Consider the following 54,791-nt stretch of genomic DNA (forward strand, 5'->3'; position numbering starts at 1 on the left):
CGATGCACCTGAACTTCGGTATCGACGTGATCAACCAGATCAAAATCGAAAACCCGCACTTGTGGGATGCCGAGATGAAAGAAGAAGCGACCCAGATGATCCTGCAAGGTACGCAGCTGGAGATCGAATATGCGCGGGATACCATGCCTCGTGGGGTGTTGGGCATGAATGCGGCGATGATGGAAGACTATCTGAAGTTCATCGCTAACCGTCGCCTGTCGCAGATCGGCTTGAAGGAAGAGTACCCAGGCACGACTAACCCGTTCCCGTGGATGAGCGAGATCATGGACTTGAAGAAAGAGAAGAACTTCTTCGAGACCCGTGTGATCGAGTATCAGACCGGCGGCGCGCTGAGCTGGGATTGATCCGGACTAAGCACTAAAGGAAGCCCTGGCATGTTCAGGGCTTTTTTTTCGTCGGTAAAAAAGGAATTTGCTATTTCTTGAAGTACATCACCTCAAACACCTGGCCCGGAAGGGTTCGGATCGCCCCCTCAATGCTGTAGCCTTGTGCCCCAATTGCCATCAGCGTTGTCACCGGTTTTACCGAAGAGATTTACGCCAAGATCGGAAGATTGGCACGGGAGTAGACTCCTGCTGTCACAGCTGATGCATGCTTAAAAACTATTAGATAGGACCGAGGCCAACCCGTGAACCCAGACATGCTCGAAGCCGGCCCCGCAGACGCCAAAGTACTTTCCGTCTTTGACTTCGACGGCACCCTCACCCACCACGACAGTTTCGTGCCCTTCCTCAAGTTTGCCTTTGGCCCCGGTGAGTTTTATGGCCGGATGGTCAAGCTGGCGGTGCCGGGGTTGCGGTTTTTGGTGCGGCAGATCAGCCGGGATGAGTTGAAGGCGCAGTTGATTCGCACCTTTATGACCGGGGTGGAGAAGGCTTGGGTTGAGCAGCAAGCGCAGGAATATTGCCAGGCGCGCTGGAGCAAGCTGATGCGCCCGAGCGGGTTGCAGTCAGTGGCGGATGAGGTGAAGTCCGGGGCGGTGGTGACGCTGTGTTCGGCGTCGCCGGCGTTGGTGTTGCAGCCGTTTGCCGACCGGCTTGGCATTCGTTTGATCGGCACTGAACTTGAGGTGGTGGATGGGGTGCTGACCGGCAAACTCACCGGGAATAATTGCCGTTGTGAGAACAAGGTGCTGCGCCTTGAAGCGGTTTATGGCGACCTGGGGGAGTATCGGCTCAGGGCCTGGGGTGATACGCGCGGGGATCGAGAGTTGCTGGCGGCGGCGCAGGATGCGCATTTTCGGCATTTTCATGCGAAGAAGAAAAAGCGAGCTCGGTTGCAGCGGTGATGCGGGGGGATGAGGTTGGCGGGGAGACCGAGGCGATCCCATCGCAGCCTCGCTGGGGCTCGACAGCTCCCACATTTGAGCTTTGTTGAGGCTTAGGCCGACGTCTTCAGGTCTACACCCAGCGCTGTGGCAAAGGCTTTTACCATCGGGCTTCTCGGCGCGTTGTGGCGCAGGATCAGGTTGAACGCGGTGCTTAAATGAACCTGCTGTGGGCACAGTGCGCGCAGGCGCCCTTCCCTCACCAGTGGCGTGGCGTAGTGTTCTGGCAGAAAGCCCAGGAAGCGGCCGGTGAGGATCAGGATGGCGACGGCTTCCACTTGTGAAGCCGAGGCGGACTGGCTGTCGTGGCCGACGAAGTTGGCCTTGTCGCGATGGATCGCATACCGATGGTTCACCACTTCGTATTGGCGAAGCGCATCGGGGGTGATGTCGCTCGCAGTGAACAAGGGATGCCCTACGGCGCAGTAGCCGTGGGCCTTTTCTTCGTAGAGCGGGAAGTAGTCGAATTCTTCACGGCGTTGGTACACCGGGACGATGCCGGCGACCAGGCGCCCTTCCACTACTCCGCGTTCAACTTCGTCCAATTGAGAGGCGTGTAGGCGCAATCTTATTTTTGGCGATTGGCGATGTAAGTTGCCCAGAGCGGTAATCAGCGGGGAATTGACATCAGAGACGGTGTTATCAATAACGCCCACACTCAGGTCGCCGATCAGTTCGTTTTGCGCCGAACTAAGCTTGTCGCGAAAACTGTCCACTGAGGTAAATAACTCGATGGATGCTTGATACACCAACTTGCCTTCTTCGGTCAGCCCGAACCCTTCGCGGCCCCGTGTGCACAGGCGCATGCCGATGCGAATCTCCAGGTCGGAGATCTGTTTGCTGATGGCCGCCAGGCCCACGTTCAGCTCGTTTTGCGCAGCACTGAAGCCGCCGGCTTCGACCACGGCCATAAATACCCGCAGCAATTTGAAGTCCAGCCCACTCAGTTGCAGCGGTGCTCGTGTGCCGGGTTTTGGCGGCAGGTTTCCAGAAGTGGAAAGTGGGGTTTCCATAATGCGCGTTGACCTCGAGTGCCATATTCAACAGGCTTGAACCCAATCCTTGAACATAGCCAGGCGGCGATAATGAACATAAACATCCGCCCTTGGCAACCTTGAATACGGCGCGTCAGATGCCGGTTCTACACCGATAAACGTCTGTTGAAACTGCCTCCGACTCTTCTAAAAACAAGCGTGAGGAATACCCATGTCCCAGCCCACCGACCGCCTTTGGGGCGCTCGTTTCAAGACCGGTCCGTCTGCGGCGTTGGCCGCGTTGTCGCGTTGCCCTGAGCGCTATTTTCGCCTGACGCCCTACGACCTGGCCGGCTCCTGCGCCCATGCCCGTGAGTTGCAGCGCGCTGGGTTGCTGGATGAGTCGGAGACTTTGCGTACCCTCGAGGCCCTGGACCGCATCGGTGAGGATTTTGCCGCCGGGCGCCTGCATCCCACCCTGGATGACGAGGACGTACACACCTTTATCGAACGCGTATTGACCGAGCGCCTGGGCGCCCTGGGCGGCAAGTTGCGTGCCGGACGCTCGCGCAATGACCAGACGGCCAATGATCTGCGCCTGTTCCTGCGCGACCATGCGCGCACCATCGCCAACGAGGTGCTGGGTTTGCAGCAGGCGCTGGTTGAGCAGGCCGAGCAACATGTGCAGAGCATCTGCCCGGGCTTCACCCATTTGCAGCAGGCGCAACCCATTGTGTTTGCCCATCACTTGCTGGCCCACGCGCAGTCGATGCTGCGCGATGTGCAGCGCCTGGTGGATTGGGATGCGCGTACGGCCCTGTCGCCGTTGGGCGCGGCCGCTATGGCAGGTTCGGCGATAGCGCGTCAGCCAGAGCACTCGGCCAGGGAAATGGGTTACACCGGGCCATGCGAAAACTCCATAGACGCCGTCGCCAGCCGTGACCATGTGGCGGAGTTCCTGTTTGTGGCCGGCATGCTCGGGGTGAATATTTCGCGGCTGTCGGAGGAGTTTTGCCTGTGGTCGTCGCGCCAGTTTCGCTGGGTAGTGCTGGACGATGCCTACGCCACCGGCAGTTCGATCATGCCGCAGAAAAAGAACCCGGACATTGCCGAATTGGCGCGGGGCAAGGCCGGGCGTTTGATCGGCAACCTGACCGGGCTGATGTCGACGCTCAAGTCGTTGCCGCTGTCGTACAACCGCGATTTGAGTGAAGACAAGCACTGCGTGTTGGATAGCGTGGACACCTTGCTGCTGGTATTGCCGGCGATGACCGGCATGGTGGCGACCATGAAGGTGCAGGTAGAGGAGTTGCGGCGCCAGGCGCCAATGGGCTTTACCTTGGCGACTGAGGTGGCGGACTGGCTGGCCACCCGTGGTGTGCCGTTCAAGGAGGCCCACGAGATTACCGGCGCGCTGGTGCAGGCCTGTGAGCAGCATGAGATTGAGTTGTGGCAAGCCTCACCGGCGATGTTGGCCGAGGTGGATGGGCGACTCACCCCGGACGTGCGCGACTGCCTGACCCTGGAGGCGGCGATTGCGGCGCGTAGTGGGTGGGGTGGGACGGCGCCGGAGCGGGTGAAGGAGCAGATTGGACGGTTGAAGATGGCGTTGGCGGCTCAGCAAAAGTGGACTGAAAGTTATCAAGGATTTCGGATTTAAGCCGGTGACGATCGTTCCCACGCACTGCGTGGGAATGCATCCCGTGACGCTCCGCGTCGTCACGTTACGCGCCAACGGCGGGACGCGGAGCGTCCGAGGCGGCGTTCCCACGCGGAGCGTGGGAACGATCACGCATCAAGAATAAATTTTGGAGTAGCAGCATGAACCAAACCCCGGCCGAGCGCTTGGAAGCCGAGCGCAAGTTGTCCGAAAACCAGTTCGATATCACCCAGTACGAGCACGTGCCGCGGCGCTATTACGGGCGGATGTTTTTTGCCACCCTGATCGTGATTGTGTTGGCGGCGCTGTTGCGCGCGTTTGCCAATGGCCAGATCGAATGGTCCTACATTGGCCAGTTCCTTACGTCGCAAGCCATCCTCTGGGGCCTGGTGAACACCATCGTCATGTCGATCCTGGCGATGGCATTGGGCGTAGTGATCGGAGTGATCACGGCGATCATGCGCATGTCGGCCAACCCGATCCTGCGTTACGTGGCCATCACCTACACCTGGTTGTTTCGCGGTACACCGCTGATTTTGCAGCTGCTGTTATGGTTCAACCTGGCGTTGATCTTCCCGGTGATCGCGATTCCGGGCCTGTTCAGCATCGACACCGTCGACCTGATGACGCCCTTCGTGGCCGCCCTGCTCGGCTTGAGCATCAACCAGGGCGCCTATACCGCTGAAGTGGTGCGTGCCGGCTTGCTGTCGGTGGACACCGGCCAATACGAGGCGGCCAAGTCCATCGGCATGCCGAGCCTGCAGGCGCTGCGCAGGATCATTCTGCCGCAGGCGATGCGCGTGATCATCCCGCCCGTAGGCAACGAGTTCATCAGCATGGTGAAAATGACCAGCCTGGCCAGTGTCATCCAGTACTCGGAGCTGTTGCACAACGCGCAAAACATCTACTACGCCAACGCCCGGGTGATGGAGCTGCTGATTGTGGCGGGCATCTGGTACCTAGCGGTGGTGACTGTTCTTTCATTCGGTCAAAGCCGCCTCGAGCGTCGTTTTGCCCGCGGCGCCGGCAAGCGTTCGTAAGCCTGGGTTGAGGAGATTTGCCCCATGAGAAGCATCGTCAAGGCTGTCAACCTGAACAAGTATTACGACCAGTATCACGCCCTGCGTGACATCAATATAGAGGTCGAGCAAGGCGAGGTGATGTGCATCATCGGCCCGTCCGGCTCGGGCAAAAGTACCCTGCTGCGTTGCGTCAATCAGCTGGAAAAGATCGACAAGGGCGGCCTGTGGGTCGATGGCGAATTGGTTGGTTATCGAGTGGTCGGCAACAAGCTGCACGAGATGAACGAAGCGCAGATCGCCCGCCAGCGCCTGGCCACCGGCATGGTGTTCCAGCGGTTCAATTTGTTCCCGCACATGACTGTGTTGCAAAACATCATCGAAGGCCCGTGCCAGGTGCTCAAGCGCTCGCCCAAGGAAGCCATCGAAGATGCGCTGGAACTGCTGGCCCGCGTTGGCCTGGCGGACAAGCGCAATGCCTACCCGGTGGAGTTGTCCGGCGGCCAGCAACAGCGTGTGGCAATTGCCCGGGCCTTGGCGATGCGCCCCAAGTTGATGCTGTTTGACGAACCCACCTCAGCCCTCGACCCGGAGCTGGTAGGCGAAGTGCTGTCGGTGATGCGCGATTTGGCCACCACCGGCATGACCATGATCGTGGTCACCCATGAATTGGGCTTCGCTCGCGAAGTGTCCAACCGCATGGTGTTTATGGACGCCGGCCAGATTGTGGAAGCCGGCAGCCCGGAAGACATTCTAATAAGCCCACAAAACCCGCGTACCCAAAGCTTTATTTCTGCCGTTCGCACTTAACTAAAAAACTAACGAGAACGCCCCTATGAAGAAGATATTTATCCCTACCTTGCTTGCAGGCCTGATGGCCTCCTCGTGTGTATTCGCGGCCTTGCCGCAAGCCATCAAGGACAAGGGTGAGATCAGCGCGGCCATCGTGCCGAACTACCCGCCGATGGACTTCAAGGACCCGGCCACCAACAAACTCACCGGTTTCGATTTCGACCTGGGCAACGCCCTGGCCGAGCGACTGGGCGTGAAGATCAAATGGCAGGAAACCGGCTTCGAACAGATGCTCAGCGGCCTGACCACCAAGCGCGTGGACATCGTGCTGTCGGGCATGACCGATACCGCCGAGCGCCAGAAAGCCGTGACCTTCATCGACTACTTCACCAGCGGCCCGCAGCTCTACACTTTGGCCAAGCGCAAAGAGATCAAGGAATTGACCGACCTGTGCGGTAAAAAAGTCGGCACCAGCCGCCGCACCACCTGGCCGTCTGAAATTACCGCCTGGAGCAAGGCAAACTGCGAAGCGGCGGGTAAGCCGGCAATCGTGGTGATCGGCACCGAAGGCTCGGCAGATGCCCGGGCGCAGTTGCAGCAGAACCGCCTGGATGCGGCGATGCAGGGCAGCGAGACCATTCCTTATTTGATGTCGCTGGACAAAGGCAAGTACAAGCCGGTGGGCCTGGCGATTTCCAAGCAATTCACCGGGCTTGGGATTGAGAAGAGCAATACCGAGTTGGTCACGGCGATCAGTGAGGCATTGCAGGGCATGATTGATGACGGGACTTACGGCAAGATCTTGAAAAAGTGGGATCTGGAACAAGGTGCGGTAGAAAAAATCACCATCAACTCTGGCCAATAACGCCATCGAATGTGGGAGCTGGCTTGCCTGCGATAAACGGTGGGTCAGCTAAAACAATGTTGGCTGTTACTCCGCTATCGCAGGCAAGCCAGCTCCCACACTCAATCTGCGTTCGCTGGTGATCTGAGTCGTGTAGGTAAGAATCACAAGGAGCCCACCCCACCGTGGCCACCTACTCCCTGGTAATCCGTCGCCTGATGATCTGCTCGGTGACCATCGTGGTCAGCCGTGCCATGACCAGCCCGTTGCTGGCCCTCTGGCTGAGCACGCGCCTGGGCCTCAACCAGCAGGACATCGGCCTGCTGATGGGGGTCGCCGTGTTCATCGCCACGCTCCTGGGTTTGTACGGCGGCTACATCATCGACCGCCTGGAAAAGCGCAAGCTGTTGATCCTGGCCATGCTCTCCAGCTCCATCGGTTTTTTGTTGCTGACCTTTGCCAGCAACCTCTACCTCACCACGCTGACCCTTGTTGTGACTGAAGCCGCGTCGGCGCTGTTCCTGATCGGATCCAAGGCGATCATCAGCGAAAACCTGCCGGTGGGTGAGCGCGCCAAGGTGTTTTCCCTGCGCTACACCCTGACCAATGTCGGCTATGCCACGGGCCCGATGTTGGGCGTAGTGATTGCCGGCCAATTGCCGTGGGCACCGTTTTTGATCGCCAGCGCCATTGCCTTTGGCAGCCTGTTCCTGATGATCGGCATTGCGCCGACCCAGCGCGACGACAGTCATAAGCCTCAGAGTTTCCTCAGCACCCTGCGCATCTTGCGCAGCGACCGCACGCTGATCCTCTTCACCAGCGGCAGCCTGTTGAGCACCATCGTCCATGGGCGCTACACCCTTTATCTGTCGCAGTTTTTGCTGGTGGCCTACACACCCGACCAGGCACTGAAAATTCTGTCTGCGGTGCTCGCCTGCAACGCCATCACCGTGATTTTGATGCAGTACCAAATCGGCCGATTTCTCAAGCGCGAGCAACTGCGCCATTGGATCGTGCTGGGCACCCTGCTGTTTATTGCCGGGTTGGTCGGCTTCAGCCAGGCGCACAGTCTGCTGACCTGGTGCCTGGCAATGTTCGTGTTCACCCTGGGCGAGATGATCATCTACCCCTCGGAGTTTCTGTTTATCGACACCATCGCGCCGGATGCACTACGCGGCAGTTATTACGGCGCACAGAACCTGGCCGCGTTTGGCGGGGCCATGAGCCCGGTGATTTGTGGCTATCTGCTGATCAATGCGGCGCCCACCAGCATGTTCTTTGCCCTGGCCGCACTCACGGCCATGGGTGGCACCCTGTGTTTCTTGAGCGGGCGACGCGTGGCAGGTTCTTGCTGATATTTACGCAAGATCCGGCTATTAATAGCCAAACCTCTGACGGACCCGAGCCCCATGAAATTCGACACGGCCTACAGCCTGAGTCTCGACGACAAGCTGTCAATCTACGACGTGCGAGATCTGAATTTCGATGAAACTACCGCCTTCGATTCCGACAAAGACAGCTTCCTGTGCCCCAACGACGCCTGCCGTGCGGCGTTCGATAGCGCCAATGCGTTGAGTACCTTCAACGCCAAGAACGTCAACTACCAGCGCACGCCGCACTTCAAGAACAAACCCGGCACGCGGCATATCGACGGCTGCCGCTATGCCGGCAGCCATAAACCTGCGACGGGTGAAAATGACGACGAGCGTGAGGAAAATTTCCCATCGGAATTTGTGCTGACGCGGCGACTGTACGAGCTTAGAACGCCGGTAGTCGGCACCGCTGGGAGCGTCCTGCAGGAGCCGACGAAAGTGCCCGCAAACCGCGCTACCACCTCTTCTGGCAGCAATGACTCGATCCCGGACAAAACCAGCGTATTCGCACACCCGGTGGAGTGCTACGTGTCCAACATCGATGACAAGGACAAGCTCAAGGCCATGCCCTTGAAGATCGGTGAGCACACGGCGACCTACTGGGCATTCTTCAAGAAGATCGAATACCTGCAAGACAACCAGGGTTTGATTTACTGGGGCAAGATCAAGACCATCAAGGACTACACCAGCAGCTTTCGCATCGACTTCGAAAAGAAGGTGTGGCTCGACAAGAAGCCCTATTCGGTAAATGTCTACCTGAGCAAAAAGCTTATCGAAAACTACCGCAAGCGCACGGCATTCCTGGAACAGATCAAGGCGGCGGCCAGCAGCGAACGGCCGCTGTATTGCTTTTTCTACGGGGTCACGCCGCAGCTTGTGCAGGTGCCCAGCCAGAAAAAACCCGAGCAGACGTTCGGGGTATTCAGCGCCAGGATCGAAAACCTGGATCACCTGATTATTCGCGAGGCGCCGGGGCTGGAATCATAAGGGGTTGCAACGCCAATGGATGAGCGGTAGAAACAACTGTACAAAAACACAGTATAGTTGCGCCTCCCCTGTCGAACCTGGAGAAACCCCATGTCCTCTCTGGCAATGAGTTCTTTCGTAGAACAACAGATCGTCTTGCATCAATTCACCACCAAACACTGCGCGCAGGCGCGCGTGATGCTGGGCTGGAGCCGCGAAGAGCTGGCTCGCCAGGCTGGCGTGGCGGTGCAAGCAATTGAGAAACTGGAAGGCCACGGCGACGTGGACGATGAAACTCGTTTGATCCTGGCGTTTCGCCTGGAGGCCGAAGGGCTGGTATTTTTCCCGGGGTTCGCGCCGGGGTGGGGGATGAGTGCGCGGCGGTTTGATACCGCCGCAGCGCAACCTTCTGCGCAAGGCCTCATTTCCCGGTTGATGGGTTCAACCACCGCAACCATTGACTCACAAACGCCTCAACCCAATGGTGCGTAGAGCCCAGGTGTTTCTCCGGGCGCTTCAATAGTTTCAAATGCACCCGTGGCGGTCGATTGAACCCTGGCACAACCTCTGCGAGGCAGCCGTCTGCAGAGGCTGATTCAAACTCAAGTGTCAGTAGTCTCAACCACGTCCTCTGTACTGGCAGGTGTCGGTGTGAAGGGAGCACCTGGGAGAAAAGCCGGTTTTTGAATGGCCTGTGAGGCTTGTTCATAACCATAGGCGACTGACAGCAAGGTCGCTTCACTGTTGGCGGAGCCATACACGTAAAGTGCCGTGGGCATGCCATCTTCATCCATGCCTGACGGAACGGATATGCCTGGGTACCCGGCCGCAGCGCTGAAAAAATAATTGTGGGACTGGAAGTTCGACACCATGGCGTCGAGCTTGTGCTCCTTCATGGGGTCATCAATGGTGTTCTGAAATATAGGAAGAATGGCTTTCCACAGCGCATCGCGATCTTCCTGGTTGGTCTGCACCCCATTGATCATTTCCAGCAGTTTCTGGTCAGGCTCACCAGGTTTCTGGGTGCGGTTGATAAAAGCAATCAGCTCAGAGAGTGATTTGACCGGCAAACCTTCTCGCCCAGCCAGGTAGCCTTCCAGCGCTTGCTTGACCTCCGAGAAAAGCGCGTTGTTATAATCGACATAGGTTTGTTCGGGGACGCCAGCATCCAACCGCGCCATCGGCACCAGAATCGCCCCTTGGGCCTTCATCACGTCGAGCGCCGCCTCATAATGCTTGCGGTCTGCTCGCTTGGCCGGGTCCTTGGCCTCCTCAGCGGACAACTCGGGTAAAGGGGTATAGCCAATTCGCTTGTCCTTCAAGGCGTCGGACTGCAGGCCCTTGGTGTAGGCAGTGGTCTCGGTCATTGCGTTAAGCGCTTCGGCCGCATCACAGATATTGCGGGTAAAAGTCCCCACCGCGTCCATGCGAGTGCTGGTCATGACGCCTTCGGTACTGACCAGGCCCGTCGTTGTTTTCAGGCCAAACACACCGTTGTAGGCGGCGGGGCTGATGATCGATCCGTTGGTTTCCAACCCCAGTGCCACAGGCACATGCCCTTGGGCGACCGCCACTGCCGAACCTGAACTCGACCCAGCCACCGGCCCTCCGAGTCGATGAGGGTTCAGCGTCTGGCCACCTCGGGAGCTCCAGCCATCCACAGGTAATAGTGACCGAAAGTTGGACAGCTCACTCATATTGGTTTTCCCCACAATCACCACCCCGTGCTTCAACAAATTGTCGACAACCTTGGCGGTTTTAGTGGCCGGCGCGCCCACCAAGGCCTTCGAACCTGCACTGGTCTGCATGCGGTCGTTGGTTTCGAAGACATCCTTCAGCGCTATCGGCACGCCATGCAAGTGCTTGAGTACGCGGCCATTGGCACGTTCCTGGTCGCGGGCCTTCGCCTCCCTCATAGCATCCGGGTTGGTTTCCAAAAACGCATTGCCGCCCTGTAGCCCACGATCAATATTGGCAATCTGCTTGAGCGAGTCCCTCAACAGTGACTCTGAGGTAACGCCGCCACCTTGGCCCATCTCCAATGACATCTGGCAGGCACTCTTGAAACCTTGCACAGGGTTTGCAAGTTCCTGAAGCAGGCCTGTCGCCCATCCACTTACCGAAACTGGTCCGATCATGAAATTCCCCTCTGTCTAACTGGATGTGAGCGTTATCGGTCGATAACACCGCACCAGTCTAAGAGCCGACACCCCATCACTATTTCGGGCGAATCCTGCTGCTGCGTCCTACTCTTCCCAGCCCGACGTAGTCTTCAATAACGTCTATGGCCGTAGCTGGCGGTAAGCGCGTACCAGTGCCGCCAAACGATCACCTGCCCAGCGTGCACCGTAAAACCAGACTCTGGAGCCATCCTCCAGGGTTTCACACACCGTGGGGTATCCGCTTCTCGAGGCGTTATGAAAGGCGGCTTCGGGGTCCTCCGACACCAAGGCATCCAGGCGAAGGCCTGCCACCCGCTCATCGATTTCACGACAGGCCTGCTGATTGTCGCCGCTGCGCTGCATGTCCACCGCTACCCATTGGACACCGGCCCTGCGCAGGGTGTCGAAGACTCGGTGCAAGGCCTCACTGTGTTCGACCCGTTCAACGTGATTGCCCTGCACATAGCGCTCGACATACCCGACCCGATAGCCCGTCAACGCCCGCGTGGCGGTGAACGTGGTGTTATTCAACACGAGCGGTACCTCTACCATCACCGGTTCGGTAGGATCCTCGCCGCTGAGGGCGACAAGTGATAGCGCGGGGTCACGCACCGGCCGTAGATGGGGCGCCAGGGCGTTATACCCTGGGATGAGCATGGCGCCCGCAGCCTGTTCGGTGCCAAAGACAATAGAGGTGGGTGCAGCATGGGGGGGTGAAGCAGGTACGTCGGCGGCGTTCATTGGCGGGGGTAGCGGTTGGGCTGGGGCACAAGGCACCCCTATTTTCCAAAGCTTCTTACAGTGGCTGTCCATCGAAACATCCTCCCGGAAATAAAATTCCCGCGGGATCATCGCACTCTCATTTGACCTTTGTCGCAGAGCAGAAATTCGCTGAAAAACTCTTTTCCAAGCGGGCCATCGGCTCAGCTTGCTGCGTGTTCGTTGACCGGTTGAGGCTCCACTTCCAGCCACCAGGCTTGCCCGCGCTCAGGCTGGTTCAAGCGAAAAGCCTGACCCATCGCCGGAGTGGTGATCGAGATATTGCGCTCCCAGGCCAGGGCCATGATGCGGTCGAAGGGCTCATGCCAGGCGTGGAAGGCCAGATCGAAGGTGCCGTTGTGAATCGGCAGAAGCCAGCGCCCTTTCAGATCGATATGCGCCTGCAGCGTTTGCTCCGGCTGCATGTGCACATGGGGCCAATCGACATTGTAAGCGCCGGTTTCCATCAGGGTCAGGTCGAACGGCCCGTACTGCTCGCCGATGCGTTTGAAACCGTCGAAATAGCCAGTATCGCCACTGAAAAATATACGTCGCGTAGCGTCGATCATTACCCATGAGCACCACAGGGTCTGGTTGCCATCAAACAGGCCGCGCCCTGAAAAGTGCTGGGCCGGCGTGCAGACAAAACGAACGCCATCGACTTCGATGCCCTGCCACCACTCCAGCTGGCGCACTTTGCTGGCGTCTACGCCCCATTTGACCAGCGTGTCACCCACGCCCAGGGGCGCCAGGAAGTAGCGGGTCTTTTCGGCCAATTGGACCACCGCTTTACGGTCGAGATGGTCGTAATGATTATGGGAAAGGATCACCGCTTCCAGCGCTGGCAGCTCATCAAGACTGATGGGCGGCTGATGAAAACGCTTGGGGCCGGCCCAACTGAACGGCGAGGCGCGTTCGGCAAACACAGGGTCGGTGACCCAGAATTTACCACGCAGTTTCAGCAGCACGGTTGAATGGCCGAGGCGATACACGCTGTGATCAGGGGCGGCCAATAACTGCTCGCGGGTCAGTGGCTGTACCGGAATCTGCCCCACCGGCCGTGTCGTGCGCGGCTTGTTGAATAGCATGTTCCAGAAAATGCGCAGGGTCTTGCCCAAGCCACCGTGCTGCACCGGAGTGTCGTTGCTGAAGTGCCCCAGGCCCTGCTCGGCAGGCTTGGGCGCCGAGGGCGCCGGGTCGAGACGGGTTGAAATAGTGGCCATGACGATGTGACTCCGGCGGTCCGCTCAAGTATTACACTGCACAGTGTAGTTTCTAGATTGCAACAAAATCCGGAGCAAGTAAACTGCCCGGTGTAATTTCATTGTTGAGTCGAATGCCTTCCATGACTGCCCCCAAACGCCTCACCGAGCGTAAACGCGAAGCCATCGTGGCTGCGGCGATTGCCGAATTTCGCGAGAACGGCTTCGAGGTCACCAGCATGGACAAAATCGCCGCAACTGCTGGCGTTTCCAAGCGCACGGTGTACAACCATTTCCCCAGCAAGGAAGAACTGTTCGCCGAGATCCTCCACCAACTATGGGCCAGCAGCGTTGCCCAGCTGGACGTGATCTATACGAGCGACCGTCCGCTGCGCGACCAACTGCGCACGTTGCTGGAAGCGAAAATGCAGATGATGTCGGACGCCAACTTCCTCGACCTGGCACGCGTAGCCATTGCTGCCACCATTCATTCGCCGGAACGCGCTCAAGACATGGTCAACCGCCTCAGCGCACGAGAAGAAGGCTTTACCCAATGGGTGCGCGCCGCCCAGGAAGACGGCCGCCTCACCTGCACCGACCCGGGGTTCGCCGCCCACCAGATCCAAAGCCTGCTCAAGGCCTTTGCATTCTGGCCGCAGATTACCCTCGGCCAGCCCACCCTCGACCCCGCCGCCCAGGCAGGTGTTATCGAATCAGCCATCGACCTGTTCCTGGCCGGCTACGAAGTCAGCACTCCGCCCTCATACTAAGGCGCGTTATTGCAGAGCGTTTTGGCGTATTCCGCCCGTTGCGTGGCCGCCCATCCGGCCTGAGTTGTCTGATGACACCTCGTCTGAAACTTCATTCGCCGGCTTGCCGCAATAGCATAATGCCGCCATTGGTCGCCTGGTCAAAATAGTCCTGCCTGACGGGCGAACTTCCAGGTCGGTTGATCACTCTGACACCGTTGTTCTACCCCCCTCTGTCAGCATCAGGAAGCTGGCAATGAGCAAGTCAACCGTAAGGCCAGGGGCCCTACGGGGTCAGGCGCAAATACATGGACCCCGCATACGCTTGCATGCCCGAGCCCTCCACCATGCTATTCAACGCTCACAAGAAAACCATCAGTACCCTGCAACACAGCCTAGCCCAACAGACCAGCCTGCTGGACGCCATCGAACGCTCCATGGCCGTGATCGAATTCGACCTGCAAGGCACCGTGCTGCGCGCCAATGACAACTTCATCAAGACCATGGGCTACCGCGCCGAACAGATCCTGGGCCAGCCCCATCGGATGTTCTGTACCCCGGCGTTCGCCCGCAGCGCGGACTACAACCAGCTGTGGACGCACCTGCGAAACGGCCAATTCCAGTCGGGCACCTTTGAACGAGTAGGCGCCAACGGCGCCTCGGTGTGGCTGGAAGCCAGCTATAACCCGGTACGGGATGAGGCGGGGAATGTGATCAAAGTGGTGAAATACGCCATGGACGTCACCCCGCGTCTGCAAGCCGAAAGCGAAGCCAACGCCAAGCTCGAAGCCATCGACCGCGCCATGGCGATGATCGAGTTCAACCTCGACGGCACCATCATCACCGCAAACGACAATTTCCTGCAGCGCATGGGCTACAGCCTGGCGCAGATCCAGGGCAAGCATCACCGCCTGTTTTGCACACCCGAGCTGGCCAACAGTGCGGCCTACAGCGAGTTCTGGAAGCGCTTGAACCAGGGCGAGCTGTTCAATGGCCAGTTCGAGCGGGTGGACAAACACGGCCAGGTCGTGTGGCTGGAAGCCAACTACAACCCGGTGTACGACGCCAGCGGGCGCCTGTGCAAAGTGGTGAAGTTCGCCTCGGATGTCACCGCCCGCGTGCGACAGCATGCCGCTGACGCACAGAGCGCCGCCCAGGCTTACCACCTGTCGTTGAACACCCAGGAGATGGCGGAAAAAGGCGCCGAGGTGATTCAGAAAACCGCCAGCGGCATGCGCGAAATCGCCGTGGATATCGACACCTCTTCGCAACTGATCGCCAAACTCGGCGAACGCTCGCAACAGATCACCGCCATCGTCAATACCATTCGCGGCATTGCCGACCAGACCAATCTGCTGGCCCTCAACGCCGCCATTGAAGCCGCCCGCGCCGGCGAGCAGGGCCGTGGCTTTGCCGTGGTGGCCGATGAAGTGCGGCAACTGGCGGCGCGTACCAGCGGCTCCACCGCCGAAATCTCCGGCATGATCGCCATGATCCAGGACGAAACCCGCCAAGCCATCGACAGCATGGACGCCACCCGCGACCGCGCCGCCCAGGGTGTGGAACTGGCCAACCAGGCCGGCACGGTGATCCTGCAGATTCGCGAAGGCACCGGCGAAGCAGTACAAGCGGTAAGTGCGTTTGCCAATGAGCGGGGCAATCGCTGAGCCATTGGCGCTGGCTGTCTGCAGGTTAACTTCGCAGCCAGCGCACATGCCGCCCCAGTTCATCAAATAGCGTCACCACCGAGCGTAACGCCCGGCAATCAGGCCGCGTCAACAACCACAGCGCCGTATCGTGCCCTGCCAGCGCAGGGCCCAGCGGTTGCAGGCCATCGCCCATCAGAAACTCCGGCAGCGCCGCCACGCCCAACCCCGCGCGCACTAATTCGGTCACCGACTGCATGCTGTTGCACCGATAACGGGGACGCACGCCCGGCAAATGCTCACGGCGCCAGATGACGGTGGGGTGATCGGGTAAAAAATCGTCCGGCGCGATCCAGGCCAGGTCGGCCCACTCATGGTCTGGGTGCAGGCGCGCATAGTCGGCACTGGCACACACCTGGTAGGTCACCGCACCCAGGCAACGTCCGACAAGATGTGCTGGCGGCGTCTTGGTCAGGCGCAGGGCGATATCCGCATCGCGGCGGCTGAGGTTGGCGAAGTCATTGGAGGTGCTCAGTTCCAGGGTCAACGCCGGGTAGGCCGGCATGAACTGCGCGAGGGCCGGCAACAGCAAGCCTTGCAACACCGAGTCGGTGCAGGTCAGGCGCACGGTACCGCTGATCACTTCACCGCCCTGCTCCACGCCAATACGCGCCGCCTCCAGCGCCTGTTCGGCACGCTCGGCCTGTTGGGCCAGGTTGCTCGCCAGGCTGGTGGGCAAATAACCGGCACGGCTTTTTTCAAACAGGGTCTGGCCCAGCGCCGCCTCCAGCCGCCGCACCGCACGGAATACCGTGGACACATCGACCCGCAGCAGCGCCGCCGCCCGCGCCAGGGTACCGCCGCGCACCAGGGCCAGGATCAATGACAGGTCGGCGTAGTCGATTTGATAGTGCGTGACTGCATTGAACATATGGGCAAACGCCAATATTGATTGCGTGAGCGCCAATCTATAGTGGGTATCACCCCACCACAAGTCATGGACGTACATGATGCCAACCCCCGCGCTGCACCTTGCCCTGATCGGTGATTACACCCCCGATGTGACCGCCCACCAAGCCATTCCCATGGCCCTGCAACAGGCCGCCGACGTTCTGGGCCTGAACGTCCAAGTGCAATGGCTGGCCACCGACACCCTCACCTCCACTTCTGCCCTGAGCGACTTCGACGGTTTCTGGTGCGTGCCCGGCAGCCCCTATCGCGATGTCGACGGCGCCTTACGGGCGATACGTTTTGCCCGCGAACAAGGTCGCCCTTTCCTCGGTACCTGCGGCGGTTTTCAACATGCCGTGCTGGAATATGCCCGCCATGTGCTCGGCTGGGCCGATGCCCAGCACGGCGAATTAATGCCGGATGCTGAACGCGCTGTCATCACGCCGCTGAACTGCTCCCTGGTGGAGGTGAGCGACACCGTACGCCTGGCCCCGTACACGCGCATTGCCCAGGCCTACGGCCGCCTGGACATCCACGAGGGTTACCGTTGCCGCTACGGCATCAACCCCGCCTTTGCCGACGCCCTGCTGGACGCCAACCTGATTCCCACCGGCCACGATTCGGCGGGCGATCTGCGCGCGGTGGAACTGCTCGACCACCCGTTCTTCGTCGCCACCCTGTTCCAGCCCGAACGCGCCGCACTCAAGGGCATCACGCCGCCGCTGGCGATTGCGCTGCTCAAGGCCTGCCAGGAGGTATCGGTATGATCGCCAAGACACCCGCCCCACCTTATTACGCGGTAATTTTCAGCTCGCTGCGCACCGGCGCCGACCTGGGTTATGGCGAGGCCGCCACACGCATGCTGGAACTGGCCAGGCAACAACCGGGGTTCCTGGGGGTGGAATCGGCGCGGGAGGATGGACTGGGGATCACCGTGTCCTACTGGGCCAGTGAGGCGGCGATACTGGCCTGGAAACAGCAGGCCGAGCATCGGCAGGTGCGCGAGCAAGGGCGGGCCACTTGGTATGAGGCGTTTCACACACGGGTATGCAAGGTAGAGCGGGCCTACACCTTCTCCACTTGAATCACCGAACCCGGTGGGAGCTGGCTTGCCTGCGATGCAGACACTTCGGTGATGCAGTGAAACCGCATTGATACTATCGCAGGCAAGCCAGCTCCCACATTTGCTCGTCATCGTTAGCAAAATCGCGGACGCTCAGCTCACCAAACTACGCAACGCGCTGATCTGCGGGATCTCTACCCGGCGCATATACACGCGTAGCGGCTCGGTGAATTTGATGCGGTCGTCGATATTCTGGTCGAGCAACAACTGCAGGCGCGCTCGGCACAGGGTCATGGTGTGGTCGGCGGCCGGCAGCCAGACGAACTCGGCCGTGGGGATGATGCCGTCATCGGCCACGTCCATGCCGAATGAGTCTTCGCTGAAACGTACGATGTACTGGCCGGTCTTGCGGTTGAGGCCGACAAATCCCTGGAGTTGGTCGGCGGCCTGGCAGATAAGCTCGGAAGTGATGCGCATGGTAAACCTCACTGAAAAGTCCCACAGGGACTGGAAAGATGGTTTACACGCGTGGCAGAAATTACCGCCCTCTGACGGGGCAGCTACCCGTAAGAATACTGCAACGCCCTGCAAAAAAGTCGACAAAATTGGCCGGTGCGCACGTTAATGTCGGTTTGGTGATAGCGCCGTTCGCAATCAATTGTTAAAAAGGACACCTTCTCAAAGTTACCTCCACGAAAGGACTTCGCATATGCCTGTCACGTTTTCCAAAAGCGCCTTGCTGCTGGCGTTGATGCTCGGCCTTGGCCAGGCACAGGCTGCCGAACCGGTCAGCCCGGCCGAATTGGCGACAAACGAAGGCATCCCCTATCCTGCCGTGATCGCTCACCGTGGCGCATCCTACGACGCACCTGAATCCACCGCCGCTGCCTACAAAGTTGCACGCGACCTGGGCGCCGACTACCTGGAACTGGACTTGCAACGCAGCAAGGACGGCGTGCTGTTCGCTCTGCACGACAACAACCTGCAGCGCACCACCGACGTCGCCACCAAGTTCCCCGAGCGCAAAGACGCGCCTGCCAACGAGTTCACCTGGAAAGAACTGCAAACCCTCGACGCCGGCAGCTGGTTCAACGCCGCCTACCCGGACCGCGCGCGCCCTGGTTTCGTTGGCCTGAAAATCCTGAGCCTGGACGACATCATCAAGATCGCCGAAGGCAACCCCTCGCACAAACCCGGCCTGTACATCGAGACCAAGGAGCCCAAGCAGTTCCCGGGCATCGAAGCCGACCTGAAAAACAAGCTGCTGGACAAAGGCTGGCTGAGCTCCGCCGGCTCCAAGCTGGGCAAGAGCAACACCGGTGTCGGCCAAGGCAAGGGCCGCGTGGTGCTGCAAACCTTCGAAACCGCCAGCCTCAAAGAGCTGCAGAAAGAAATGCCCAACACTCCGAAAATCCTGCTGTTGTGGGTGGGTGAAGGCAGCATCGAGCCCAAATCCAAAGTGACCTTCGCCGAGTCTGGCGAAGCCACCAAGGCCGCCTACTACGCCAAGCAAGAGCCCAAAGATGCCGCCGAATTCGAAAAGTGGGTCGATGAGGCCAAAAGCCTTGGCGCCATCGGCACCGGCCCGTCGGCTGAGCTGACCGACCACGGCGACCAGAGCTACACCGACCTGGTGAAGCCGGAAATGAACAAGCTGACCCACGACAAGGGCCTGCTGGTGCATGTGTATACCGTGGATGAGCCGGTGGACTTCGAGAAGGTCATGAAGGCCGGCGTCGATGGCATCTTCACCAACCGCGCCGCCGAGCTGTTGAAGTTCTACAAGCGCTGGCCGTCGTCCAGCGTGCAAGACCTGCTCAACGACCATAAGTACTAAAAGCGTTGGTGTCAGTGAGCCATTAAGGATGAGTTAAGTTGCGCTGGTTAATCTGGCGCCACTTAAACAGCTCAACCTAAGAAGGACATACACCATGAAAACCTTGACCGCCCTGTTCGCCGCTACTGCCCTGACCTTGACCGCCGGCCTGGCCCAGGCTGATGTTCGTCCAGACCAGATTCCCAGCCTGCTCAAGACCGGTGAAGTGATGGCGTTCGAAAAGCTCAACGCCGCCGCCGTCGCCCAACATGCCGGCGCTACCATCAACGATACCGAGTTGGATCACGAAGCTGGCAAGCTGGTCTACGAAGTGGACCTGACCGACACCACCGGCAAGAAATGGGATGTGAAGCTCGACGCCAAAACCGGTGCCGTGCTGGAAAACAAGCAAGACACCTGAGTTGAACCTTGAAAAAACGCGCCACCTTCGGGTGGCGCGTTTTTTTATGCGCGCCTCAAACCGTCACATAACCGTCATACCGCCTTGCAATGATTCGCTCAGGAACCTGTGAAACGTCCTACAGGCCCTTTCTCTGCGAGTCGCCATGAACCACAGCATCGACCACGGCCATCAAGATTCCGATCTGTTTGGCCTGCTTTACGGTTTTCGTTTTCGCCCCGGCGAGAAAGGCCAACAAATTGATTCCGCCACCGCCCTCGCCGCCTTGCAGCAACCGCCAGATCCGGAAGAATTCCTGTGGCTGCACCTGAACCTGGCGCACGCCGCCTGCGAGCGCTGGATGCAGGCGCATCTGTCACTGCCAGAAGAGTTTTTTGAAGCCTTGCATGAGGGCTCACGCTCCACGCGCATCGAGCATGTGGACTCGGCCTTATTGGCCGTGGTCAACGATGTGGTGTTCAACTTCAGCAGCATGGTGTCGTCGGATATTTCCACGCTGTGGGTGTGTGCGCGCAGCCGCTTGCTGGTGAGCGCACGCCTGCAGCCGTTGCACTCGGTGGATAAATTGCGCTCGTCGGTGAAGGCCGGCGAACACTTTCGCTCCCCCTTGGAGCTGTTGGTGCACCTGCTGCGCGACCAGGGCGAAGTGCTGACGCAGATCGTGCGCAAGACCAGCATCAGCGTTGACCAAATCGAGGATCAGCTGTTGTCTTCGCGCCTGTCCACCAACCGTGCCGAACTGGGCGCCGCCCGCCGCGTGCTGGTGCGCCTGCAACGCCTGCTGGCTTTGGAGCCGGGCTCGCTGCTACGCCTGCTCAATCGCCCGCCGCAATGGCTGCAAAAGGAAGACGTGAAGGAATTGCGCAAATCCACCGAGGAGTTTGCGCTGATCATCAACGACCTGACCGCCCTGGGCGAACGCATCAAGCTGTTGCAGGAAGAGATCGCCGCCAACCTCAATGAACAGAGCAACCGCACATTGTTTACCCTCACAGTGGTGACGGTGCTGGCGCTGCCGATCAACATCATTGCCGGTTTTTTTGGCATGAATGTGGGTGGGGTGCCCCTGTCCCAAGACCCGGAAGGCTTCTGGATACTGGTGGCCTTGGTCGCAACCTTCACCCTGATCGCTGGGCGGTGGGCATTCCGCAAATTCTCAAATTGAAATAAGCCCAAAGGTGGGAACTGGCTTGCCTGCGATTGCGGTGTATCAGCCAAGACAATGCAAGCAGACCCACCGCTATCGCAGGCAAGCCAGCTTCCACAGGGGTTAAGCGTATGTTCAGTGATTGAAGAGTCCCGTCATCGCTCTGAGCCGCTTCTTGTACAACCGCCGCGCCTCCAAAGCCTCCTCCAGACTCACCGCCACAAACCCCGCCCGCTGGTTGGGCTGCATTTGCCCGATCAAGTCCAGGTCGGCGCTGATCACCGTGCCGATCATCGCGTAGCCACCGCCCGACACCGCATCGCGGTGCAGCACAATCGGCTCCAGCCCCGCCGGTACTTGAATCGAGCCAATCGGGTAGCAACTGTCCACGATGTTGGAAGGATCGGAGCCGGCGCCAAACGGCTGTTCCCGCGGCTGGAAGCTCAACGCGCTGCCGCCCTTGAAGCGATAGCCAATGCGATCGGCCTCGGAGCCGACCGTCCACGGCTCGGCAAAAAAGCTGCTTTTGGCCTCCAAGCTCAAGCGTTCGTAATACAGCCCCGGCACCACCCGCAACGTCACATCGCCGCCGACCGAACGCCGCAACGCCATCGGCAAGCTGTTGCCCGCACGCCCGGTACCGCTGGCGCTACCGATCGGCAATTGATCGCCCTCCTGCAAGCGTCGGCCATTAAACCCGCCGAGGGCGCCGAGGGTGTAGGTGGAGCGGCTGCCGAGCACCAACGGCACGTCGATACCGCCGGCGACGGCGAGGTAGGTGCGTGCGCCGGCCTTGGGAAACTCGAACCGCAGCACCTGCCCGGCGCGCACGGCAAAGGCGGTGTCCTGGTGCACCACTTCCCCGTCCAGGCGCGGCGACATCAAGGCGCCGCTCAGGGCCACCAGCGCGTCCTGCTGGAACTCCAGCGCCGGCCCGATCAGCGTGCATTCCAGGCCCGCCGCGCCCACGGGATTGCCCACCAGGTGGTTGGCCGCACTCAACGCGTATTGGTCCAGCGCCCCCGATGGTGGGATGCCCAAATGGTAATAACCTTCGCGGCCCAGGTCCTGCACGGAGGTGGCGAGGCCGGGTTTGAGGACCTTGATCATGCCAGCGCCTCCTGCAGTTTTTTCGGATAGCCGATGGGGTCGGCGAGAAAGGCATCCAGGGAAAACTCCACCGGGCGAATGCGCAAGTCGAAACGCCCGGCGTCCACCTCGGCGACCGCCAGGTCATATGCCTCGCGGTCCATCGGCTTGAACTGCACGATATCGCCAGGGCGGAAGAACACCATGTGCTCCTTGAGGTACGCCAACTGCTGCGCCGGGTCGTAGATCGGTGCCGGGGTAACGCCGAACATCTGATAACCGCCCGCCCCTCGCACTGAGTAGATACAGCCAAAGCAACCGCCATGGCCCAGGGTCAGTTTCGGTGTGTCGGTGCGTGGCCGCAGGTATTTGGGCACCTGCAATTGCCGCTCGCGTTCGACCATCTGGAACATGAAAGGCAAGCCCGCGACAAAGCCGACCATCGACACAAACCACGGCGCGCCACTGTGGGCGGCGATGAACGCTTCCACGTCGGCCAGGCCATTGATGCGTGCCGCGTATTCCAGGTCTGTGCCGCTGGGGTCTTGGTGGCGGTCACGAAAACGCATCAGGGTTTCGTGGGTCCAGGGGTCGTTATAGAGCACCGGGATTTCGATGATGCGCGTGCGCAAGGTGCGTTCGGCCACGGCCTGGGCTTCGGCGCTTTGCACGGCGTCGAGCAGCGCGTGAGGGGCGATGCGGTCAGGGTCGAAGCGAATCTGGAAGGATGCATTGGCCAGGCACACATCCAGTACGCCTTCCAGTGCCAGGCGCTCCACGGCGCGGGTCACCGCCATGCCCTTGAAAAAAGCCTCCAGGGACATGCTGTCGCTGACCTCGGCAAACAGATGTTCATCACCGCCGAAGCTATAGCGGATGGGGGACGTTTCAGCCATGTCTGTTCCTCTTGGAATCTTTGTAGAAAGGCAGGCAAAAAAGTAAGGGTTGGATCTTATCGGGGTGTTCTGACGTCGATACCCGCCTGGTCCAAGGCTTCACGGGTAGCCTCCACCAGATCCAGGGCGCCAGGGGTGTCGCTGTGCAGGCAGATGGAATCGAATTCGATCGCAAGGTCTTCGCCTTCGACGGTACGTACCAGGCCGGCCTGACACGCACGCAAGACCCGGGCGGCCACTGTGGCTGGGGCCAGCGCCCGCACATTGCGGGTAAACACGATGGAGCCGCTCAGGTCGTATTCACGGTCGGCATAGAACTCGCGCACCACCGGCTGCCCCAGTTCCTTGGCGATGCGCCAGATCACTGAGTTGGGCATGCAGTACAGCATCAGCGTGGGCTCAATGATTTGCAGGTTCTGCACCAACAGCCGGGCGGCCTCTTCATCACTGGCCAGGTGCATGTAAAGCGCGCCGTGAGGCTTGATATGTTGCAGGGTCACGCCTTGGGCGCGGGCCATTTCACGCAGGGCACCGAGCTGGTAGAGCATGTCGTCCACCAATTCCTGCGCCGGTGCGTTGATGTGCCGGCGACCGAAACCCACCAGGTCACGAAAGCCTGGGTGCGCGCCGATGGCCACACCCAGTTGCTTGGCGCGCTCGACGGTGCGGCGCATGGTGCCGGGGTCGCCGGCGTGAAAGCCGGTGGCGATATTGGCGGAGCTGATATAGGCCATCAGCTCTGCGTCGACGCCGTCGCCGATGGTCCAGGGGCCAAAGCTTTCGCCCATGTCTGAATTGAAATCCACTGCCTGCATCAGGGGCGCTCCGCCAAAGGTGATGCCCGCAAAGTAGGCCGGGGCTTGACCCCTTGGGAAGATCTATTATCAGATGGCCCATCTTCTGAAAATCAGATAGCTTTTTATCCTCAACCCCAGATCGTTCCCACGCTCTGCGTGGGAATGCAGCCATGGACGCTTTGCGTCCGCACTTGAGACCGTGGCGCGGAGCGCCACAAGAGGTACTCCCACGCAGAGCATGGGAACGATCAATAAGCAGAGTGCGATATGTCTTTAACCTTGCGCCAGGTTCGCTATTTCGTCGCCACTGCGGAAATCGGCCAGATTTCCCAGGCAGCAATTCATCTGAATATTTCCCAATCGGCGGTGACCACAGCGATCAAGGAGCTGGAAGCCATGCTCGGCGTGCAGTTGTTCGTGCGCTCGGCCCAAGGCATGAACCTCACCGACGCCGGGCGGCATTTTCTCAACCGTGCCTATGTGATTGTGCGCAGTGTGGAGGACGCCCTCAACAGCCCGTTGCCGGACTACCGCGCCAGCGGCGTGCTGCGGGTGGCGGCCAGCTACACGGTGCTGGGTTATTTCCTGCCGCACCATTTACAGCGCATGGAGCATTGGCATCCGGACGTAACCATCGAGGTGTTCGAACAGGAGCGCCAGGCCATCGAACAGGGCCTGCTCGACGGCCAGTTCGACATGGCCGTGGTGCTGACCGCCAACCTTACCCACGCGGATATCGTCTCGGAAATTCTGTTCAACTCCGAGCGCCGCTTGTGGCTGCCCAGCCATCACCCGTTGTGCGAACGCGGTGCCGTGAGCCTGGCCGACGTGGCCCAAGAACCCTACATTTTGCTCACCGTCGACGAAGCCGAACACAGCGCCATGCGCTACTGGGAACAGGCCGGGCAAACGCCCAAGGTGCGGCTGCGCACCAGCTCAGTGGAGGCGGTGCGCAGCATGGTAGCCAACGGCAGCGGCGTGGCGATCCTGTCAGACCTGGTGCACCGGCCCTGGTCCCTGGAAGGCAAACGCATCGAAACCCTGACCGTGACCGACCCGGTCACACCCATGAGCGTCGGCCTGGCCTGGCACCGCGAGCGCGCGTTTACCCCAGCGATGCAAGCGTTCCGGGATTACTTCCACGACGCGTTTCTGGCGCCCCAGCAGTTGTCGGCACGCCGTTAAAGATGAGCTTGCAGGGTGGCGGTCAACCAGTCCATGAACACCCGCACTCGCAACGGCAGATGCCGCTGGCCGGCGTACAGCAACGACACATCTAAGGGCGGCGCTTGGTAGTCGGGCAGCACCGCCACCAACTCGCCGCTGGCCAATAAGTCGCGTATCCCGAGCTGCGGCACCTGGGTGATGCCAAACCCGCCCAGGCACGCCGATTGATAGGCGTCGGTGCTGTTGACCGTCACCCGGCCTGCCATCGCCAGCCGCTGCACCTTGTTGCCCACCATGTATTCGAACCCGGCCGAGCGTGCGCCCAGCGGCCGCACATAATGCACCAACTGGTGATGCGCCAGGTCTGCCAGGGTTTCGGGCACGCCATACCGTTGCAGGTACGCCGCGCTCGCGCAGTTGACCATCGGCATGCTGCACACCCGCCGCGCTACCACGGTTTGATCGGGCTGGGCGCCGACGCGCACCACGCAATCAAAACCTTCGGCGATCAGGTCCACCTGGCGGTCCGAACCGCTGATCTCCATGTCGATCAGAGGATGGCGCGCCATGAAGGTGGGCAGGTTCGGCAAGATCACGCTGCGTGCCATGACGTTAGGCATGTCTACTCGAATGCGCCCGGCCAGTTGGGTCTCATCCTGGCGAAACAGGCCCTCGAGCTCTTCCATATGCGCCAGCAGGTCCTTGCTGCGTTCATACAACACACGGCCATCCTGGGTCGCCTGCACCTTGCGCGTGGTGCGTTGCAACAGTCGCGCACCGAGCAGCTCTTCCAGGGCCTGCACATGCTCGGACACGGTGGAGCGCGGCAGGCCGAGGCTTTCACCGGCCTGGGTGAAACTCGACAATTCGGTCACCCGTACGAAGGTGCGCAGCAGCTCTAGCTTGTTCATGGATTGTTCGCCTTATCCGGCCAGTGATTCCGCTATAGCACTGTTTATCACGTTATAGGCGGACAAATACACTCACTCCCACTGACCCCCACTGAGGACTGCACCATGACCCGTAAAATCGCACTCATCACCGGCGCCAGTCGTGGCCTGGGCAAAAGCGCCGCCCTGCACCTGGCTGCGCAAGGCATCGACATCATCGGCACTTACCACAGCGCAGCGGCCGAAGCCCAAGCCGTGGTTGCCCAGGTAGAGGCCTTGGGCGGTCGCGGCGCCATGCTGCAATTGGACGTCAGCCAGAGCGCAACCTTCGATGCATTCGTTGGGCAGATCGGCACCCTGCTCAAGGATGTGTTCGCCCAGGAACATTTCAACTTCCTGATCAACAACGCCGGGGTTGGCACCTACGCAAGCTTTGCCGAAACCACCGAAGCCCAGTTCGACCAGTTGGTGGCGATCCATGTGAAGGCACCGTTTTTCCTCACGCAAAAACTGCTGCCGCTGATCAGCGATGGCGGGCGCATTATCAATGTCTCCAGCGGCCTGGCGCGCTTCAGCCTGCCGGGTTATGCCGCTTACGCGTCCATGAAAGGCGCGGTGGAAGTCTTGTCGCGCTACCAGGCTAAAGAGCTGGGCCCACGGGGTATTACCGTGAACACCCTGGCACCGGGCGCGATTGCCACTGACTTCGGCGGCGGCGCGGTACGCGATAACACCGATGTGAATGCGATGGTTGCCAATAACACCGCCCTGGGCCGCGCTGGCTTGCCAGACGATATTGGCGGGGCGATTTCGACCTTGCTGGCCGATGGCAGTCATTGGATCACCGGCCAGCGGATCGAGGCGTCGGGGGGGATGTTCCTCTAAACGGCTTCCCCTCTGTAGGAGCGAGCTTGCTCGCGAAAAACTCAAGAGCGCCGCGTGTTTCCAGAGGCCTCGCGTTATCGTTAGCGATCTTCGCGAGCAAGCTCGCTCCTACAGTGGGCGGCGTTTTTTTCGCTGATTTTTTCCCGAATGACGTCATAACCCCAGTGGTACACGTAGGTGTACGGCAGGAAGAACAACAGCACGCCAATGTCGAGGATGAAGGCCTCCAGCAGGCTGATCTTCATCAAGGCGGCAATCAACGGCACTGCCAAGAGAATCAGGCCGCCTTCAAACAACAGCGCGTGCAGCACACGGGTCCAACCACCGTTGGCCAGTTGCAGGCGGGTTTTAAGGCGGTCGAACAGGCTGTTAAACACCACGTTCCAGCTCAGTGCCAACAGGCTGATGCCCAGGGTCACTGCGCCCATTTCCAGCGCCGGCCGGCCGGTGATCCACACCAACAGCGGCGTGCAAATCAATAAGGCCAGCCCTTCGAAACCAAGGGCTTGAAACACGCGTTCAGTAAAGGATTTGGTAGGGGTCATGACCCGGCTCCGTGAGTGACGATGGTTGCCATGATCAGGCTTTGTATCGATACTTCACAACCAATAACCATCGATCAAGGCGATAGTCATGGCCTCCCATGAAGTGCTTCAGGCGTTTGTCCAGGCTGCCACCCAAGGCTCGTTTTCCGCGGCGGCGCGCAAGCTGGGCAAAAGCCAGTCCACCGTGAGCGCGGCAGTGGCCAGCCTTGAGATTGACCTGAACGTGGTGCTGTTTGACCGCAGCAGCCGCAAGCCGACCCTCACGCCGGCGGGGCAAGTGTTGCTGCAAAGGGCTGAGCAAGTGCTGGAAGCCAGTAGCCGCCTGGAGCTGGCAGCCAGTCAGTTATCGCAAGGCCTGGAGCCGAAGTTGAGTCTCGCCATGTCCGATACTTACCAATCCGATCGATTCGAGGTCGCCCTCACGGCCTTCGAGCAACGCTACCCGGACCTTGAGCTGGAATGCCTGATCGCGGAATGCGAAGACTTGATCGCACTGGTGCAAAGTGGCCGGGCGCAGATCGCGTTTATCGAGAAACAAGAAGCCTACCCGCCGGACCTTTCCTTCTCCACGGTGGAGGAGCGCACGGAGATCGCGCTGTTTGTCTCGCCTGGACACCCATTGGCGACCCTGGACAAGGTTCACCCGCACACCTTGCAACAACACCGGGAGTTGCGTTTGGCGAGCATCATCAGCCCCAATGAAAACCGCGGTACGCAGCGAGTATGGTCGGCGCCGAGTTACCTGATGCTGATGGAGATGGCACAGCTGGGGTTTGGCTGGGCACCGATTCCACGCTGGCTGGTGGAGCGCTTTGGCGGCAACCAGTTGGTTGAACTCAAGGTGCGCAGTTGGCCGCGTTCGGTGGCGGTGGATGCGCTGTGGTCCCGGCACCAGCCGCCGGGGCCTGCGGGGAGCTGGTTGCTGGGCAAGATGCTGGAATGAGCCTGTAGGAGCGAGCTTGCTCGCGAAGAACGTCAACGATAACGCGTGCTTCCTGAAGAAACGTGGCGTCTGTGAGTTTTTCGCGAGCAAGCTCGCTCCTACATTTGGATCGTCACTGCCTGGAGGAATTGAGTTCGGCGAGACGCCGCGTGATGAAGCGTTTTTCTGGCGCCTGTTGCGTCAGCGACAGCGCTTTTTCGTACGCGCTGCGGGCTTCGTCAAACCGCCCCAACTGCCGGCAAAACTCCCCACGCGCCGAATGCGCCAAGTGGTAGTCCTGCAACTCACCGCGCTGCAAAAGATTGTCTACCAGCACCAACCCCGCCAACGGCCCCTGCTCCATCGCCACCGCTACCGCACGGTTCAACTCGATCACCGGCGACGGCACAGACCTGAGCAATACATCGTAGAGCCCGACAATCTGCCGCCAATCGGTTTCTCCTGCGCTGGGCGCCTCGGCGTGCACGGCGGCAATCGCAGCCTGCAAGCAATACGGCCCGAAGCGTGGCGTCATCAGCGCCTGCTCCACCAATGCGCAGCCTTCAGCGATCAAGGCCCTGTCCCAAAGCGTACGATCCTGAGCGTCCAACAGCACCAGTTCGCCGCTGGCAGAAGTGCGGGCAGGCCGACGCGACTCGTGCAGCAACATTAACGCCAGCAAGCCCATGACTTCCGGCTCGGGCAGCAACTCCAGCAGCAAACGCCCCAGGCGAATGGCCTCCAAGGTCAGGTCCTCACGGGTGAGGTCGGCACCCGCTGACGCCGAATAGCCCTCGTTGAACACCAGGTAAATCACCCGCAGCACACTGTCCAATCGTTCGGGCAATTCGGCGCGGGACGGCACTTGATACGGAATTTTCGCCTCACGGATCTTGCCCTTGGCGCGCACGATGCGTTGGGCAATGGTGGTGGGCGTGGCAAGAAAAGCGTGAGCGATGGCCTCGGTGCTCAGGTCGCAGATCTCGCGCAAGGTCAGCGCAACCTGGGCATTGGCTGCCAACGCTGGGTGGCAGCAAGTGAACATCAGGCGCAGGCGGTCGTCTTCCACGTCTTCATCACTCCAAGGCGCGACCTCCAACGCCTCGGCCTGCTCTTCCAATAACGGGGTAAAACGCGACTGCCGACGCAGGCGGTCGATGGCTTTGAAGCGACCGGTGGACACCAGCCACGCCCGTGGATTATCCGGCACGCCATCCTCGGGCCAGCGCTGCAGGGCGACAAAAAATGCTTCGTGCAGCGCCTCCTCGGCCAAGTCGAAATCACCCAGCACACGAATCAACGTCGCGAGCACGCGGCGTGATTCGCGGCGGTAAATAGCGTCGATCTGCTGGGTCAATCGACCATGTCCTCGGTCACCAACTTCACCAGGCGGTCCAGGCTCTGGCCCCAGCCGTCATGAAAGCCCATGGCTTCGTGGACCTGCTTGTCCTCGGCACTCCAGTGCATGGCGCGGGCGGTATAGAGCGTCTTTTCGCCGACCTCCTCAAAGGTGACTTCGGCGCTCATGAACGGCTTGCCCGAAGGCACCCAACCCGGCATGAACGCGTCGGTAAACACCAGGCGGTTGGGCGCATCGATTTCCAGGAACACGCCCTGGGTCGGGAACTCGCTGCCATCGGGCGCACGCATCAAGGTGCGGAACAAGCCGCCGACCCACAGGTTCATCTCGCATTCAGGGGTGGTCATGCCGTGGGGGCCCCACCATTGTTGCAGCAGGGTTGGCTCAGTCCAGGCGCGAAACACCCGGCGGCGCGGCGCATCGATCAAGCGGCTGATGGACAGTTCAAATTGGGCGGGTTGAGTGTTCACGGGAAACCTCCTCACGTCTTTTGATTATTGTGTTGAGAGATTCAATTGGCGCACGGGGCGCACTTCCACACTGCCGACCCGGGCCGCCGGAATGCCGCCAGCCACCTGGAGCGCTTCATTGAGGTCCTTGGCGTCGATCAGGTAGAACCCGGCGAGCTGCTCCTTGGTTTCGGCAAACGGCCCGTCGGTGATCGACAGCTTGCCGTTGCGCATGCGCACGGTGGTGGCGCTGGTCACCGACTCCAGCGGCTCGGAGGCCAGCATGCGCCCGCTGGCCTGGATGGCCTCGGCGTAGGCCAGACATTCCGAGTCATGGGGGCTGTCGGGCGAGGTGTGCAACGCCTGTTCGTTGCTGTAGATCAGGCACAGGTATTTCATGGCGTTCTCCGTTTTCGGACTACTGACTATAGTTCGCGGTGCTCAAGGTTTCAGGTCGAACAACGCCGTGCCGCTTTGCATATCAAACGGCGCCGACCAGTGCTCGTGCACCACCTTCCATTGGCCATCGATGCGCTGGTAGCCGGCGGTGACACGCATCCAGCAAGCCTTCACCTCACCGTCCGGCCCGGCACCGCCGCAGTGGGCCAGCCAGTGGGCGAATGCGCTGTCTGGCGCTTCGACGACATGCAGTTCATGAAACTCGAAGATGCCGGGGCCGGGGCAGTGCTCCATGCACGCCTCCCAATGCGCGCGATAGGCCGCCTTGCCCTTGAATTGCAGAGCGGTTACAGCGTCGAACGAGACGATATCGTCGGCGTAAAAGCTGACAATCTGGTCGATATCGCGACTGACAACGGCGCCTTTCCATTGCTCGATCAGGCTCTTGATTGCAGTGCTCATGGCGATGACTCCTTGGGGTGGAAAATCACGGAAGACCCCCTTAGTCGAATGGCCCCGAGGGAAATCGACATCCCCCTGAAAAATAATTTCCCGTGGCTCAAACCCGATAAACTGCCACTTCTCTTGCAGCCGTTCGGATAGTCCCATGCCAACCCGCCTCGTTGCTTACGAGGCGCTGAACGCTGTGCAACAACAGCAAGTCGGCGCCATCGAAGTTCACCCTGAACAACTGCCGTTTTGCGGTGATATGTATTGCGCCCTCAATACCCTGCTCGCCAACCCGAGCCCTGGGGTCAAGGGCTTTGCGCTGTTGGTCGACGACCTTCCTGTGGCGTTCCTGCTGCTCAAGCGACCACCGTGCCTGCCTCATTGGGCCGATGAACACAGCGCCACACTCCACGCGCTACAGGTAGACCGGCATCAGCAGGGGCGTGGATACGGTAAGATGTGTTTGCAGGCGTTGCCCGCCGTGGCGCGCGAGGCCTGGCCGCAGATCAAGGGGTTGGAGTTGTCGGTGGATGCCCACAACCTGGCGGCAATGGGGTTGTATCTGGGGGCGGGATGGGTCGATCGCGGTGAGGCGTACAAGGGTCGCGTAGGGTATGAGCGCCGGTTGAGTTTCAGGTTTAATCCATAGCGGCAATGTCACGTAAACATGACTTTTAAGCGTGCATGTCGTGTTTACGTGACATCGGGTGCAGTGTCAGCCCCGCTCCCCGATCGGCAGCCAGATTTCCACCGTCCCCGTGCCCTTCCTGGCATCGAAGTCCGCGCTATAGCGCTCGAAATCCGCACCCATGACCTTGTAGCCCGAATGCGGCAGCCATTCGAACATGATGCGCTCGTAGGTTTGCTCAAGCGCCTGCACCGGCCCGTAGTGGGGGAACACGGCATAGTTGAGTGGCGGAATTTCGATCACCTCGAAATTGCTCGGCACGTCCTTCTTGGCCGGGACTTCAACACCTGCCAGGTAATCGAATTCGCCGTGATGCGGGTTATGGCACACCCCGTAGGTCACACCGCCGACGCGCTTCTTGATGTCCTTGATACAGGTATCGAACAACTCCCACAGCCGTGGGATATCGCCAACGGTGGCCTTCGAATATCGCCCTTGTACCCCGGCGATCACCAGGGCCTTACCGGCTTCCAGGCGTGGCTCCAACGGTTGTTTTGTCTGCTGATCCATACGAACAGTCTCCTTCTTATGAGGGAACAAACCCGCATCGAGTATAGGGGCATATCCGCGTTGTACTCCATGTAGAAAAATTTCCTACGCATCTGGACAACTGGCCATCATCGCCCGTATTGTCTGCCCCGCAGGCCACCGCAGTGGCCGACGTCGCTCGGACGGTTCCGGGCGCTTACGTACCTCGAGGCAACAATGGCAGACCAAGGTTCGCCGCGCCGCTTTGCGCGCATAGATCGACTCCCCCCGTATGTTTTCAATATCACTGCCGAGCTGAAGATGGCTGCGCGTCGGCGCGGCGAAGACATCATCGACTTGAGCATGGGTAATCCTGACGGCGCCACGCCTCCTCATATCGTGGAGAAAATGGTCACCGTCGCCCAGCGTGAAGACACCCACGGCTACTCCACCTCCAAAGGCATTCCGCGCTTGCGCCGGGCGATTTCGCGTTGGTACAAGGACCGTTACGCGGTGGAAATCGACCCGGAGTCCGAAGCTATCGTGACCATCGGTTCCAAGGAAGGCCTGGCGCACTTGATGCTGGCCACCCTGGACCAGGGCGATACCGTGCTGGTGCCCAACCCCAGCTACCCGATTCATATCTACGGCGCAGTGATTGCCGGCGCCCAGGTACGTTCGGTGCCGCTGATACCGGGCGTGGATTTCTTCGCTGAGCTGGAGCGCGCGATTCGTGGCTCGATCCCCAAGCCGAAGATGATGATCCTCGGCTTCCCGTCCAACCCGACCGCGCAGTGCGTGGAGCTGGACTTCTTCGAACGGGTGATCGCCCTGGCCAAGCAGTACGACGTGCTGGTGGTGCACGACCTGGCCTACGCCGACATCGTCTACGACGGCTGGAAAGCCCCCTCGATCATGCAAGTGCCCGGCGCCAAGGACATTGCGGTGGAGTTTTTCACCCTGTCCAAGAGCTACAACATGGCCGGCTGGCGCATCGGCTTCATGGTGGGCAACCCTGAACTGGTCAACGCCCTGGCACGCATCAAGAGCTACCACGACTACGGCACCTTCACCCCGCTGCAAGTGGCGGCGATTGCGGCGCTGGAAGGCGACCAACAGTGCGTGAAGGACATCGCCGAGCAGTACCGCCAGCGTCGCAATGTGCTGGTCAAGGGCCTGCATGAACTGGGCTGGATGGTGGAGAATCCGAAGGCGTCGATGTACGTCTGGGCCAAGATTCCCGAGCAGTACGCGGCCATGGGCTCGCTGGAGTTTGCCAAGAAACTGCTATTGGAAGCGAAGGTGTGTGTGTCGCCGGGGATCGGCTTTGGTGAGTATGGCGACGATCATGTGCGCTTTGCGCTGATCGAAAACCAGGACCGGATTCGCCAGGCCGTGCGTGGGATTCGCGGGATGTTCAGGGCGGATGGGTTGGTGACCAAAGCCTGACTTGATCCACCTGAAGAAACCCAATCAATGTGGGAGCTGGCTTGCCTGCGATGGCAGTGTTGGATTCACTACCGCAATCGCAGGCAAGCCAGCTCTCACATTTGATCAGTTCCCACTCTTGCTTTGGGGTGTGGCTTACACCACCAACGACAGCAACATGATGAAGATCAGCGCCACGATCGACAGAATGGTCTCCATCGCCGTCCAGGTCTTGAACGTCTCGGCCACGGTCATGTTGAAGTACTGCTTGACCAGCCAGAACCCCGCATCGTTGACGTGAGACAGGATCAACGAACCCGCGCCCGTCGCCAGTACCAGCAACTCGCGGTTGACGCCAGGGATCATCCCCACCACCGGCACCACAATGCCCGCGCCGGTAATGGTCGCGACCGTCGCTGAACCGGTGGCAATCCGAATCACCGCCGCCACCAGCCACGCCAGCAGGATCGGGTTGATCTGCGCGTTCACCGCCATATGGCCGATCACGTCGCCCACGCCGCTGGTCACCAGCATCTGCTTGAAGCCACCACCGGCACCGATGATCAGGATGATCGCGGCGGTGGGCGCAAGGCTGGCGTCGAGCAGCTTGAGGATCTGCTTGGAGTGGATGCCCTGGCGATGGCCAAAGGTGTACAGCGATAACAGCAAAGCCAGCAACAGTGCGGTGATCGGGTGGCCGATCATGTCCATCCAGTTGCGCACCACGTTGCCTTCGGCAAAGGCGATGTCGGCAAAGGTTTTGAGCAGCATCAGGAATACCGGCAAGAGCACGGTGACCAGGGTGATGCTGAAGCTGGGCAGCGACTTGTTATCGGTCTCGCGGGCCAGTTGGTCCACCAGTTCCTGGGACGGGTTGCCCGGGATGTACTTGGCGATGAACGTACCGAAGATCGGGCCGGCGATGATGGCGGTCGGCAGTGCGACGATCAGGCCGTACAGGATGGTCTTGCCGATATCGGCACCGAACACGCCGATGGCCAGCAGCGGGCCCGGGTGCGGTGGCACCAGGCCGTGCACCGCCGACAGACCGGCCAGCAGCGGGATACCGATCTTGATCAACGACACGCCGGTACGCCGGGCGACGATAAACACCAGCGGGATCAGCAAAACAAAGCCGATTTCGAAGAACAGCGGGATGCCCACCAGGAACGCGGCGAACATCATGGCCCACTGGACCTTCTCTTTGCCGAAGGCGCGGATCAGGGTCTGGGCGATCTGATCGGCACCGCCGGACTCGGCCATCATCTTGCCGAGCATCGTGCCCAGCGCGAGGATGATGCCGACAAAGCCGAGCACCCCGCCGAAACCGTCCTGGAACGCCTTGATGATCTTGTCCACGGGCATGCCCGAGGTCAGGCCGAGGAAACCGGCCGCGATGATCAGTGCAATGAACGGGTGCACCTTGAACTTGGTGATCATTACGATCAACCCGATGATAGTGACTACTGCATCTAGCAGCAGGTAAGACTCGTGGGACATGCCAAACATGGGGGGTCTCTCCTGTTTGTTGTTGTTATTAAAGCGGGTGTTGAACTTCCTGCCGGGGATAGCGCTATCTTTTCCGGCAAAAAATTAATGAGTAGGTTCAAAGCCGTGCTTGCGCCACCAGGTATGGGTCTGCGCGGCCAGTTCCTCGACGCTGTCTTCACTGGCGTTCAAGGCCAGGGTCAGCGGCTCGCCCTTGGGCGATTCAAGTGTGGCGAACTGGCTGTCGATCAGGCTCGCCGGCATGAAATGGCCGGGGCGGTGAGACACGCGGTCAGCGGCGACTTCACGGGTCAGCTCCAGGAAGACAAAACCCAGGCCCGGCGCAGCTTCGCGCAGGTGGTCACGGTATTTTTTCTTCAGGGCCGAACAGGTCAGTACAGGATGCTCGCCCGCTTTCAACGCGCGACGCAGTTCATCGCACAGGATATCGAGCCAGCCGGCGCGGTCGTCGTCGTTGAGGGGGTGGCCGGCGCTCATCTTTTCGATGTTCGCGGCAGGGTGAAAGCTGTCGCCTTCAATGGCAGTGGCGCCGTTAAGGGCGCACAGGGCTTGGCTGACGCTGGACTTGCCACAGCCGGAAACACCCATGATGACCAGGGCGGTAACAGGTTGACTCATGAAACACCTCAGGACGCAGATAGCGCTACCTTTGCATAGCGTAAGGCTAGTGCAAAAACAGGCTTTTCCCGCGCCGACTTGTCATTTTTATGGAGTGACGCGTGCATCCGTTCCAACAGATTGACTTCAAGAGCTGGACAGGATCAGGCAACCCTTTATCCAAGAATTTGCAGCCCTTTGGAGACAGCGCTACCTTAGTGCCTCGATTTTTGTTTGGCAAGCCGCCTGATGACCTCCAAGAACGATAAAAATACCCGCACGACGGGCCGCCCTACCCTCAATGAAGTTGCGCGCCTGGCCGGCGTCAGCCCGATCACCGCCTCCCGTGCCCTGCGCGGCATCAGCACCGTGGCCACCGAACTGGTGGAAAAAGTGCAACAGGCCGCCGCCGAACTGAGCTACGTGGTCAACCCCGCCGCCCGGGCACTGGCCTCGGCGCAGAGCCATTCGGTGGTGGTGCTGGTGCCGTCACTGTCCAACCTGCTGTTTATCGAAACCCTCGAAGCTATCCATCAGGTACTGCGGCCCAAGGGCTTTGAAGTACTGATTGGCAACTCCCATTATTCGCGTGATGAAGAAGAAGACCTGCTGCGCAACTACATGGCCTACCAGCCACGGGGTTTGTTGCTGACCGGTTTTGACCGCACCGAAAGCGCGCGACGAATGGTCGAGGCCAGCAATGTGCCCTGTGTGTACATGATGGATCTGGACCCCAATGCCGGGGTGAACTGTGTGGGCTTCTCGCAACTGGCCGCCGGCGAGACCGCGGCGGCGCACTTGCTGTCCCGGGGGCGCAAGCGCCTGGCCTATATCGGCGCACAACTGGACCAACGCACCTTGCTGCGTGGCGAAGGCTTTCGCCGCGCCTTGCAACAGGCCGGCATGTACGATCCGGCGCTGGAGCTGCTGACGCCACGGCCGTCCTCCGTGGGCCTGGGAGGCGAACTGTTTTTGCAACTGCTGGCCGCCCACCCGGATGTGGACGCGATCTTCTTCGGCAACGACGACCTGGCCCAGGGCGCCCTGCTCGAAGCCCTGCGCCATGGCATCAAGGTGCCTGAACGTGTGGCGGTGCTGGGCTTCAACGACCTACCCGCCTCGTCATTCATGGTGCCGCGCCTGAGCAGCATCAGCACGCCACGGGAAGCCATCGGGCGTCGGGCAGCAGAGCATCTGCTGACGATCATGGCGGGCAACAAGGTGGCCAAGCCAGTGGTGGATATGGGGTTTGAGTTGCAGGTGCGCGAGAGCACCTGAGCGTCGAGCCGAACGCAATCAATGTGAGAGCTGGCCATGTAGTGTCCACAGAATCAGCGCCTGGCACAGATCCCCTGTGGGAGCGGGCTTGCTCGCGAAGGCGGTGGCTCAGTCAACGCATCTTCAACTGAACCACCGCTATCGCAGGCAAGCCAGCTCCCACATTTTCGGCCGTGCCCGCTTCACACCCTCGCCGCCGTGCCCGGCCCCTGCTAGATTGGTCACTCTCTTAGATGCCAGGGAAGCACCATGGGCCATTCACTGAAAATCTTGGGTCGTACCTCTTCAATCAACGTGCGAAAAGTACTGTGGACCTGCCAGGAGTTGGGCATCGACTACGTGCGCGAAGACTGGGGCATCGGTTTCAAGCCTACCCAATCCCCCGATTTCCTCGCCTTGAACCCCAACGCCCAGGTGCCAGTGCTGATCGACGACCATGGCGTGCTGTGGGAGTCCAATACCATCTGCCGCTACCTTGTCGGCCTCTACCAGCGCCATGACTTGCTACCCGTTGAGCCTGCCTTGCGTGCACGGGTCGAACAGTGGATGGACTGGCAAGCCACCGAACTCAACCCTTCGTGGGGCTATGCGTTCCACGCACTGGTGCGTCAAAACCCGGACTATCAGGACCCGCAACGCATCCAGGCGGGTGTGCAGGCCTGGAATGACAAGATGGCCTTGCTAGAACAACAGTTGACCAAGACCGGCGCCTACGTGGCCGGCGAAGAGTTCACCCTCGCTGACATCTTGATAGGCCTTTCGGTACATCGGTGGCAGATGACACCCATGGAGCGGCCACCCTACCCCGCCATCGCGGCGTATTACCAACGCCTCAGCCAGCACGCCGGCTTCAAGACGTTCGCGCTCGACGGCCACAATTAGAGAAGCAGTTGCGCACGTTAAGCTCCAAGCCCAATAGCGGTTTGGCTTAAAGCTCGAAGCTTCCAACTCGCCCAACTGAAGGTTATTCATGCCCACACTCGCCGCCTGCGTCTCAGACCCAACCCGCGCCGCCCACATCAGCGCCCGCATCGACCGCCTGCCCGCCGTCGCCACTATTTGGCGCCTGGTGGCGTTGCTCTCCATCGGCGGTTTTTTCGAGCTGTATGACCTGTTCCAAACCGCCTATATCAGCCCTGGCCTGATCAGCGACGGGATTTTTCATACCGGCAGCGAAGGTGTTTTCGGTTTCTCGGACCAAGCCGCTTTCGCCTCGGCCACGTTCCTCGGCCTGTTCCTCGGCGCCAGCCTGCTCAGCCCCATCGCTGACCGCTTCGGGCGACGCGCGATTTTCACCTTTGCGTTGGTCTGGTACACGGTGGCCACGGTGTTGATGGGCATTCAAACCTCGGCCTTGGGCATCATCTGCATGCGCTTTCTGGTGGGCATTGGCCTTGGCATCGAACTGGTGACCATCGACGCCTACCTCTCGGAACTGGTGCCCAAACGTATGCGCAGTTCGGCGTTTGCCTTTGCGTTTTTTATCCAGTTTCTGTCCGTACCGGCCGTGGCGTTGATGTCGTGGTGGCTGGTGCCACAGGCGCCGTTCGGTATCGCCGGGTGGCGCTGGGTGGTGTTGAGCAGTGCAGTGTTTGCATTGTTTATCTGGCAACTGCGCAAGCGCCTGCCGGAGTCACCGCGCTGGCTTGCACAAAAGGGACGCTTCGAAGAGGCCGACACGATCCTGAACAACCTGGAGGCACGCTGCCGAAAGGACCAAGGCAAGCCGCTGGACGAACCGGAACCCGAAGCGATCAGCGTGCAGGGCAATGGCCGTTTCGCCGATATCTGGCAGCCGCCCTACCGTCGCCGCGCCTTGATGCTGATCGTGTTTCATGTATTCCAGGCCATCGGCTTCTTCGGCTTCGGCAACTGGCTGCCGGCCTTGCTCTCGGGCCAGGGTGTCAGCGTGACCCACAGCCTGCTCTACGCCTTCATCATCACCCTCGCCTACCCGCTGGGCCCGCTGTTGTTCGTCAAGGTGGCCAACCGCTTCGAGAACAAGTGGCAAATTGTCGGATCGGCCATGGGTGCAGTGATTTTCGGCAGCCTGTTTGCCCTGCAAACCACGGCGTTAGGGCTGATTTTCTGCGGGGTGATGATCACCTTCTGCAATGCCTGGCTGAGCTTCAGTTATCACTCGTACCAAAGCGAATTGTTCCCCACCAATATCCGTGCGCGAGCGGTCGGGTTCTGTTATTCGTTCAGCCGTTTATCCACGGTGTTCAGCAGCCTGTTGATCGGTTTTATCCTCGAACACCTGGGCACGCCGGGCGTGTTGGCGTTTATTGCCAGCAGCATGTTGATCGTGATGATTACCATCAGTTGGTTTGGGCCGCGCACGCGCAACCTGGCGCTGGAGAACATCGCTCACTGACGGCAACGGTTGGCCGCACAAGGAGAAGGCTTGCCGCGTCGACGACGCCAGCCCCAGTAAACACTGGGGTCTGGCAACCGGCACAGTATTTGCTCCAGCTGTCGCACCGTCTGTTTTCATAGGTGAACGATCATGCTGGTTAACAACACTCAAGCGGCGTCGAACGTGCAACAGATCACGCGACCCGACATGGACCCCGCCAACGCCGCCGCCAGTGCGCTGTACAGCGGCGCCCTGCAGGCTGCGCAACACAGCGTGACAGTGCCCGCCGCGCAGAGGGAATTGGACAAGGCCAGCGATCGCATCGACGAAGCCTTCGCCAAGACTCGCGTGCAGTTACAGGCCACAACTAATGGGGCACGTACCGAGTTCACCGAATACATGAGCAAGACCCCAGCCGAACGTATTCGTGAACAGTTACTCAAGGAACAAGGGCTGACCGAAGAACAAGTGCAGGCGATGCCCCAGGACAAACAAGACGCCATCGCCAAACAAGTGGCCGAGCGCTTGAAAGAGCAGCAACAGCAGCAGGTGGCGGCGAAGGCTACTGCTTCGCCAGCCCAGACACTTAAAGAAACCTTGGCCGCGATCTAAACAGGTGCGAGCTGGCTTGCCTGCGATGCAAACAACTCGGTGGATCTGCAGGACCGAGGTGATGCTATCGCAGGCAAGCCTGCTCCCACATAGAGCGGCGGCTGCGCTATTGCAATTGCAGCGTCGAATTGAACTGACTGATCGCATCTACCACATGCCGTGACCCTTCCTGGATCTCCAGGATCACCTGCCCCGCCTCGTTCGCCAACTCCACGCCCAGGCCCGTACGGCTCAAGCTCGACTGCATGCTCGACACGGCGCTCAACGACAGGTCATGGTTCTTGCGCACCACGTCCACGATCTCAACGGTGGCCTGGCTGGTGCGAGCGGCAAGGCTGCGCACTTCATCGGCGACCACCGCGAACCCACGCCCGTGCTCGCCCGCACGCGCGGCTTCAATCGCCGCATTCAGGGCCAGCATGTTGGTTTGTTCGGCAATGCTGCGGATGGTTTGCACGATGGCGCCGATGATGTCCGACTGTTTGCTCACCGCATCGATGCTCTGCGCCGCCTGGTTAAGGTCGTGGGACATGGCTTCAATGATCTGCACCGTTTGCTGCACTACCTGCGAGCCCTTGCGGGCGCAGGCATCGTTCTGTACCGAAGTGGCGTGGGCCGAGTCGGCGGCCGTGCGCAGGGTGCTGACTTGCTCGGTGATATCGCTGGCGAACTTCACCACTTTGTACAAGCGCCCATGGGTGTCGAAAATGGGGTTGTAAGAGGCTTCCAGAAACAGGGTCTTGCCGTATTTGTTTTTACGTTCGAAGCGGTGGGAGTGAAATTCACCGCGATTGAGTGAAGCCCAGAACGCTTTATACGCCGGGGACTCCACTTCGCTGCGGTGGCAAAACATGCTGTGATGCTGGCCGATGATTTCTTCGCGCGTGTACTGCACCGTGCGCAGGAAGTTGTCGTTGGCATTGAGGATCTGGCCCTGGGGAGTGAATTCGATTACCGCCATGGAACGGCTGATGGCGTCGATCAGACTTTGGTTTTCGTGTTCGTGATGGACCCGTGCGGAAATATCCGCCGCCACCTTGATCACACTGCGTACCTGATGGTCGCTGTCCAGCACCGGCAAATAGCTGGCTTCCAGCCACACTTGCTCACCGCGCTTGTTAAGGCGCATGAAGGTGCCGCTGAGCGCCTCGCCTCGCGCCAGATCGCGCCACAACTGGTGGTAGGCATCGGTGTGGGTATACGCCTCCTCGCAAAACAGGCGGTGATGTTTGCCACGGATCTCCTCGACGCTGTAGCCCATGGTTTGGCAAAAGCGTTCGTTGGCATTCAGGATCACTCCCGTGCGGTCGAACTCGATCATCGCCATGGAGCGACTGATGGCGGCAAGCTTGGCGTTGGCTTCGGTGAGGGCACATGAAAAACGCTGGATTTCTTGCAGGTCGGATTTGTGCTGGCGGTTGAACATGGTCAGATCACCCTAGATTCCCGGCGCCTGGAGGGCGCATTCCATTCATACGTTGGATATTTCTGGTACACCTGCATGGGGAAATAACCATTGGAAACGCTTTATCGGCCAAGCGTCGTTAACGGTTCTGGGTGAGCATAGACAGGCCTTGGCACTCTGCAAGGCCACTAATCCGCCAGCATTGCTGCTCATGGATGATCAAGGGGCTTGAAGACAGCCTGCTGCACATCGACTTTTTTCGGGATCAGGCCGTTGGCAAAAAACAGGTCGGCGGTGCGTTGCTGGTTGGCAATGTCGATGGCCGCCAAGGGGCGGATCGGCTCGGGCGAGCGATGTTCGAAGTAGCTTTTGACCACCGCCGGTTGCAGGCCCAGGGTGCCGGCCATCAGCGTGATGCTCGCGTCAGGCTCATCAAGCGACAGCCGCTGCGCCTTGCCAAGCGTCTGGATAATCGTGGCAACGGCCTCTGGGTGCTGCTTGGCAAACGGGTGGTTGACCACGAAGAAACTGCCCGCAGGGTTCAACCCTTGCCCGTCCCGCAGCACGCGTGCCGAGCCGTCGATCACGGCGGCCGAGTAGTACGGGTCCCACACCACCCATGCGTCCACCTTGCCTTGTTCGAACGCGGCGCGGCCGTCGGAAGGCGACAGGTACACCACATTCACATCCTTCCACTGCAACCCGGCGTGCAGCAGGCTTTTGAGGAACAGGTTGTGTGCACTGGAGCCCTTGAGCAATGCCACGCGCTTGCCCTTGAGTTCGGCCACGTTCTGCACGGTACTGGCCTTGGGCACCAGCACTGCTTCGGCCTTGCCCTCGTTGGGCTCGACGGCAAAATACTGCAAGTCGATCCCGGCTGCCTGGGCGAAGATCGGCGGGATATCGCCAATATTGCCGATGTCCAGGCTGCCGGCGTTGAGCGCTTCGATCAGCGGCGGGCCACCGAGAAATTCGGTCCACTGCACCTGGGTGCCCGGCAGTGCGGCTTCGAAGAGCTTGTGCTCACGGGCGAGCACCATGCTGACCGAGCTTTTCTGGTAGCCGATGCGCAGCGTGGAAGGTTCGGCCGCCGAGGTGGGTTGCGCCAGTACTGCCAATGCCAGCAGCGAACTGCCCAGCAGGTGTCTGATTGCTTTCATAAGTTGCCTCTTGGTGGTTCGATCAGATTCAAAGTGAGCACAGGAAGTGTGGGAGCTGGCTTGCCTGCGATGGCGGCCTGACATGGCCAGAGGTGTTGGCTGGCTCACCGCTATCGCAGGCAAGCCAGCTCCCACATTTGATCGGGGTGGGATTCAAGTCCGGTAACAGCGCGGGCCATGTAGTCACTGACCGAGCGCTGGGAAATCCCCAGTTCGGCAGCGATCTGGGGGTACGTCAGGCCGTTGACGCGGGACAACAGGAACGTCGTCTTGACCTTGGCCGGCAAGCGGTCGAGCGAGAGATCGATGGCTTGGAGGGCTTCGAGTACCTGCGCCCGGTCCTCGGCGCAGGCTGCATCGTCATCCAGCACAGCGAGGTAGGCACGCTCCAGGTCACGCCGGCGCCACACCTGGTACACCAGGCGCTGGGCAATGGTGGTGAGCAATGCGCGGGGCTGTCGTATCGGCGCTACCTGAGGTGCACTCAAGAGCTGGACAAACGCGTCGACGGCGATGTCTTCGGCGTGGGCACGGGAGTTGAGGTAGCGGTGCAAGCGGCTGCACAGCCAAGGGTAATGAATGCGAAACAATGAGCCCACGTAGTCGCTGTGAGCACGATCGGCGCCGGACATAGTGGCTCCTTCTGAGTAGGTTGCGCGGTATGTCCGGTGTTCCGGTGAAGCAATCCTAGCAAGGCTACTTATGCTTTAATAATATTTAAAACGCATTTTTATATAACCTTATTGAAGTACCGGATAGCCGTTGCTGGCGGCTTTGCGCTGGTAATCCAACACCACCTGGTAGTCATCTTCGCTGGCAGGAAGCACAGCTCGCACACCGAGGGTTTGCGCCACCTGCGGCAGGTCCTGCAACGCCAGGTTCATCGCCTCCCGAATCTGCGCTACCTGCGCATCGCTCAAGCCCAGCGCGCCTATGTAAGGCAAAGTCGGGCTCGGCGCGCTGCGGGCGATGACGCGTAGGCCCGCGACCTCTGCTGGGGCGAATCGGGCGAGGTAGTCGTAGGTGACGCTGTCAATGGCGGCGAGGTCGGCGCGGCCTTCACGCAGCCAGCGCAAGCTCTCGCGATGGGCACCGCTGATGCCGACGCTGGCGAAGAAACGCCCGTCGCGCTGCAACGGCGCCAGGCAGTCACGCAGCAGGTTCATACCGCTGTTGGAGTCGTGGCCGTTGATCACGCCGCGGCTCTGGTAGAACTGCGCCAGGCGGGTACGCGGGTTGTCAGCGCGAGTTAACAGCAGGCTGCAATGTTCGCCGTGGCTGCTGTGGGCCAACTCGCAACGGGGGCGCCCAATGATGCGCACCTGGCCGCGCAGTTGGGTCATCAGCGGGTAGCCGCAGGTTTGGCTGACGAGCAATTGCGGCGCCAGCCACAGGCCGCGCAAGTCGAGGTGGTCGGCATCAAGACGATGCAGCTTCAAGCGCTCAAGGATGCGCGCCAGCCAGTATTGATTGGCCTGCTGGATGGGCTCGGGCGCAACGTACATGCGCAGGTCGGCGTAGTGCTCACTCATGGTCGCCTCTCAGGCAAACGGGTGCAGGGGACTGTCGATGGCCTTGAGGCCGTGACGGCTGATCAACTGGCCGTAGCCATGCACCAGGAAACCACCGCTGCGCGCCAGCCACTGCTCGCGCCGGGCACGGTACACCCTGGGCAGCAGGTACCACGGCAACTTTGGCAGATCGTGGTGCACCAGGTGCAGATTGTTGTTGAGAAACAGCCAGGCCCAGGGCCAGGATGCTTCGTTGAGCACTGTGCGCTGTTCCGGCCGAGGATGGGGGCGGTGCTCATAGTAGGAACGGATCGAGGCCAGGGACAAGGCTGGCACGCTGACCAGCAGCAGGTAGTGCCACACCGCAAGCGCGCTGTAGTAGGCGATGAAACTCAGCATCAGCACAGTGACGGCGCCGTGGGCCAGCCACATCGGCCATACCTGGGGCAGGCGTTGAAACTCGTGACGTGCCAACCGGCCAATCGCCAACGGCGCAGCCAGCAGGAAGCGGCCAAGCACGGTCTTGGTCAGCCAATGCACGCCACGTTCGAACAGTGAGCTGTTGTTCCATTGCTGCTGATTGAGGTAGCGGCTTTCCGGGTCGATGCCCGGCAGGGTCAGGTCATGGTCGTTATGGTGCAACAGGTGGCTGTCGCGGTACAGCGTGTAGGGATACCACACCGCGAAAGGGGCATAGCCGAGGAGTTTATTCAGCCATAACGAACGGGTCGGGTGGCCGTGGAGCAATTCGTGCTGCACCGATAGCCACAGGGTCAGCAGCGGAATCAGCAGCAACATGCTCAGCCACACGCCCAGCCACCGGCTGCCAAGGATCACCGCAAACCAGCCGGCATACACGCCGATCAACAGCAGCCAGGTCGGCCACTCGGTTCTTGCCACAAAGGTCGTCGCCAGGGCTTCGATTTCCCGGCGGTGGGTCGGATCAAGGTAATTGGCCATCGGCAGCTCAGAGCAGGTGTTTCCTGCTCTGTGCAATGAGGCGGGAAAATCTTGCAGATCGTTTGGTTCTAAGCGTGTAACTCAGTGACCGAACAGGCCTGCTTCGGATTTTTTGGTCTTCTTGTCCGCGCGTTTTTCATCCGCGGTCTTTGCCGGTTTTTTCTTCGCGGCTTTCTTTGAATCCATACCTTTGGCCATGATGCATGCTCCACTAACAGGGGATGTAGCACTGGGTATACCACCTATTGCCCGGCAGAAGGCGCTTATAATCCCCTGCCCTGGATAATGCTTGTCTGAACCCCATGCCCCCAATGCACATCGAACCGCTGGCCGAGCCTCTGTGGCCACTGCTGAACAAGTTTTACCGCAGCCACAATTCATCGATGAAGGCGCTCAAGGGCGGCCGTTTGTGGGTAGTGCGAGATGCCGAGATCGTGGCCGGCTTGTGCTTGAGCCCGGTGATGGGTGGGCAGTGGCTGACGGGGGTGTTTGTGGCGCCGACTTATCGTGGCCAGCAGCTGGCGGCGCGACTGATTGGCGAGGCCGTGGCAGGTTGTGAGGGGACGGTCTGGTTGCTGTGCCATCCGGACCTGGAAGGGTTGTATCAGGGCATGGGGTTCAGCCAGGACACGGTTTTGCCGCAATCGCTGAGTGAGCGGCTGGTGCGTTACAAGCGCAATAAACCGATGATTGCGATGGGGCTCAATGCCCCAAAACACTGATCCAATGTGGGAGCTGGCTTGCCTGCGATGGCGGTGTATCAGCTACAAATAAGGTAGCTGGCCCACCGCCATCGCAGGCAAGCCAGCTCCCACAGTTGAACTGTGAGTGTGTCAGAAGGGCTATTCGTCAGCCGTTGGGTCCAGCTCCGGGAACATCACTTCAATAAATCCGAATTTGCTGAAGTCGGTAATCCGCGAGGGGTACAGCCGGCCGATCAAATGGTCGCACTCATGCTGCACCACCCGCGCATGGAAGCCGTCGGCAAAACGTACGATCGGCTCGCCTTTGGGGTCGAACCCTTCGTAGCGGATCTGCTGGTAACGGTTCACGGCGCCGCGCAGGCCGGGCACTGACAGGCAACCCTCATAGCCCTCTTCCTGCAGCGGGCTGAGCGGTGTGATCAGCGGGTTGATCAAGATGGTCTGCGGCACAGGCGGCGCGTCCGGGTAGCGTTCGCTGGCCTCGAAACCGAAGATCACCAGTTGCAGGTCCACGCCAATCTGCGGCGCCGCCAGGCCAACGCCGCCCACGTGCTCCATGGTCTGGAACATATCGTCGATCAGTTGCCACAACTCCGGGCTGTCAAACATCTCCGGCGGCACCGGCGGGGCGATACGCAGCAGGCGCTCGTCGCCCATTTTCAGGATTTCACGGATCATTGTTCAGGCTCGGTCATGGGCTTGGAGTGGTCCCGGCCTAGGCCTGAGACGTGTTGTTTTTCATCGGTGTGGCCCGGCTCGCCTATTTCCTTCTCACCGGGGTCCTTGCCCTCGGCAGACATATGCTCGATCACCGCGTTCATCTCCGCGCCCAGCAGCAGTACGGCGGCAGAGATGTAGAAATACAGGAGCAAGACAATGATCGCACCGATACTGCCATACATGGCGTTGTAGTCCGCGAAGGTCTTGACGTAGTAGCCAAAGCCCAGGGAGGCGACGATCCATACCACCACGGCCAAGACGGAGCCGGGGGTGATAAAGCGAAATTCCTGCTCGACGTCCGGCATCACGTAGTACATGAGGGCCACGGCGAACATCAGCAAGATCACAATCAGCGGCCAGCGCAGGATGGTCCACAGCGTGACCACGAATTCCTGCATGCCAATCTGCCCGGCCAGCCACTCCATGACTTGCGGGCCCAGCACCATCAGCGCGGCGGCCGCCAGCAGCATGCCGGCGATACCCACGGTGTAGAAAATCGACAGCGGGAAACGCTTCCAGATCGGCCGACCTTCAACCACATCGTAGGCGGCGTTCATGGCGCTCATCATCAGGCGCACGCCCGCAGAGGCCGTCCACAGGGCGATAACGATACCCACCGAGAGCAAGCCGCCCTTGGACTGCTGCAACTGATCGATCACCGGGTTGACCTGTTCCAGCGCCTGGGGTGGCAACACCAGCTCCGATTGCAGGCGCAGCCAACTGAAGAAGTCGGGCAAGTGCAGGAAGCCGATCAGGGCAATGAGGAACAGCAGGAACGGAAACAAAGAGAACAGCATCTGGTAGGCCAGTGCCGAGGCGTAGGTAGGCATCTCGTCATCGACGAATTCCTTGATGGTGCGTACCAGCACCTTGTGCAGCTTGAGACCATCGAGTACTGGAAAAAGCATAGCGTCTCCTTTCGCCGCAAAAGAGGTTGAGTTCGTGGGCGACTCAGGGGCCGTTTTCTACATCAAAGTAGCCCATTTGGCGACTTTGAAACAATTTCGAAAGTTTAGTTGCAGCACCGGATACAAAAACGGCCATCCGTGGATGGCCGTCGGGCTGCTGGGGTCAGCCAGCCAGGACGTGTTACTCAGTGGCTTTTTTCACTGCGTCCTTGGTCTTGCCCACTGCTTGCTGAGCTTCGCCTTTTTTCTCTTGGATCACGCCTTCAGCACGCAGCTTGTCATTGTCTGTGACTTTACCGACGCCTTGCTTGATGTTACCGACAGCTTCGTTCGCCAAGCCCTTTACCTTATCGGAAGTGCTGCTCATGGTATTACTCCTGATAACAATCAAATGGTTTTTGGTCACTACGTAGCGGTTGACCTGAAGCGCAACGGCAGAGTTTCAATTATTTTTGCGCAAGCATTTCATCGAAAGCGGCAGGTTTGGCTTTATGTTTTGCAGCCAACCCACGAGAATGCCCGGCACATTCAGGCTGCAACGCTGAATAACAGATCCCGTAGGAAGGTTATGAAACTCAATAAAGCACAGGCCATTGCCCGCAGAAACCAGGAACTGGGCGGTGCCGTACTCGGCGTCAACAACTGCCACTTCACCGACCTGGACCGCAAACGCAACATCTGGTGGTTCGACCTGCCGGTGGGGCGTATTGCCGTGGGCCAGTACGAGTGGATCCACCTGTTGATGCACAACGCCGACACCGACCAGTTGCTGCACCTGAAGGTGCCGACCGTGTTCCTGCGTGAAAAACTCGAAGGGCTGGTGGTACGCAATGCGGGCAAGCGCAAGCCGGAGATTACCCTGGAGCTAAGCGCGGATAAGGACTCGTTCTTGAAGGACGTACGCCCCGCCGGTGCGGGTGTGAGCTTCGCGCAGTTCGCGTTGTAAGCCCGGTAACCCTGTGGGAGCGGGCTTGCCCGCGATGGCAGTGAGTCAGGCGATACAGCAATGGCTGCTGTAGCGCTATCGCAGGCAAGCCAGCTCCCACGGGGGTAAGTGTTTCGCCAGCGCCCTCATAAAAAACCCCGCATCGGCGGGGTTTTTTATGGGTTACTTTTTAAGACCGAGTTTCTTCAGTTCTTCATCACGCAATTCACGCCGCAGGATCTTGCCCACGTTGGTGGTCGGCAGCGCATCACGGAACTCCACGGCCTTGGGCACTTTGTAGCCGGTGACGTTGGCGCGCATGTGCCCCATCACCTGGTCCTTGGTCAGGGTAGCCCCTGGCTTGACCACGATGAACAACTTGATGTGCTCGCCGGATTTTTCATCCGGTACGCCGATAGCCGCACACTGCAGCACACCCGGCAGGCCCGCCAGCACGTCTTCCAGCTCGTTGGGGTAGACGTTGAAGCCGGAGACCAGAATCATGTCCTTCTTGCGGTCGACGATACGCATGTAGCCGTCTGGCTGGATGATCGCGATGTCGCCGGTCTTCAGCCAACCCTCGCTGTCAAGCATCTCGTCGGTAGCTTCCTGGCGCTGCCAGTAGCCCTTCATCACTTGCGGACCTTTCACGCACAACTCGCCAGTTTCGCCCAGTGCAAGCTCGGTACCGTCGTCGGCGATGACTTTACACGCGGTGGAAGGCACCGGAATGCCGATGGTGCCGATCTGGATGTGCTGGATCGGGTTGACCGTGGCCACCGGGCTGGTTTCGGTCATGCCGTAGCCTTCGCAGATCGCGCAGCCGGTCACGGCCTTCCAACGCTCCGCCGCCGCCAGCTGCAACGCCATGCCGCCCGATAGGGTGACCTTCAGCGCAGAGAAGTCCAGCTTGCGGAAACCTTCGTTGTTGCACAGTGCCACGAACAGGGTGTTGAGGCCGACGAAGCCGCTGAACTTCCACTTCGACAGTTCCTTGACCATCGCCGGCAGGTCGCGCGGGTTGCTGATCAGGATGTTGTGGTTGCCGATCAGCATCATCGCCATGCAATGAAAGGTGAAGGCATAGATGTGGTAGAGCGGCAGCGGCGTGATCAGGATCTCGCAGCCTTCATTGAGGTTGGAGCCCATCAGCGCCTTGCATTGCAGCATGTTGGCGACGAGGTTGCGGTGGGTCAGCATCGCGCCCTTGGCCACGCCGGTGGTACCGCCGGTGTATTGCAACACGGCCACATCGCCGCTGGCCGGGCTGGCATCGTTGACCGGCTGGCCATGGCCCTTGGCGAGTACGTCGTTGAATTTGATGGCCTGGGGCAGATGATAGGCCGGGACCATTTTCTTCACGTACTTGATCACGCTGTTGATCAGCACGCGCTTGAACGGCGAGAGCAGGTCGGCAACTTCGGTGACGATCACGTGCTTGACGGCGGTCTTGGGCACGACTTTTTCAGCCAGGTGCGCCATGTTGGCCAGGCAAACCAGGGCCTTGGCCCCCGAATCATTGAATTGGTGTTCCATCTCCCGCGCGGTATACAGCGGGTTGGTGTTGACCACGATCAGGCCGGCGCGGATCGCACCGAATACAGCGACGGGGTATTGCAGAACGTTGGGCAGTTGCACGGCGATTCGATCGCCAGGCTTCAAATCGGTATGCTGTTGCAGATACGCGGCGAATGCGCCGGACAATTCGTACAGTTCACCGTAGGTGATTGTCTTGCCCAGGTTGCTGAAAGCCGGTTTGTTGGCGAAGCGCTGGCAGGACTGCTTCAGTACCGCCTGAATATTCGGATACTCGTCTGGATTGATCTGTGCAGCAATCCCGGCGGGGTACTTATCCTTCCAAAAGTCTTCATTCATGGAAGCCCACTCCTCAGCGACGCGAATTCATCATCGCATTTGATGCGATTATTATTGGTGTATGTTTTTAGGTGAGTCTGGCGCTTTCAAGCAGGCCTAGAAGTCACAAAGCGCGCCGAGAGTAGCAGCTTTGCCAAGGGGCGCCTAGAGCCAAAAGAGGGCCCTACAGTCATAAACATGACTCAAGAATATCCAATGGTCACTTTTAGAGCAAAAATTCTATAACACCAGGAATGGCTCTAGAACAGGCTATCAAGGGCGAAAAATACAGTGTGGGAGCTGGCTTGCCTGCGATAGCGGTGGATCAGTCAATTCAACAGGCGACTAAAAAACTGCTATCGCGGGCAAACCAGCTCCCACATTTTTGTACCCTATTTCAATTCAAGCGATGTCGCGCAGCTCCCGGCGCAGAATTTTCCCCACCGGCGTCATCGGCAACGACTCTCTCAACACAATATGCTTGGGCACCTTGTACCCCGTGAAGTTGGCCTTGCAGTACGCCTTCAGTTCCTCGAGGCTCACCCCCTGGGCCCGTGCCACCACGAACAGCTTCACCGCCTCCCCCGTGCGCTCGTCCGGTACGCCGATCACGGCGCAGTTGGCCACGGCCGGGTGGGCCATGATCACGTCTTCAATTTCGTTGGGGTACACGTTGAAACCCGAGACGATGATCAAATCCTTCTTGCGATCCACAATACTGATGTAGCCATCGGTGTCGATCACCGCAATGTCACCGGTCTTCAACCAGCCATCGGCGTCCAGGGTTTCGGCGGTGGCGGCCGGTTGCTGCCAGTAGCCCTTCATCACTTGTGGGCCCTGGATGCACAGCTCGCCGCGCTCGCCCAACGGCAGGTCTTGCCCCAGGTCATCCACGACCTTCATCGCTGTACCCGGCACCGGGATGCCCACGGTACCCAGGCGCGACAGGCCGCCGTAGGGGTTGGTACTGGCCACTGGCGAGGTTTCGGTGAGGCCGTAGCCTTCGCCGATGGCGCAGCCGGTCACCGCTTTCCAGCGTTCCGCCGTGGCCTTGACCAGGGCGGTGCCGCCGGAGTTGGTAATCTTCAGGTGGGAGAAATCCAGGGTCTTGAAATCCGGGTGGTCCATCAGCGCCACAAACAGTGTGTTGAGCCCCAACAGGCCGGAGAACTGCCACTGTTTGAGCTCCTTGATAAACCCGCCGATGTCCCGTGGGTTGGTGATCAGCACGTTGTGGTTACCGGAGACCATCATGCACATGCAATTGGCCGTGAATGCATAGATGTGGTACAGCGGCAGCGGTGCAATCATCACCTCCTGCCCTTCCTTGATCAGCGGATGGCCGTCGTCGCCCAGTTGCGACATGCACGCCCGCACTTGCTGCATGTTCGCCACCAGGTTGCCGTGAGTGAGCATCGCGCCCTTGGCCAGCCCAGTGGTGCCGCCGGTGTATTGCAGCACGGCGACGTCGTCCAGGGTCACCGGATGGCGCGTCACTCCAAGGCCCGCGCCCATGCGCAGGGCGCGCTTGAACGAAACCGCCCGCGGCAGGTGGTAGGCCGGGACCATCTTCTTGACTTTGTCGACCACGGTGTTGACCAGCCAGCCTTTGGCGGCGGGCATGAAATCGCCCATCCTGGCTTCGATCAGGTAGTCGATCTCCGTGTCGGTGCACACCTCCTGCACACGTGAACCGAACAGGTTGAGGTAGACCAGCGCCCGCACACCGGCATCCTTGAACTGATGGCGCATCTCGCGCGGCGTATAAAGCGGGTTGGTGTTGACCACGATCAGCCCGGCGCGCAGTGCGCCGAACACCGCAACCGGGTAATGCAGCACGTTGGGCAGCTGCACCGCGATGCGCTCGCCGGGCTTGAGGTCGGTGTGCTGCTGCAGGTAACCGGCAAACGCCGCACTCTGGCGCTCAAGCTCGGCGTAGGTGAGGGTAATGCCCATGCTGCTGAATGCCGGACGGTCGGCAAAGGTCTTGCAGGAACGCTCGAAGACCTCGATCACCGACTTGTAGGTGCTGAGGTCGATGGCATTGGGGACTCCCGGCGCGCGTTTGTCATTCCAGAAATCAGGTTGCATTATTCTTGTCCTCTTTACCTGAGTGTGTCCGGCCGCTGCCATGCAGATGTGCAGCAATAAGAAGCGGAGCTTTGGGGAAGTTAGCAGCTATGGCCAAACAGGCAAGACGCTGAACTGTGTCATTGATTGTATGAATCTTGTACCTAAGGCGTAGGCAGATACCCCGCCCCACGCCGGATGAGCTATACAATGCAACCACCCTGAGCAAAGGAAGCCGCCATGAACCACAGCACCTTCTGGCTGACCGCGAACGACCACACCCGTCTGTACGTCAACCAATGGATGCCCGACGGCCCGCCCAGGGCCGTGGTGATGATTTCCCATGGCATGGCCGAGCACGGCGGTCGCTATGCGCGCCTGGCGCAAGCGTTGTGTGGCGCAGGGTATGGCGTATATGCGCTGGACCAGCGTGGGCATGGCCGTACCGCCGAGGCCGGCACCGTTGGGCTATATGCTGAAACGGATGGCTGGAACAAAGTCGTGGGCGATCTGGCCAGCCTTAATCAGCACATCGGCCAACAGCATGCCGGGCTGCCGATCATCTTGCTGGGCCACAGCATGGGCAGCTATATCTCCCAGGCATACTTGCTGCATCACAGCGCCAGCTTGCATGGCGCAATACTCAGCGGCTCGAATTTCCAGCCGGTGGCCCTCTACCGTGCAGCGCAAATCATTGCGCGCATCGAACGTGCACGCCAAGGCCTGCGAGGACGCAGTGCGTTGATCGACTTCTTGTCGTTCGGCTCATTCAACAAAGCCTTCAAACCCAATCGCACCGCGTTTGACTGGCTCAGCCGCGACCCGGTTGAAGTGGACAACTACATCAACGACCCACTCTGTGGCTTTCGTTGCACCAATCAACTGTGGATCGACCTGTTGGGCGGCTTGCAGCAGATCAGCAAAGTCTCCAACCTGACGCAGATTGATCCCGGCCTGCCGATCCTGGTGATGGGCGGCGATCGTGATCCGGTGAGTGAAGGCAAGCGTCTCAAGCACCTGGCCCACGCCCTGCGTGAGGCCGGTTGCCAGGACGTGCAATTGACGCTTTACCCCCAGGCGCGCCATGAAGTATTCAACGAAACCAACCGTGATGAAGTCACCGCCGACCTGCTGACCTGGCTCGACCAGGCGCTGGCGTTGCGCAGGCCCACCCGCTGCGAATAGTTTTTGCTTTAAAATCAGCCGATTAATTACCGTTAAGCCACAGGATGCACCTTGAGATGACCCAGGTAACCAACACCCCGTACGAAGCGCTTGAAGTGGGCCAGACTGCCAGCTTCAGCAAAACCGTCGAAGAGCGCGATATCCAGTTGTTCGCCGCCATGTCGGGTGACCACAACCCGGTGCACCTGGACGCTGAATACGCCAAGGCGACCATGTTCAAGGAGCGGATTGCCCACGGCATGTTCAGCGGCGCGCTGATCAGCGCGGCAGTGGCCTGCGAGCTGCCTGGGCCGGGCACGATCTATATCGGCCAGCAAATGACCTTCCAGAAACCGGTGAAGATCGGCGACACCCTGACCGTGCGCTTGGAAATCCTCGAGAAACTGCCGAAGTTTCGCGTGCGCATTGCCACTCGGGTGTTCAACCAGCGTGATGAGTTGGTAGTCGATGGCGAGGCGGAGATTCTGGCGCCGCGCAAACAGCAAGTCGTGACCCTGACCGAGCTGCCGCCAATCAGCATCGGCTGATCTACATTCCAGCCTTTGCATAAAAAAATGTGGGAGCGGGCTCGCCCGCGAATGCGGTGTATCAGCCAATACAACAGTGACTGATCCACCGCTTTCGCGAGCAAGCCCGCTCCCACACTAGGTCCAGCGTAGGTCTTACCTCAGGTCTTACGACTGAGCGCGAGCCTGGTTACGCAGGGCTTTTACCTGGTCGTGGTTGCGCTGTACACCGTGGTACTGACGCTCAACCAAGTCACGAATGCCCACCAGGTTGTGCTTGTTGATCTTCTCGATCGCTTCCTTGTAAGCCTTCAGTGCGTGGTCTTCACCGCGCTCGGCTTCGTTCAATACGGCCTCTTCGTCCTTGCCGGTGACCATCGACTTCACGTCGACCCAGCCACGGTGCAGGGCGCCGGCAACACTACCGGACTTCTCTGGATCGCCGCCCAGGGCACGCACAGCAGTTTTCAGTTCTTCGGCAGCGGTACCGCAATCAACAGCACGCTTGGCAAACAATGCCTTGAGTTCCGGATGCTTGATGTCTTCAGCGCATTCCTTGAAACCCTTTTGGCCGTCGATGCTGGTCTCGATCAGGTCGTTCAGTACGGAGATCGATTCTTTGTTGATATCAGTCATTTTTCAATTCCTTGTACGGGTTAGAAGGTTGCCTTGGTTATTGCAGCGCCCGTGCCAGGTTCATAAAAATTATTTTTATGTTTATTTTCAATAGCTTACGAATTATTGAACCATCTGTATGTTGGTTATTTGCATGATCTGTCATTTGGCCTTCATGCAGAATGCCTGTATTTTCGAAAGCCTGGCCTCAACCCTACGACGCTCATGAATCCCGAAAAACTCGAACTGCTGATCACCCGCCAAATGCCCTTTGGCAAATACAAAGGCCGGATCATTGCCGACCTGCCTGGGCCCTACCTGAATTGGTTCGCCCGTGAAGGTTTCCCCCACGGGGAACTGGGCGGTTTGCTGGCCTTGATGCAGGAAATCGACCACAACGGCCTGTCCGAATTGCTTGAACCACTGCGCGCCAAACATGGCAGACCCGCCCCCCGCCACTAAGAGACTCACCATGCCAAGGAATGCCGATAACGACCCGCACTGGCAGGCCATCGCCCAACGCTATGAATACGAGCCCGGTCCGATCAACCTGGAAAACGGCTACTTCGGGCGCATGAGCCGGGCGGT

General features: G+C 59.8%; 61 protein-coding genes and 1 pseudogene (1 of these 62 running past the window's edge). 32 read left to right on the plus strand and 30 right to left on the minus strand.

Annotated features, from left to right (window positions below; genetic code table 11):
• From OC445_RS18805 to OC445_RS18815, 3 genes are all read left to right on the plus strand, one after another.
• On the plus strand, positions 1–365 hold a 365-nt coding region (locus OC445_RS18805), incomplete at its 5' end, for a ribonucleotide-diphosphate reductase subunit beta (RefSeq protein WP_081372198.1).
• Positions 366–432: 67 nt separating this feature from the next.
• On the plus strand, positions 433–609 hold the full coding sequence (locus tag OC445_RS18810) for an HNH endonuclease (protein WP_410055959.1): 177 nt from the start codon (positions 433–435) through the stop codon (positions 607–609).
• A 52-nt stretch (positions 610–661) separates the two neighbouring features.
• Positions 662–1,309, plus strand: a complete 648-nt coding sequence (locus OC445_RS18815) for an HAD-IB family hydrolase (protein WP_054918285.1) — start codon at positions 662–664, stop codon at positions 1,307–1,309.
• A gap of 92 nt (positions 1,310–1,401) precedes the next feature.
• Here the strand turns inward: OC445_RS18815 and OC445_RS18820 are convergent, their stop codons facing one another.
• Positions 1,402–2,361 carry a LysR family transcriptional regulator gene (locus OC445_RS18820; protein ID WP_057975151.1) on the minus strand — a complete coding sequence of 320 codons (960 nt, stop codon included), beginning with the start codon at positions 2,359–2,361 and terminating at the stop codon, positions 1,402–1,404.
• A 193-nt stretch (positions 2,362–2,554) separates the two neighbouring features.
• On the opposite strand from OC445_RS18820, the gene argH reads away from it, so the two are divergent.
• The 7 genes from argH (at position 2,555) to OC445_RS18855 (ending at position 9,468) form a co-directional block, all read left to right on the plus strand.
• Positions 2,555–3,982, plus strand: coding sequence for an argininosuccinate lyase (argH, locus tag OC445_RS18825; protein WP_057975150.1), 1,428 nt, complete (start codon positions 2,555–2,557; stop codon positions 3,980–3,982).
• A gap of 161 nt (positions 3,983–4,143) precedes the next feature.
• Positions 4,144–5,022: an amino acid ABC transporter permease gene (locus OC445_RS18830; RefSeq protein WP_019819278.1), complete on the plus strand. Its 879-nt coding sequence runs from the start codon at positions 4,144–4,146 to the stop codon at positions 5,020–5,022.
• 24 nt (positions 5,023–5,046) lie between these two features.
• The gene (locus tag OC445_RS18835; protein ID WP_003193648.1) at positions 5,047–5,811 is read left to right on the plus strand and encodes an amino acid ABC transporter ATP-binding protein; all 765 of its coding nucleotides are present in this window, start codon (positions 5,047–5,049) and stop codon (positions 5,809–5,811) included.
• A 25-nt stretch (positions 5,812–5,836) separates the two neighbouring features.
• A complete protein-coding gene (locus OC445_RS18840) occupies positions 5,837–6,658 on the plus strand; it encodes an ABC transporter substrate-binding protein (protein ID WP_262020285.1) in 822 nt (273 codons plus the stop codon).
• 164 nt (positions 6,659–6,822) lie between these two features.
• Entirely contained in the window at positions 6,823–7,992 is a 1,170-nt protein-coding gene (locus OC445_RS18845; RefSeq protein ID WP_054896734.1) for an MFS transporter, read from the plus strand.
• A gap of 54 nt (positions 7,993–8,046) precedes the next feature.
• Positions 8,047–8,997, plus strand: a complete 951-nt coding sequence (locus tag OC445_RS18850) for a hypothetical protein (protein WP_054896733.1) — start codon at positions 8,047–8,049, stop codon at positions 8,995–8,997.
• Positions 8,998–9,087: 90 nt separating this feature from the next.
• A complete protein-coding gene (locus OC445_RS18855; RefSeq protein ID WP_054896732.1) occupies positions 9,088–9,468 on the plus strand; it encodes a helix-turn-helix domain-containing protein in 381 nt (126 codons plus the stop codon).
• A gap of 110 nt (positions 9,469–9,578) precedes the next feature.
• On the opposite strand, the gene OC445_RS18860 is transcribed toward OC445_RS18855, so the two are convergent.
• The 3 genes from OC445_RS18860 to OC445_RS18870 form a co-directional block, all read right to left on the minus strand.
• A complete protein-coding gene (locus OC445_RS18860; protein ID WP_229999917.1) occupies positions 9,579–11,114 on the minus strand; it encodes an amidase family protein in 1,536 nt (511 codons plus the stop codon).
• Positions 11,115–11,258: 144 nt separating this feature from the next.
• Positions 11,259–11,795 (minus strand): hypothetical protein, encoded by a 537-nt coding sequence (locus OC445_RS18865; protein ID WP_229999914.1) that lies wholly within the window; start codon positions 11,793–11,795, stop codon positions 11,259–11,261.
• A 266-nt stretch (positions 11,796–12,061) separates the two neighbouring features.
• The gene (locus OC445_RS18870; RefSeq protein ID WP_054896731.1) at positions 12,062–13,120 is read right to left on the minus strand and encodes an MBL fold metallo-hydrolase; all 1,059 of its coding nucleotides are present in this window, start codon (positions 13,118–13,120) and stop codon (positions 12,062–12,064) included.
• 122 nt (positions 13,121–13,242) lie between these two features.
• Between OC445_RS18870 and OC445_RS18875 the strand changes: the two genes are divergently transcribed.
• Both OC445_RS18875 and OC445_RS18880 read left to right on the plus strand, forming a co-directional pair.
• Complete coding sequence (locus OC445_RS18875) at positions 13,243–13,869, plus strand: TetR/AcrR family transcriptional regulator (protein WP_034128571.1); 627 nt, start codon at positions 13,243–13,245, stop codon at positions 13,867–13,869.
• Positions 13,870–14,195: 326 nt separating this feature from the next.
• Positions 14,196–15,515 (plus strand): methyl-accepting chemotaxis protein, encoded by a 1,320-nt coding sequence (locus OC445_RS18880; RefSeq protein WP_181123968.1) that lies wholly within the window; start codon positions 14,196–14,198, stop codon positions 15,513–15,515.
• A 25-nt stretch (positions 15,516–15,540) separates the two neighbouring features.
• Here the strand turns inward: OC445_RS18880 and OC445_RS18885 are convergent, their stop codons facing one another.
• Positions 15,541–16,425 carry a LysR family transcriptional regulator gene (locus OC445_RS18885; RefSeq protein ID WP_054896730.1) on the minus strand — a complete coding sequence of 295 codons (885 nt, stop codon included), beginning with the start codon at positions 16,423–16,425 and terminating at the stop codon, positions 15,541–15,543.
• Positions 16,426–16,504: 79 nt separating this feature from the next.
• Here OC445_RS18885 and OC445_RS18890 point away from each other — a divergent pair, with 79 nt between their 5' ends.
• Positions 16,505–17,212: a CTP synthase gene (locus tag OC445_RS18890; RefSeq protein ID WP_089042443.1), complete on the plus strand. Its 708-nt coding sequence runs from the start codon at positions 16,505–16,507 to the stop codon at positions 17,210–17,212.
• Positions 17,209–17,529: an antibiotic biosynthesis monooxygenase family protein gene (locus OC445_RS18895; protein ID WP_054918277.1), complete on the plus strand. Its 321-nt coding sequence runs from the start codon at positions 17,209–17,211 to the stop codon at positions 17,527–17,529. The genes OC445_RS18890 and OC445_RS18895 overlap by 4 nt, the downstream gene beginning before the upstream one ends.
• A gap of 132 nt (positions 17,530–17,661) precedes the next feature.
• Here the strand turns inward: OC445_RS18895 and OC445_RS18900 are convergent, their stop codons facing one another.
• Positions 17,662–17,985 carry a DUF2025 family protein gene (locus OC445_RS18900; protein ID WP_089042441.1) on the minus strand — a complete coding sequence of 108 codons (324 nt, stop codon included), beginning with the start codon at positions 17,983–17,985 and terminating at the stop codon, positions 17,662–17,664.
• A 232-nt stretch (positions 17,986–18,217) separates the two neighbouring features.
• Between OC445_RS18900 and OC445_RS18905 the strand changes: the two genes are divergently transcribed.
• From OC445_RS18905 to OC445_RS18915, 3 genes are all read left to right on the plus strand, one after another.
• On the plus strand, positions 18,218–19,345 hold the full coding sequence (locus tag OC445_RS18905; RefSeq protein ID WP_034128488.1) for a glycerophosphodiester phosphodiesterase: 1,128 nt from the start codon (positions 18,218–18,220) through the stop codon (positions 19,343–19,345).
• Positions 19,346–19,439: 94 nt separating this feature from the next.
• Positions 19,440–19,745 (plus strand): PepSY domain-containing protein, encoded by a 306-nt coding sequence (locus OC445_RS18910; RefSeq protein WP_034128489.1) that lies wholly within the window; start codon positions 19,440–19,442, stop codon positions 19,743–19,745.
• Between the two features lie 145 nt (positions 19,746–19,890).
• Positions 19,891–20,910: a transporter gene (locus OC445_RS18915; protein ID WP_057975143.1), complete on the plus strand. Its 1,020-nt coding sequence runs from the start codon at positions 19,891–19,893 to the stop codon at positions 20,908–20,910.
• A 117-nt stretch (positions 20,911–21,027) separates the two neighbouring features.
• Here OC445_RS18915 and OC445_RS18920 read toward each other — a convergent pair whose 3' ends face one another.
• From OC445_RS18920 to OC445_RS18930, 3 genes are read right to left on the minus strand one after another with little or no spacing between them, the layout of a single operon-like run.
• Positions 21,028–22,002, minus strand: coding sequence for a biotin-dependent carboxyltransferase family protein (locus tag OC445_RS18920; RefSeq protein ID WP_054918276.1), 975 nt, complete (start codon positions 22,000–22,002; stop codon positions 21,028–21,030).
• On the minus strand, positions 21,999–22,877 hold the full coding sequence (locus OC445_RS18925; RefSeq protein WP_198790619.1) for a 5-oxoprolinase subunit B family protein: 879 nt from the start codon (positions 22,875–22,877) through the stop codon (positions 21,999–22,001). The genes OC445_RS18920 and OC445_RS18925 overlap by 4 nt, the downstream gene beginning before the upstream one ends.
• Positions 22,878–22,933: 56 nt before the next feature.
• Positions 22,934–23,692 (minus strand): 5-oxoprolinase subunit PxpA, encoded by a 759-nt coding sequence (locus OC445_RS18930; RefSeq protein ID WP_198790620.1) that lies wholly within the window; start codon positions 23,690–23,692, stop codon positions 22,934–22,936.
• 249 nt (positions 23,693–23,941) lie between these two features.
• On the opposite strand from OC445_RS18930, the gene OC445_RS18935 reads away from it, so the two are divergent.
• Positions 23,942–24,859 carry a LysR family transcriptional regulator gene (locus OC445_RS18935; protein ID WP_014719628.1) on the plus strand — a complete coding sequence of 306 codons (918 nt, stop codon included), beginning with the start codon at positions 23,942–23,944 and terminating at the stop codon, positions 24,857–24,859.
• Here the strand turns inward: OC445_RS18935 and OC445_RS18940 are convergent.
• Positions 24,856–25,752, minus strand: coding sequence for a LysR family transcriptional regulator (locus OC445_RS18940; RefSeq protein ID WP_198790621.1), 897 nt, complete (start codon positions 25,750–25,752; stop codon positions 24,856–24,858). The two genes, OC445_RS18935 and OC445_RS18940, sit on opposite strands and share 4 nt — an antisense overlap.
• Positions 25,753–25,857: 105 nt before the next feature.
• On the opposite strand from OC445_RS18940, the gene OC445_RS18945 reads away from it, so the two are divergent.
• Positions 25,858–26,616, plus strand: coding sequence for an SDR family NAD(P)-dependent oxidoreductase (locus OC445_RS18945; RefSeq protein WP_198790622.1), 759 nt, complete (start codon positions 25,858–25,860; stop codon positions 26,614–26,616).
• Between the two features lie 80 nt (positions 26,617–26,696).
• Here the strand turns inward: OC445_RS18945 and OC445_RS18950 are convergent, their stop codons facing one another.
• Positions 26,697–27,161 (minus strand): multidrug/biocide efflux PACE transporter, encoded by a 465-nt coding sequence (locus tag OC445_RS18950; RefSeq protein WP_034128497.1) that lies wholly within the window; start codon positions 27,159–27,161, stop codon positions 26,697–26,699.
• A gap of 88 nt (positions 27,162–27,249) precedes the next feature.
• Here OC445_RS18950 and OC445_RS18955 point away from each other — a divergent pair, with 88 nt between their 5' ends.
• On the plus strand, positions 27,250–28,104 hold the full coding sequence (locus OC445_RS18955) for a LysR family transcriptional regulator (protein WP_034128498.1): 855 nt from the start codon (positions 27,250–27,252) through the stop codon (positions 28,102–28,104).
• 112 nt (positions 28,105–28,216) lie between these two features.
• Here OC445_RS18955 and OC445_RS18960 read toward each other — a convergent pair whose 3' ends face one another.
• Genes OC445_RS18960 through OC445_RS18975 form a run of 4 tightly spaced genes read right to left on the minus strand, consistent with a single transcriptional unit; the run spans position 28,217 to position 30,753 of the window.
• The gene (locus OC445_RS18960; protein ID WP_057975140.1) at positions 28,217–29,440 is read right to left on the minus strand and encodes an RNA polymerase sigma factor; all 1,224 of its coding nucleotides are present in this window, start codon (positions 29,438–29,440) and stop codon (positions 28,217–28,219) included.
• Positions 29,437–29,913, minus strand: a complete 477-nt coding sequence (locus tag OC445_RS18965; protein WP_072448473.1) for an SRPBCC family protein — start codon at positions 29,911–29,913, stop codon at positions 29,437–29,439. The genes OC445_RS18960 and OC445_RS18965 overlap by 4 nt, the downstream gene beginning before the upstream one ends.
• 24 nt (positions 29,914–29,937) lie before the next feature.
• The gene (locus OC445_RS18970; protein ID WP_198790623.1) at positions 29,938–30,291 is read right to left on the minus strand and encodes a YciI family protein; all 354 of its coding nucleotides are present in this window, start codon (positions 30,289–30,291) and stop codon (positions 29,938–29,940) included.
• Between the two features lie 42 nt (positions 30,292–30,333).
• Entirely contained in the window at positions 30,334–30,753 is a 420-nt protein-coding gene (locus OC445_RS18975) for a YybH family protein (RefSeq protein ID WP_060765182.1), read from the minus strand.
• A 145-nt stretch (positions 30,754–30,898) separates the two neighbouring features.
• On the opposite strand from OC445_RS18975, the gene OC445_RS18980 reads away from it, so the two are divergent.
• On the plus strand, positions 30,899–31,390 hold the full coding sequence (locus OC445_RS18980) for a GNAT family N-acetyltransferase (protein WP_014719637.1): 492 nt from the start codon (positions 30,899–30,901) through the stop codon (positions 31,388–31,390).
• A gap of 66 nt (positions 31,391–31,456) precedes the next feature.
• Here OC445_RS18980 and OC445_RS18985 read toward each other — a convergent pair whose 3' ends face one another.
• Positions 31,457–31,939, minus strand: a complete 483-nt coding sequence (locus OC445_RS18985; RefSeq protein ID WP_047711634.1) for a GyrI-like domain-containing protein — start codon at positions 31,937–31,939, stop codon at positions 31,457–31,459.
• Between the two features lie 195 nt (positions 31,940–32,134).
• On the opposite strand from OC445_RS18985, the gene alaC reads away from it, so the two are divergent.
• Positions 32,135–33,346 carry an alanine transaminase gene (alaC, locus tag OC445_RS18990; protein WP_057975137.1) on the plus strand — a complete coding sequence of 404 codons (1,212 nt, stop codon included), beginning with the start codon at positions 32,135–32,137 and terminating at the stop codon, positions 33,344–33,346.
• Positions 33,347–33,481: 135 nt separating this feature from the next.
• On the opposite strand, the gene OC445_RS18995 is transcribed toward alaC, so the two are convergent.
• Positions 33,482–34,834 carry a GntP family permease gene (locus tag OC445_RS18995; protein WP_198790624.1) on the minus strand — a complete coding sequence of 451 codons (1,353 nt, stop codon included), beginning with the start codon at positions 34,832–34,834 and terminating at the stop codon, positions 33,482–33,484.
• Positions 34,835–34,918: 84 nt separating this feature from the next.
• Positions 34,919–35,452 carry a gluconokinase gene (locus OC445_RS19000; protein WP_034128504.1) on the minus strand — a complete coding sequence of 178 codons (534 nt, stop codon included), beginning with the start codon at positions 35,450–35,452 and terminating at the stop codon, positions 34,919–34,921.
• A gap of 225 nt (positions 35,453–35,677) precedes the next feature.
• Here OC445_RS19000 and OC445_RS19005 point away from each other — a divergent pair, with 225 nt between their 5' ends.
• The 4 genes from OC445_RS19005 (at position 35,678) to OC445_RS19020 (ending at position 39,680) form a co-directional block, all read left to right on the plus strand.
• Positions 35,678–36,709 (plus strand): LacI family DNA-binding transcriptional regulator, encoded by a 1,032-nt coding sequence (locus OC445_RS19005; RefSeq protein ID WP_161793224.1) that lies wholly within the window; start codon positions 35,678–35,680, stop codon positions 36,707–36,709.
• Positions 36,710–36,958: 249 nt separating this feature from the next.
• Positions 36,959–37,591 (plus strand): glutathione S-transferase family protein, encoded by a 633-nt coding sequence (locus OC445_RS19010; protein ID WP_034128505.1) that lies wholly within the window; start codon positions 36,959–36,961, stop codon positions 37,589–37,591.
• Between the two features lie 88 nt (positions 37,592–37,679).
• Positions 37,680–39,086 (plus strand): MFS transporter, encoded by a 1,407-nt coding sequence (locus OC445_RS19015; protein ID WP_198790625.1) that lies wholly within the window; start codon positions 37,680–37,682, stop codon positions 39,084–39,086.
• 132 nt (positions 39,087–39,218) lie between these two features.
• Entirely contained in the window at positions 39,219–39,680 is a 462-nt protein-coding gene (locus OC445_RS19020) for a hypothetical protein (RefSeq protein WP_054896713.1), read from the plus strand.
• Positions 39,681–39,786: 106 nt separating this feature from the next.
• On the opposite strand, the gene OC445_RS27180 is transcribed toward OC445_RS19020, so the two are convergent.
• From OC445_RS27180 to OC445_RS19045, 6 genes and pseudogenes are all read right to left on the minus strand, one after another.
• Positions 39,787–40,212 carry a methyl-accepting chemotaxis protein gene (locus OC445_RS27180; protein ID WP_371321886.1) on the minus strand — a complete coding sequence of 142 codons (426 nt, stop codon included), beginning with the start codon at positions 40,210–40,212 and terminating at the stop codon, positions 39,787–39,789.
• A gap of 120 nt (positions 40,213–40,332) precedes the next feature.
• Positions 40,333–41,106 (minus strand): annotated as a pseudogene (locus OC445_RS27185) (PAS domain-containing protein); the annotation flags it as partial.
• A gap of 188 nt (positions 41,107–41,294) precedes the next feature.
• Positions 41,295–42,245: an aliphatic sulfonate ABC transporter substrate-binding protein gene (locus OC445_RS19030; protein ID WP_054896711.1), complete on the minus strand. Its 951-nt coding sequence runs from the start codon at positions 42,243–42,245 to the stop codon at positions 41,295–41,297.
• A 110-nt stretch (positions 42,246–42,355) separates the two neighbouring features.
• Entirely contained in the window at positions 42,356–42,877 is a 522-nt protein-coding gene (locus OC445_RS19035; protein WP_096144831.1) for a sigma-70 family RNA polymerase sigma factor, read from the minus strand.
• Between the two features lie 108 nt (positions 42,878–42,985).
• Positions 42,986–43,777: a phosphate/phosphite/phosphonate ABC transporter substrate-binding protein gene (locus tag OC445_RS19040; protein WP_198790626.1), complete on the minus strand. Its 792-nt coding sequence runs from the start codon at positions 43,775–43,777 to the stop codon at positions 42,986–42,988.
• Positions 43,778–43,786: 9 nt separating this feature from the next.
• Positions 43,787–44,716 (minus strand): fatty acid desaturase, encoded by a 930-nt coding sequence (locus tag OC445_RS19045; RefSeq protein WP_054896708.1) that lies wholly within the window; start codon positions 44,714–44,716, stop codon positions 43,787–43,789.
• 302 nt (positions 44,717–45,018) lie between these two features.
• Here OC445_RS19045 and OC445_RS19050 point away from each other — a divergent pair, with 302 nt between their 5' ends.
• Entirely contained in the window at positions 45,019–45,438 is a 420-nt protein-coding gene (locus OC445_RS19050; RefSeq protein WP_054896707.1) for a GNAT family N-acetyltransferase, read from the plus strand.
• Between the two features lie 120 nt (positions 45,439–45,558).
• Here OC445_RS19050 and def read toward each other — a convergent pair whose 3' ends face one another.
• The 3 genes from def to OC445_RS19065 all read right to left on the minus strand — a co-directional run bounded on the left by def (position 45,559) and on the right by OC445_RS19065 (position 47,415).
• Entirely contained in the window at positions 45,559–46,098 is a 540-nt protein-coding gene (def, locus tag OC445_RS19055; RefSeq protein WP_034128513.1) for a peptide deformylase, read from the minus strand.
• Complete coding sequence (locus OC445_RS19060) at positions 46,095–47,048, minus strand: YihY/virulence factor BrkB family protein (protein ID WP_032895581.1); 954 nt, start codon at positions 47,046–47,048, stop codon at positions 46,095–46,097. Before OC445_RS19060 ends, def begins: the two co-directional genes overlap by 4 nt.
• 181 nt (positions 47,049–47,229) lie before the next feature.
• Positions 47,230–47,415, minus strand: coding sequence for a CsbD family protein (locus tag OC445_RS19065; RefSeq protein WP_003193737.1), 186 nt, complete (start codon positions 47,413–47,415; stop codon positions 47,230–47,232).
• Positions 47,416–47,616: 201 nt separating this feature from the next.
• Between OC445_RS19065 and OC445_RS19070 the strand changes: the two genes are divergently transcribed.
• The gene (locus OC445_RS19070; RefSeq protein ID WP_003193739.1) at positions 47,617–47,994 is read left to right on the plus strand and encodes a hypothetical protein; all 378 of its coding nucleotides are present in this window, start codon (positions 47,617–47,619) and stop codon (positions 47,992–47,994) included.
• Between the two features lie 162 nt (positions 47,995–48,156).
• Here the strand turns inward: OC445_RS19070 and fadD1 are convergent, their stop codons facing one another.
• Positions 48,157–49,848 carry a long-chain-fatty-acid--CoA ligase FadD1 gene (gene fadD1 / locus OC445_RS19075; RefSeq protein ID WP_198790627.1) on the minus strand — a complete coding sequence of 564 codons (1,692 nt, stop codon included), beginning with the start codon at positions 49,846–49,848 and terminating at the stop codon, positions 48,157–48,159.
• Between the two features lie 381 nt (positions 49,849–50,229).
• On the minus strand, positions 50,230–51,918 hold the full coding sequence (fadD2, locus tag OC445_RS19080) for a long-chain-fatty-acid--CoA ligase FadD2 (protein WP_262020286.1): 1,689 nt from the start codon (positions 51,916–51,918) through the stop codon (positions 50,230–50,232).
• Positions 51,919–52,137: 219 nt separating this feature from the next.
• Here fadD2 and OC445_RS19085 point away from each other — a divergent pair, with 219 nt between their 5' ends.
• Positions 52,138–53,082: an alpha/beta hydrolase gene (locus tag OC445_RS19085; RefSeq protein ID WP_198790629.1), complete on the plus strand. Its 945-nt coding sequence runs from the start codon at positions 52,138–52,140 to the stop codon at positions 53,080–53,082.
• A 56-nt stretch (positions 53,083–53,138) separates the two neighbouring features.
• A complete protein-coding gene (locus OC445_RS19090) occupies positions 53,139–53,609 on the plus strand; it encodes a MaoC family dehydratase (protein WP_003193747.1) in 471 nt (156 codons plus the stop codon).
• 147 nt (positions 53,610–53,756) lie between these two features.
• Here OC445_RS19090 and OC445_RS19095 read toward each other — a convergent pair whose 3' ends face one another.
• Positions 53,757–54,224 carry a ferritin-like domain-containing protein gene (locus OC445_RS19095; RefSeq protein ID WP_034128518.1) on the minus strand — a complete coding sequence of 156 codons (468 nt, stop codon included), beginning with the start codon at positions 54,222–54,224 and terminating at the stop codon, positions 53,757–53,759.
• Positions 54,225–54,428: 204 nt separating this feature from the next.
• Between OC445_RS19095 and OC445_RS19100 the strand changes: the two genes are divergently transcribed.
• Together OC445_RS19100 and OC445_RS19105 are read left to right on the plus strand one after the other, a co-directional pair.
• Positions 54,429–54,665 carry a DUF3820 family protein gene (locus OC445_RS19100; protein WP_003193750.1) on the plus strand — a complete coding sequence of 79 codons (237 nt, stop codon included), beginning with the start codon at positions 54,429–54,431 and terminating at the stop codon, positions 54,663–54,665.
• Positions 54,666–54,675: 10 nt separating this feature from the next.
• Positions 54,676–54,791: the start of an aminotransferase class V-fold PLP-dependent enzyme gene (locus tag OC445_RS19105; protein WP_198790631.1), read on the plus strand. It continues 1,060 nt past the right edge of the window; 116 of the gene's 1,176 nt are visible here — the first part of the coding sequence; it begins with the start codon at positions 54,676–54,678; its stop codon lies off the right edge, out of view.

This window comes from Pseudomonas sp. Pse35 (genome assembly GCF_024519715.1).
GTDB lineage: Bacteria > Pseudomonadota > Gammaproteobacteria > Pseudomonadales > Pseudomonadaceae > Aquipseudomonas > Aquipseudomonas paracarnis.

Bases quoted from the DNA above. Each gene is read 5' to 3' on its own strand.
- OC445_RS18815 (WP_054918285.1), top strand. From the start codon at position 662: ATGCTCGAAGCCGGCCCCGCAGACGCCAAAGTACTTTCCGTCTTTGAC.
- OC445_RS18820 (WP_057975151.1), bottom strand. From the start codon at position 2,361: ATGGAAACCCCACTTTCCACTTCTGGAAACCTGCCGCCAAAACCCGGC.
- argH (WP_057975150.1), top strand. From the start codon at position 2,555: ATGTCCCAGCCCACCGACCGCCTTTGGGGCGCTCGTTTCAAGACCGGT.
- OC445_RS18830 (WP_019819278.1), top strand. From the start codon at position 4,144: ATGAACCAAACCCCGGCCGAGCGCTTGGAAGCCGAGCGCAAGTTGTCC.
- OC445_RS18835 (WP_003193648.1), top strand. From the start codon at position 5,047: ATGAGAAGCATCGTCAAGGCTGTCAACCTGAACAAGTATTACGACCAG.
- OC445_RS18840 (WP_262020285.1), top strand. From the start codon at position 5,837: ATGAAGAAGATATTTATCCCTACCTTGCTTGCAGGCCTGATGGCCTCC.
- OC445_RS18850 (WP_054896733.1), top strand. From the start codon at position 8,047: ATGAAATTCGACACGGCCTACAGCCTGAGTCTCGACGACAAGCTGTCA.
- OC445_RS18855 (WP_054896732.1), top strand. From the start codon at position 9,088: ATGTCCTCTCTGGCAATGAGTTCTTTCGTAGAACAACAGATCGTCTTG.
- OC445_RS18860 (WP_229999917.1), bottom strand. From the start codon at position 11,114: ATGATCGGACCAGTTTCGGTAAGTGGATGGGCGACAGGCCTGCTTCAG.
- OC445_RS18865 (WP_229999914.1), bottom strand. From the start codon at position 11,795: ATGCTCATCCCAGGGTATAACGCCCTGGCGCCCCATCTACGGCCGGTG.
- OC445_RS18870 (WP_054896731.1), bottom strand. From the start codon at position 13,120: ATGGCCACTATTTCAACCCGTCTCGACCCGGCGCCCTCGGCGCCCAAG.
- OC445_RS18875 (WP_034128571.1), top strand. From the start codon at position 13,243: ATGACTGCCCCCAAACGCCTCACCGAGCGTAAACGCGAAGCCATCGTG.
- OC445_RS18880 (WP_181123968.1), top strand. From the start codon at position 14,196: ATGCTATTCAACGCTCACAAGAAAACCATCAGTACCCTGCAACACAGC.
- OC445_RS18885 (WP_054896730.1), bottom strand. From the start codon at position 16,425: ATGTTCAATGCAGTCACGCACTATCAAATCGACTACGCCGACCTGTCA.
- OC445_RS18890 (WP_089042443.1), top strand. From the start codon at position 16,505: ATGCCAACCCCCGCGCTGCACCTTGCCCTGATCGGTGATTACACCCCC.
- OC445_RS18895 (WP_054918277.1), top strand. From the start codon at position 17,209: ATGATCGCCAAGACACCCGCCCCACCTTATTACGCGGTAATTTTCAGC.
- OC445_RS18900 (WP_089042441.1), bottom strand. From the start codon at position 17,985: ATGCGCATCACTTCCGAGCTTATCTGCCAGGCCGCCGACCAACTCCAG.
- OC445_RS18905 (WP_034128488.1), top strand. From the start codon at position 18,218: ATGCCTGTCACGTTTTCCAAAAGCGCCTTGCTGCTGGCGTTGATGCTC.
- OC445_RS18910 (WP_034128489.1), top strand. From the start codon at position 19,440: ATGAAAACCTTGACCGCCCTGTTCGCCGCTACTGCCCTGACCTTGACC.
- OC445_RS18915 (WP_057975143.1), top strand. From the start codon at position 19,891: ATGAACCACAGCATCGACCACGGCCATCAAGATTCCGATCTGTTTGGC.
- OC445_RS18920 (WP_054918276.1), bottom strand. From the start codon at position 22,002: ATGATCAAGGTCCTCAAACCCGGCCTCGCCACCTCCGTGCAGGACCTG.
- OC445_RS18925 (WP_198790619.1), bottom strand. From the start codon at position 22,877: ATGGCTGAAACGTCCCCCATCCGCTATAGCTTCGGCGGTGATGAACAT.
- OC445_RS18930 (WP_198790620.1), bottom strand. From the start codon at position 23,692: ATGCAGGCAGTGGATTTCAATTCAGACATGGGCGAAAGCTTTGGCCCC.
- OC445_RS18935 (WP_014719628.1), top strand. From the start codon at position 23,942: ATGTCTTTAACCTTGCGCCAGGTTCGCTATTTCGTCGCCACTGCGGAA.
- OC445_RS18940 (WP_198790621.1), bottom strand. From the start codon at position 25,752: ATGAACAAGCTAGAGCTGCTGCGCACCTTCGTACGGGTGACCGAATTG.
- OC445_RS18945 (WP_198790622.1), top strand. From the start codon at position 25,858: ATGACCCGTAAAATCGCACTCATCACCGGCGCCAGTCGTGGCCTGGGC.
- OC445_RS18950 (WP_034128497.1), bottom strand. From the start codon at position 27,161: ATGACCCCTACCAAATCCTTTACTGAACGCGTGTTTCAAGCCCTTGGT.
- OC445_RS18955 (WP_034128498.1), top strand. From the start codon at position 27,250: ATGGCCTCCCATGAAGTGCTTCAGGCGTTTGTCCAGGCTGCCACCCAA.
- OC445_RS18970 (WP_198790623.1), bottom strand. From the start codon at position 30,291: ATGAAATACCTGTGCCTGATCTACAGCAACGAACAGGCGTTGCACACC.
- OC445_RS18975 (WP_060765182.1), bottom strand. From the start codon at position 30,753: ATGAGCACTGCAATCAAGAGCCTGATCGAGCAATGGAAAGGCGCCGTT.
- OC445_RS18980 (WP_014719637.1), top strand. From the start codon at position 30,899: ATGCCAACCCGCCTCGTTGCTTACGAGGCGCTGAACGCTGTGCAACAA.
- OC445_RS18985 (WP_047711634.1), bottom strand. From the start codon at position 31,939: ATGGATCAGCAGACAAAACAACCGTTGGAGCCACGCCTGGAAGCCGGT.
- alaC (WP_057975137.1), top strand. From the start codon at position 32,135: ATGGCAGACCAAGGTTCGCCGCGCCGCTTTGCGCGCATAGATCGACTC.
- OC445_RS18995 (WP_198790624.1), bottom strand. From the start codon at position 34,834: ATGTTTGGCATGTCCCACGAGTCTTACCTGCTGCTAGATGCAGTAGTC.
- OC445_RS19000 (WP_034128504.1), bottom strand. From the start codon at position 35,452: ATGAGTCAACCTGTTACCGCCCTGGTCATCATGGGTGTTTCCGGCTGT.
- OC445_RS19010 (WP_034128505.1), top strand. From the start codon at position 36,959: ATGGGCCATTCACTGAAAATCTTGGGTCGTACCTCTTCAATCAACGTG.
- OC445_RS19015 (WP_198790625.1), top strand. From the start codon at position 37,680: ATGCCCACACTCGCCGCCTGCGTCTCAGACCCAACCCGCGCCGCCCAC.
- OC445_RS19020 (WP_054896713.1), top strand. From the start codon at position 39,219: ATGCTGGTTAACAACACTCAAGCGGCGTCGAACGTGCAACAGATCACG.
- OC445_RS27180 (WP_371321886.1), bottom strand. From the start codon at position 40,212: ATGTCCCACGACCTTAACCAGGCGGCGCAGAGCATCGATGCGGTGAGC.
- OC445_RS19030 (WP_054896711.1), bottom strand. From the start codon at position 42,245: ATGAAAGCAATCAGACACCTGCTGGGCAGTTCGCTGCTGGCATTGGCA.
- OC445_RS19035 (WP_096144831.1), bottom strand. From the start codon at position 42,877: ATGTCCGGCGCCGATCGTGCTCACAGCGACTACGTGGGCTCATTGTTT.
- OC445_RS19040 (WP_198790626.1), bottom strand. From the start codon at position 43,777: ATGAGTGAGCACTACGCCGACCTGCGCATGTACGTTGCGCCCGAGCCC.
- OC445_RS19045 (WP_054896708.1), bottom strand. From the start codon at position 44,716: ATGGCCAATTACCTTGATCCGACCCACCGCCGGGAAATCGAAGCCCTG.
- OC445_RS19050 (WP_054896707.1), top strand. From the start codon at position 45,019: ATGCCCCCAATGCACATCGAACCGCTGGCCGAGCCTCTGTGGCCACTG.
- def (WP_034128513.1), bottom strand. From the start codon at position 46,098: ATGATCCGTGAAATCCTGAAAATGGGCGACGAGCGCCTGCTGCGTATC.
- OC445_RS19060 (WP_032895581.1), bottom strand. From the start codon at position 47,048: ATGCTTTTTCCAGTACTCGATGGTCTCAAGCTGCACAAGGTGCTGGTA.
- OC445_RS19065 (WP_003193737.1), bottom strand. From the start codon at position 47,415: ATGAGCAGCACTTCCGATAAGGTAAAGGGCTTGGCGAACGAAGCTGTC.
- OC445_RS19070 (WP_003193739.1), top strand. From the start codon at position 47,617: ATGAAACTCAATAAAGCACAGGCCATTGCCCGCAGAAACCAGGAACTG.
- fadD1 (WP_198790627.1), bottom strand. From the start codon at position 49,848: ATGAATGAAGACTTTTGGAAGGATAAGTACCCCGCCGGGATTGCTGCA.
- fadD2 (WP_262020286.1), bottom strand. From the start codon at position 51,918: ATGCAACCTGATTTCTGGAATGACAAACGCGCGCCGGGAGTCCCCAAT.
- OC445_RS19085 (WP_198790629.1), top strand. From the start codon at position 52,138: ATGAACCACAGCACCTTCTGGCTGACCGCGAACGACCACACCCGTCTG.
- OC445_RS19090 (WP_003193747.1), top strand. From the start codon at position 53,139: ATGACCCAGGTAACCAACACCCCGTACGAAGCGCTTGAAGTGGGCCAG.
- OC445_RS19095 (WP_034128518.1), bottom strand. From the start codon at position 54,224: ATGACTGATATCAACAAAGAATCGATCTCCGTACTGAACGACCTGATC.
- OC445_RS19100 (WP_003193750.1), top strand. From the start codon at position 54,429: ATGAATCCCGAAAAACTCGAACTGCTGATCACCCGCCAAATGCCCTTT.